This is a genomic window from Rudanella paleaurantiibacter (genome assembly GCF_009184635.1).
In the GTDB taxonomy this organism is placed as follows: Bacteria; Bacteroidota; Bacteroidia; order Cytophagales; family Spirosomataceae; genus Rudanella; species Rudanella paleaurantiibacter.
This window is the reverse complement of sequence record NZ_WELI01000001.1, coordinates 922,745-980,415: the sequence shown is the minus strand read 5'-3', so window position 1 is coordinate 980,415 and position 57,671 is coordinate 922,745. Positions and strand designations below refer to the sequence as shown.

The following is a 57,671-nucleotide window of genomic DNA, read 5'->3' as shown; positions in this document are numbered from 1 at the left end:
AATAACGGCGACGGTATCCGCGACACCGATGCCGAACTGAACGAACGCACCCGCGAACGGTTCCGGGCCAAGGTGCAATCGGGCGAGATGGACAGTCGGCACATCGAAATCGACGTGCAGCAGAGCCAAATGCCCAATATCGGCGTGATGGGCGGGGCTATCGACGACATGTCGATGATGAACCTGCAGGAAATGCTCGGCGGCATGATGCCCAAAAAAGGCAAGAAACGCCGGGTGACCATTGCCGAGGCCCGCAAAATTCTGCTCGACGAAGAGGCCGCCAAACTCATCGACATGGACGAGGTGAAGGAAGAAGCCATTCGGAAGGCGGAGAATGCCGGTATCATTTTTATTGATGAAATCGACAAGATTGCCACCAACCGCTCAGGCGGGTCGGGCGGGCCCGATGTGAGCCGCGAGGGCGTGCAGCGCGACCTGCTCCCGATTGTGGAAGGCAGCACCGTAAACACCAAATACGGCACCATCCACACCGACCATATCCTGTTTATCGCAGCCGGGGCGTTCCACGTCTCCAAACCGAGCGACCTTATCCCGGAGCTACAAGGCCGTTTCCCGATCCGGGTGGAGTTGCAAAGCCTGTCGGAAGACGATTTTTACCAGATTCTGAAAGAGCCCAAAAACGCGCTCACCAAGCAGTACGTAGCCATGATGGCCGCCGAAGGTGTCGACCTCTCGTTCGACGACGAGGCCCTGCGCGAATTAGCTCGGATTGCGTTTCAGGTCAATTCGGAGGTTGAAAACATCGGTGCCCGCCGACTCCAGACGGTACTGAGCCAGCTGCTCAACGATTTCATGTTCGACATCCCCGACGTAATCGGACCCAACGCGCACGTACTGGTCACGAAAGAACTCGTCGCCGAAAAACTAAACGGCCTGGTACAGAACCGCGATTTGAGTCAATACATTTTGTAATGCGTAATGATGAATGCGTAATGCATAATGAGAGCTCTCGCGTCAGCCCATTACGCATTACGCATTCATCATTACGCATTATTACCAACGTAGTTCGCTAGTTGGCGCGCAGCCCGGTCAATATCAGCCCGTTGGGTCGGGGCCGGGTCGAAGCGGTTGAAGGGGTGCAGTTCGAGCACAAACGTCACGTCGATTTCATCATCGACGGGCGTAAACAGTTTGTAGCCAACCACACGCACGGGCATGAGTCCGTGCTTTTTTTTGTAGGTAAGCAGCCAGTTACCCAACAGCCGCTCGATGTGTTCGGTGGGCATATCGGGCGCAGGAATAAACCGCACGTAGGCATGGCCCCGGTCGACAAAGGCCCGACCGGACACGCCCTTGCCGTCGGCATCGAAATGTCCTTCGCAACTCGAAAACGTTTGCACCAGTCCGGTGGCGTTGAGGGCCTCAACAAGCGGCAGAATACCGGGTTCTATGGGATTCAATGGCAACTATTTATTACGAGCGTCCCTGTTCAGCCTTGTCTAAACGAGTCAATAGGTCAGCTTCAGTTAATGGTGGTCCCTCGGCTGGAAACGAATCGACCAGATCAAACTCAATGATCTGCTTCTGGGCAAGCGCCGTCAGAATATTAATTACAAATTCCTCATCCTCATGGGCAAGAACATTTATTTCAATCGTTGTCATGGCTGCTTTTTTATGAAAAATACAAAATTTTCGATAAACCATTACCCTGCTTAAGCAGAGAATCTATCTGTTTGCCAACGAGCCAGACCGCACATTTGTGCCCATTTATACCGATTACACAAATACCCCTACATTTTATTGAGTAATTTCTTGACAAAATTTAATTCAGCCACTAACATTACGGTTTGTTTTATATAAACACTTGTTAAATCATGTTAAACCGTTCTCTATTTCTCCGGCTCATAGTGGGCGTGCTATGGCTGGGCATTGGGGCCAGTTGCCAGAAGGACCCACCAGAGCCAAATCCAACAGACTGTAGCCCAAACGGCACAGCCAATAGCCTAAAGTTTGTACAACGAGTAGAGGGGGTGTTAATCAACCGTTTGAGTGCTTCCTTTGTCAGTTTCGAGTCTCCTTTGTTGGACTCTAGACTATCTCCACCTTCACCAGTTGGGCTTATTTTCCCCTGCGAGTTGTCAATGAGTTACGTTCAGAACTTTTTAGCCAAGTCTCCCCCACAAACTGGCCGCAAATATCGGGTCTGGGGTATTCTCTATGAAGATTACACTGTAATACCAATCATGACAGGCTCGCGGGCCTATGCACTACAAGTAGACCGTTTAGAAGTAGTACCCTAACATTCACACAACCATGAAAAAACTACACCTACTCTTCCAGCGGCTCATAGTGAGCGTGCTATGGCTGGGCATTGGGGCCAGTTGCCAGAAGGACCCGCCAGAGCCTGATTACGAATGTGGTATTGGATGCTGCACTAACGTAGAGGTCTTTTTTGTGAACCGTTTGGAAGGCGTACCAATGGATAAAGTTGGCAGCACTTCAATGGTTTTAAAGGGCTATAACCTGAATGAGGCTATTTTCCCCTGCCTTTTTCAGCCGAAAAACGAAGTATTTGACTCTTCACCGGTGACATATAACCGCACGTTCACAAGTGCTGACTCTATTCCTCCACCGTTCAAATTTAGAGTGTGGGGGGTCTTATATAAAGACCGAGGTTTTGGAGTTTTTGGGATACCCACATACTGGGTAAAATTTGAGCGAGTAGAACGAGTTAACTAACCATCTCACACAACGATGCACCGAATTATTCACACTTTAAGATTGACGTTTGCCTACATTTGTTTTATTATTGGTATGGTCATTGCAGGGGGGGGGCAATAGCGCAAGATAAGTACAAGCCAAATACCTGCGGGAGTCCAATAAAGACTTTCAAGAGCTGACCTCCCGCGCCACAGACGAAGGCTGGATAGAATTTCGAAAAGATAAGCCTAAAATAAATCCAGCTACTTTCTTCGAAACTTTTGGCGAAGTTCTGGGCCTCACTAAGGACTACCGCTTTCAGCTTGTCAGGGACAAAGCCGATGTAAGGCAAAATCGTCATCAGCGTTATCAGCTATACTACAAGAATATTTTGGTTGAGGGAGCCGAGTATGGTTTACATTCGCGAGATGGAGCCTTAGTTTCTGCTCATGGTCGGATACCGGATGGGTTAACGATTGATATCCACAAACCTATCCAAGAGCGAATCGCTCTAGAGGCAGCCCTCAGTACACTAGGATTAAGTCGCGAATCTTTGCGTGGAAGCGACAAGCTACCTAAAGGCGAACTTATTCTGACTTCTCTCTCCGATCAAATGGTCGCGAGTAACTTCAGGCTGGCGTACATTTTTACCATCAACCTAAATCGTGTTTATGTCGATGCCCTCACCGGTAAAACAATCGGCAACTACTCAGTCGTAAATTTCGACAACTTCGGCAAAAGCGATTTTACTAGCGTAGTTTCTCCGACCTCGCAGAGAGCCTCAAAGTCCACTCCGGTCAATGCAGTCTTTTTGCCTGGAACGTTTGTCCACTTAAATAGTCGCTATCCCTCTGGACAACGGCAGCAAACGTTTGAGACAGAATCCAATGGTCAGGCAGGATTTCGCCTGACTATGAGTACTCCTGTTCCCAATGTTATAGGTTCGTTAGATACGCGGATCGACCAAAATGGGAATGGAGTCATATTTGGTGTAACCGGTCGCCCCGCTGACTTACGCTGGGGAGATGATGACTTGGTAGTTAATACGTCTAATACTTGGGGGACTAATTCCCAAGATGCTACCGTAGCGCACTGGGCTACTTGGCGTGCCTATGAATACTTTCGTCCATTCGGCATCAACGGTCTAAATGGAAATGGCTTTGTAGCACGGGTTTTAGTAAATACCAACCTACCAAACAATGCGTTCTACGTCCGCTACCCATTTGACAATCTACCCTATCTATATTTTGGAAGAAGCATATTGTCAAATACCACACGAAGTATGGCTTCTTTGGATATAGTTGGACACGAATACGGACACGGGGTATCTCAATTGCTAGTCGGAGGAAATGGCTTAAATGGAGATGGATCTCTTTTTGCCGAGGCCCGAGCGCTGAACGAAGGATTCTCAGATATTTTTGGCACTGCTCTTGAACGGCATTTGATGCCTAATGAGTGGAACTGGACGATCGGTGAGGATACCGGACAAAATAATCAAATTCGAAATTTGGCAAATCCAGCAGCGTCTGGAACTCCCCAAGCGTCCACATATCAAGGAAATAACTGGGATTCGGATCCAAATACTTCAGGGCATCGTAATTCAACGGTTCTAAGCCATTGGTTTTACCTCATGAACAACTGGGGAGCTGGATCAGTGGGTTTCGACGATGCCATGAAGATTGTTATTCATGCGCTTGATTTTTACATGATCGAATCATCAAACTTCCTTGATGCCCGTAACGCTACTCTTGCTGCGGCTCAGGACTTATTTGGCAATTGTTCACCCCAGGAACGGACAGTAGTTGAAACGTGGCAACACGTAGGGCGTGGTTTCCCTTTTAACTACCAATGTAACAGACTGTGCGATTACCAGCCAACCTTTACAGGGCCAGCCACTGCCACACCTGGGCAGATAGTGACTCTACAGGCCCAATGCTCCCCGAATCAGTTTGAGGCTTGTAATGATGTTCGATACAGCTTTAATCAGCAACCATTCGGAAGCACCAATACAACACAGATACAGATTCCAACGGGGTCGGGCAATGTTACCTATACTGTTCGTATGGATAAGCCCGCCTGGAATTGTTATGTCAAGTCGGCTACGCATACCATTCTGATTACGGGCAGCGATCCATGTGCTATCACAACGCCCCGCCGAGTGGGTAGCTGGAATGGGCTGGAGGTGCAAATCCGGGCTTTTCCCAATGGCAAACGCGCACTGGTTACGGCAATAGTTGGTTCGCCAACCGATAAATATTATCCCCGAGGAGATAACTTCTGGGACTCCTTTACAAAGGATCCAGGCGTTTCGAACCTACAGGCTTGTCTCAATGCTGGGCAAACCGGTTGGTGGGGCTTAGGCTTTCCGGGTGGCCTTATACCACCATCGGGATATGTGCAGGGCACTGAACAGGATGGAGCCATCTTCTTCCAACAAGGCGGGTCAAACCCTTGCAATTTTTCAGTACAACGCGTAGGTACCTGGAATGGCTTAGATGTTGAAATTCGGCAATACCCCGGTCAAAAATGGGCACTCGCCACAAAAATTGTGGGGTCTCCCACCGATAAGCACTATCCAAGGGGCGATAATTTCTGGGACAACTTCACCAAAGACGCCGGTGCTGATACATGGCGAGGTTGTTTGAATGCGGGTCAAACCGGCTGGTGGGGTTTAGGATTTCCTTCAGGCATTACCCCACAGCCAGGATATACCCAGGGAACCGAAGCAGATGGAGCTATCTTCTTTCAGACGGGGGGAGCCCGTATAGCCCGCGAACTCACCGCCGACGATGTAGCCCTTGTACGAGTACGTCCGAATCCGGTTCAGGACGAAGTAACAATCAACTTCAGTTTGTCAAAGGCCCAAACTGTTACTTTACGCATCGTTGATCTACAGGGCCGTACTTTACAACAGCACACACATGCGGGAATTGGAGGTACGAACGAAAAAACTTTGAACGTCTCATCATTACCAGCCGGGCTATATGGCCTGGAAGTATTGCTCGATCAACAGCGAGTTGTTCATAAATTACTGAAGCAGTAATTTTATCAGTTAGCACGTGAAGGAGGTGCTGAACGGCAAATTCTGTTTGTTCGGCACCCCTTCACTAACTCATTTTTTACACCACCGCCACCACAACGCCCCAACCGACACCAGCGCCAGCAAGGCCGAAGCGGCAAACGAAGCCTGCGTGCCACCCGCCATGTGGTTGTAGAGCCAGCCAGCTACTACAGCTCCCAAACCAATCCCCGCTTCGAGGGCAATGTACATGGTAGCCATAGCCCGGCCGCGCGTATGCTCGTCGCTCAGGTCGGCGGTCCAGGCCTGCACGGTGGGCGAGTTCATGCCCCACGAGAGACCGTACACCACACAACCCGCCCAAAACCAGACGGGCGCGGCCGCGTCGGCCAGGCCAGCCAGCACCAGCATCCCCATTGCCACCGCCAATGCCCCAGACGATACCAGCAGTACCGGCACCCGGCCGTAGCGGTCGGAAGTTCGGGCAAAGAGCACCCGCACTACCAGCGACGCAATCGTGTAAACGGTGAAAAATAGCCCCTTATTGGCCACGCCCAGCTTCATGCTCAGGGCCGGAATAACGGTCAGGACAGCCCCCGACGAAAACGAGAGCAGCAACAGAATCCAGAAGGGCCAGCGGGCGTTTCGGTCGAACAACTCGTCGGCTTTCAGCTTCAGCAACCCCCACCGAAACGGCTCCCGACCGGTCAGCGTTTCGGGCATTCGGAGCAGAATCAGGATCGACAGCAGCGCAAATGCCGAGGAGGTGTAAAACATCACGTTGAGCGAAAACGACTCGGCCAGCCAACTCCCGATGGCCGGCCCCAACGACATCCCCGTGGCCGTAAACAAACCCAGTGCGCCCATCGCTTCGCCCCGGCGGTCGGCGGGCACAACATCGGCAACGTAGGCTGCGGTAGCGGTGGGTTTGGTACCCGTTGAAAACCCGTGAATGAGTCGTAACAACAAAAAACCCCAGACCGAGAGAGCCAGGGGATACATAAACCCGCACACAAAACACACCACCGACCCAAACGCCATAACAGGCACACGCCCGATACGGTCGGTTAGCTTGCCGCTAAACGGGCGCGACAGGCCCGCCGTGAGGGTAAACAACGCAATAATGAGCCCGACATACTCCCGGCCGCCCATACCCTCCAGGTAAGCGGGCAATTCGGGAATCATCATGGAAAAACTGGCCGAGAAAAGGAAGTTACTCGTACTCAGCAACCAGAACGGCAAGGTGTACAGCGACGGACGGGATTGGGTAGCAGCAAACATCAAACAGCGGTTGTATCGGGGTGCAAAGATACAACCGCTGTTCGGGGTTTTACGGCAAAAGTCGCTTTATGCCGTAAGGGGTCGCAGTACTTTTACGTCCCAGCCGTTTTTGTCAGTTTTCACAAACGTGCTGTCGACAGTGGCAAAACCGGCCTCAATTTCCTTCCAGCGAGCCTCGCTGTTGGCATGCCGACCGGTGTTCATTGAGATAATGAGCAGGCCGTCGGGCTTCAGCATCGGCGCATACTGCGTCACCAGCTTGTCGACCATCGGCTCCAGGTAATAAATTGCCTCGTTGAAGATGATGACGTCGAACTTCTGCTCCGTCCGCAAGTTGTTCATATCCACGGCTTCAAACTGGGTTTGCTCATCGCCAAACCGCTGCCGGGCCCGTTCAATGGCCGTATCGGCTACGTCGGTGCCCAGATACGAGCCGTAATGCTGCCGACCAATTCGCTGCGCCATGATACCTTCACCACAACCAATCTCCAGAATAGCCGGGTTGTTGGGCTTCAGAAACTGTACGTAGCCCGCCAACACACTAAACCGCGCCAACTCGTCGAGGTTTTCGAGCCCATCCCAAAGCCCCTTCTCGTACTGGTAGTTCCACCGAGAGCGGTCGGTACGCAGAATTTTACGGTTAAAGAAAGACGAGATACCCGCTAACGGGCCTTGTGATTTCGCAGTTGGTACACTTTCGCTCATAGTTTATAAGGAGAAGTACAGGTTACGTTGTTGGGTAAAACGAGCCTTGGTGTTAGTATTACTTTCAGAGAGGCAAGCATTACGTACAAAACTACGGTATCGTTGCAGATAGTTTATTATAAATTGATTAATAAAATATTAGATTAATCACAGATAAACCGTTAAAAGCAATAAGTATAATTACATGTACACGCTTAGAATCAAACACACTCAAAAGTAAGTATTTTTGGTTATTTATCAAATTATGTGGAAGTCGTGTAGCTCTGGCCTTTGGCCGGAGGGCCGACAGGCCAAAAAAGCGTGTAATTGGCCTAACGGCCCTCCGGTCGAACCGCACAGGCCGGAGCTACACAGAATGCCGAGTCTCCACAAAAAATGTCAGACAACTGTAAATTCTACAGGTACAAAAAACCCTGACTTCTGGTCTTCAAAAGTCAGGGCCGGATTGGTAACAAGGCTGGTTAGGCTAAACTGGCCGGATCAATCTCGTCAATATTGCCCCGGTTCGCATTGGTATGATTCCCAAATCGCTTTTCCAGTTGCTTTTGCAGCTTGGCCGCTACGTTGTTGATGAGCGTGTACCAGTTGTCGCCGTTATCGTCGGCAAACACATCATTGCCGGGTACCCCATATTTGATCCCTACATGCTTATCATTGCTGCGCTGATTCGGTTCCAGTTTAAGATACACCTCGGCCGTAATCACATCGCCTTTGTAATAGCGCCGGAGCTTACCCAGGGCATCCATCACCGAAGCTTCCAGGTCTTCGTCGAGCGTGAATCCAACGGCTTCAATGTCTAAGCGAACTCCGTCTAATGTTTCGTCTTCCTGCATAATCGTATCTATTTACGTCGAGTTTAGCGACCACGCTGAACGTTGGTGGCCCTACCCAAATAAATCGCTACGGGGCTTTTTTGTTTGCAAAAAGTGGTCGGCAATCGCGTAGCGGTTTCGTACATCCTTCGGTTTACGGTCGGTTCTGCCTATTTTTGCGGCCTGTTTGGCTTCTTACCTGGCCAACGCTTTACGACCATGTCTCAAAACGTCAAGATTGGCCTTTTCATCGCCGTCTCCGTCATCTCAGTAACCTTTTCGTTTTACTTCTGGCAGGTGTTTCGGACGCCCAACCTCAACCTGGAAAGCGAAAAGCCGGTAGCCTTGCTGGTACCGCGGGGGGCTACCTTCCAAACCGTGCTGGACTCCCTGAAGGCCAACAAAATTCTCAACGACGAAAAGTCGTTCCGGTTTTTGTCGCGGCTGATGAAATACGACCAGAATGTGAAGGTGGGCCGGTACGAAATTCAGCCGGACATGGGCAATTACGAAGCCATCAAGAAATTGCGGAGTGGTAGTCAGGACCCACTCACGGTGACGTTTAACAATATCCGGCTGAAGCAGGACCTGTCGCGACGCCTGGGTGCCAAGTTTGCGTTTGGCCCCGACTCACTCGGCAAATACCTCGACGACCCCGCCGTGTGTAAAGAATACGGGTTCGATACCACCACGATCGTTTGCATGTTTATCCCGAACAGCTACGAGATGTTCTGGACCATTAAGCCCAAAGCCCTGCTCGACCGTATGGCCAAAGAATACAAGTCGTTCTGGACACCCGCTCGGCAGGCAAAAGCGAAAGCGCTCAACATGACGCAAACGCAGGTGCAGACGCTGGCATCTATTGTACAGGGCGAAACGAACAAGGTCGACGAACAGCCTCGGGTAGCGGGTGTGTACCTGAACCGGCTGGAGCGGGGCATTAAGCTCGAAGCCGACCCAACGGTGATTTTTGCCCTGCGCGACTTCACGATCCGGCGGCTCCTGAACAAGCAACTGACCGTCGACTCGCCGTACAATACCTACCGGTACACCGGCTTGCCCCCCGGCCCCATCAACCTGCCGTCGATCAATGCCATCGACGCCGTGCTGAATGCCGAAAAGCACGATTACCTGTTCTTCGTGGTCGACGCCCGTTTCAATGGCTACCACACGTTCTCGAAAACGCTGAGCGAACACCTCGCCAACGCCCGGCTCTACCAGAAGGCTCTGACCGAGCGGAAGATTATGAAATAGAAGGAGAAGGGAGGAAAGGGAGAAAGGAAAAGGGAGAAGCCCGATTTGGGTAATACTTTCCTCCTTTCTCCCTTTCTTCCTTTTTCCCTTTCCTCCTTCCTCCCTTTCTTTCCCATGTTTACTTTTCTTGTTTCAGACATCCGGGTTCGGTACGCCGATACGGATCAGATGGGTTACGTGTATTACGGCAACTACGCCCGGTTTTACGAGATCGGGCGGGTAGAGGCATTGCGGAGCCTGGGGTTTCATTACAAAGAGATGGAGGAATCCGGTGTGATGATGCCCGTGTACGAAAATCACTCGCGGTATCTTCAGCCCGCCCGGTACGACGACCTGCTCTCGGTGACCGTGACGATTCCGAGCCTGCCCAAGGCCCGCATTGTGTTTCAATACGCCATTCGGAACGAAGCCGGTCTGCTGCTCAACACGGGCGAGACAACGCTCGTGTTTCAACGGCGCGATACCGGGCGGCTCTGCGCAGCCCCCGAACCGTTGCTTCAGGCCCTGAAACCTTTTTTTAGTGAGTCAGTTTGAACGTTGAGCAACCTCACTGACGATATGTTTGACAAACTCATGGGTTTGCCAGCGCTTTCAGGCGCTCGCGACTGGCTGCGCAATCACCGACCCTTTGATTCGAAGGTCATTACGTGGTACGATTTCATCAACAAGATAATCGATAAAATAGCGGGTAACGACCTTAGCGAGCGGGCGGCAGCCGTTGCGTTCAACCTGTTTCTGGCCATTTTTCCCGCTATTATCTTCTTGTTTACCCTTATTCCGTACATCCCAATACCGAACCTGCAACCACAGATCATGAGCCTACTGAGCCGGGTCATACCGGCTGGTACGTTCGAAGCGGTTGATACAACTATTCGGGATATTATTGGCCGACAGCGGAGTGGTGTGCTGTCGTTCGGTTTTCTGGCTACGGTCTATGCCGCCACCAACGGCATGGTGGCCCTTATGAATGCGTTTCATACCTCGCAGGAAACGCCCGACCGGCGAAGTTTTTTGAAAATCCGATTAACCGCACTGGCTCTTACCTTCTCATTAGGTGTGGCAATTGTTGTAGCAATAATCGTGCTACTCGTAGGCGGTGTCATTACGGAGTACCTGCTTCAGTTCGGCTTTTTTAGCAATCCGGTTATCGCTTACCTCCTTAGTTTTGTTAGGTATTTACTGGTATTCGCGGTGTTTGTTGGCGTGGTTTCGGTGATCTACAAGTTCGGGCCCGACGTTGATATGAAGTGGACGTTTATCACACCCGGCTCGCTCACGGCTTCCATCCTGATTGTGCTGACCACCCTCCTTTTTTCGTTCTACCTGTCCAATTTTGGTTCTTATAATAAAATTTACGGTTCAATAGGTACACTAATTGCCTTAATGGTCTGGATTAACCTGATCGCATTGCTGGTGGTACTTGGGTTCGAGATGAACGTGTCGTTGTATGGTTTGGAAGGGGAGAAAAACCCCAAACCCGAGGAGAAAACTACGGACACAAAAACAACAAACACCACTCTAAACAAGTAGTGTGGTGTTTGCAAACCCTAACCCATAAAATGTGATTAATGATTGCTCCCTTTGAGGCTGTGTACTAAACTGCGGAAGCAACCGGTTAGGATCAATTAAAAACCGTGCCAAACTTTCGATTGATACCGTAAACGTTAAAATAATTCCGTTCCCTAAAACGTCTGACCACACGAATACAGGTTGGTGTAATATTGTGTCACTCAAACAAACCTGAACGTTAATCTGTATATCCGACACGGGTAGCTGTGACTACCTGACGTGCGCATGACCTCCGTAACCGACCAAACAACCACTCTGCCAATGGGGCCTTATCTAAATCAGATAAAGCCGTGGGTGACCGTTGTGTGTACGTGTTACAACCACGAGGCATACGTGCAGGAGGCCCTACAGTCGGTAGTTGATCAGCGTTACCCGAATGTGGAGCTGATTGTGATCGACAATGCCAGCAGCGACGGGAGCGCCCGCCGGATTGCCGAGTTTGTGAAACGGCACCCCGGCGTACGGTTTATCCAGAATACCGAAAACATTGGTCTGTGCCGGGCTTTTAACCAGGGCCTGCGGCACGCTAACGGCAAATACCTGATCGACCTGGCTGCCGACGACATTCTTTTCCCCGACCGGATTGCCCGGCAGGTTGAGCGTTTTGAACAACTCCCGCCCGAATACGCCGTTGTGTTTAGCAACGCCGTGTACATCGACGAAGCGGGGCACTCCCTGTCTATTCACTTCCCGACCGACGAGCGGGGCCGGGCCGTGTCGGAGGTGCCATCGGGGTATGTGTTCAGCAAGATTCTGGAGCGCTACTTCATCTGTACCCCCACCATGATGATGCGCCGGGCCGTGCTGGACGAACTGGGCGGCTACGACGAATCGCTGGACTACGAAGACTTTGATTTTTGGGTGCGCTCGGCCCGGCACTACGCCTACGGGTACATCGACGAGATTCTGACCTACAAGCGTCGACTCCCCAACTCCCAATCCATGCAGGTGATTGAGCCGCACAACCGGCTGCTGGCCTCTACCCTCGACGTGTGTTACAAAGCCTTTGACCGCTGCCAAACCCCCGACGAGTACCATGCACTGGCCAACCGGGTGCGGCAGTTTCTGCGCAAAGCGTTCTATGCGGAGCAGTTTGAGCTGGCCCTCCGGTTCGGGGAGTTACTCAACCATATTGAAAGCCCCGGCCTGCTTACATCGGGCATTCTGTTTTTGAGCCGCCTGCACCTGCCCGTCAACAGCTTGTATCAGCAGTACATCCGGCTTCGGCTACGGTTCGTTTAGCCACTCTCTGTACTAACGCTACGTTGTGTACGTCAATGCTACAGAATCATCTTTTGGGCATTCGTCGGGTTCATTACCATACATTTTGGGCCATAGATAGTTAAACCTGAGGGCCAACATCAGCGCCATACCAGACAAAACTGTAAACGAAAAACCGTAAACTTGCCGCTATGCCAGCCGAATACATTCATATTCACCCCCAAACGCCCGAAGAACGGAAGATCCGGCATGTGGTATCGGCCCTGCGCGACGGCGCGGTGATCATTTACCCGACCGACACGATTTACGGGATGGGTTGCGACATTCATAATGCCCGGGCCGTGGAGCGGATCGCCCGGATCAAAGGCATCAAACCCCAGAAAAACGACTTCTCGTTTATCTGTTACGACCTGAGCCACATTGCCGACTATGCCCGGGTCGATAACGGAGCGTTCAAACTCATGAAACGGTTGCTACCGGGGCCGTACACGTTTATTCTGGACGCCACCAATCGCGTACCTAAACTCCTGAACACGAACAAGAAAACCGTGGGTATCCGGGTACCCGACCACGAAATTCCGCGCCGAATTGTGTACGAACTGGGTAACCCTATTATCACGACGTCAATTAAGGACGACGACGAAATTATTGAGTACCCCACCGACCCCGAGATTATTTTCGAGCGGTTTCAGCATCAGGTTGATATTGTGATTGATGGCGGGTACGGCGGCAATGTTCCGTCGACCATTATTCGGGCCGAGGGTACCGAAGTAGAGGTTGTTCGAGAGGGGCTGGGTGTCGTCGATTTTTGAATAAAGTCAATTTAATCCACCAAGTCCTTAGAAATAATTACCTGAGGTCGTATTTTTCGGCATTATGTTCAAAAGTACGCTCTCTGCATCCCTGCTTGCTACCCTTTTCCTGGCCGGATGCCAATCCAGTTCGAAGCCGACCGAAGGATCGGCCAGCCCCCCCGATTCGGTACAAACGCCGGTTTCGGCCACCACATCGTCTGTTTCGGCAGCTGCTCCTGCCCCCGACTCAACTGGGGTAAGTACAGCCGAGCCGCTTTCACCCCTTGATTCGCTCAAGCTGATTGGCCCGAAAATTACCGGAGCTATTCTGCCTAACAAGCGGATTGTAGCGTACTACGGCAACCCACACTCGAAAAAAATGGGTGCATTGGGCGAGTACCCTAAAGACGACATGCTTCAGCGGCTCGACCGCCAGAGCCAGGAGTGGGCCAAAGCCGACTCACTGCCGGTACAACAGGCCCTTCACCTCGTTGCTATTTCGGCCCAGGGTGCGCCGGGTAAAGACGGGTACTACCGGATGCGCATGAGCGACAAAACCATTCGGAAGGTAATCCGGTGGGCAGCCGAACACAACGCCATCTGTTTCCTTGATATTCAGGTAGGTTTGGCTCCGCTCGGCCCCGAAATGGAGTTTCTGAAGCCCTACCTCAAGCTACCCTACGTACACCTGGGTATCGATCCTGAATTTTCGATGAAAACCGGCGCCCGGCCCGGTACCAAGATTGGTACGTACGATGCGGCCGACATTAACCAGGCGGTTAACTTCCTGAGCGACATTGTCAAAGCGAATAATCTGCCGCCCAAAATTCTGGTGGTACACCGCTTTACACAGCGGATGGTTACGAACTACAAAAACATCAAGCTGAACCCTAATGTGCAGATTGTGATGCACATGGACGGTTGGGGGCCGCCGTCGCTCAAGATGGATACCTACCGCGACTACATCGTGAAAGAGCCCGTGCAGTATACCGGCTTTAAACTGTTCTACAAAAACGATTTGAAGAAAGTCGACATGCGTTCGAAGCATAAGGTTCCTCACCTCATGACCCCGCAGGAAGTACTGTCGCTTACGCCCAAAGTGGTTTACGTACAGTATCAGTAAACGGGAAATAATCTCCAAAGCAAACCGGTAGGGATGTCATCTGATTTGAGCAGATGACATCCCTACCGGTTTATTTTTCACATCCTTTTAACGCCAATTACCGAGAGCAGTAGCCGTGGAAATGGGGTAGAATCGTGTGTGGTACGGCCGGCGATTCGCTTATAGCTGCGTTCCGAAATCGGTTACCCAATAGTGTTTATACGTGCTGGTAGTACTATATCCATACCCAACCCCTACCTCTTTAAAGTTCGGGTTCATAATATTCGCACAATGACCCGGTGAGCGCAGCCACCCATCGACCACCGCCCGGGTTGTGGTGTAACCAGCCGCGATATTTTCGCCAGCCGTACGCCAAACATACCCCTCACGGGTCATCCGATCCCAGGGCCGGGACCCATCACGACCCGTGTGGCTGAAATAGTTGTAGGTAGCCATATCAACCGCATGCTTGTCGGAGGCTGCGTTGAGTTTTGTGTTGAGCTGTAGGGGCGTAGTAGCGGGGTATGTGGTTGATCCACAAAGGCATGACTTCGAACGGGCCTGATTCAGATACGTCAGAATTTCTTGTTGCTGTACCGTTGTGGCTGCTGCAACCCGACCGCTTCCGCCAGCCTGAGGGGTTTGCACAATGGGCGTCTCGTTATTCTCTTTCCAAATCGAAGAAGCTACCGGCTGGGGTGTTTGTGTGAGAATCTGTTCCTGCTGCGGTTGGCAGGCCGTTGCCAGGCATAATAATGATGCTACGTAAGCAAAATGGTTTGTTTTCATAAAACAATTGAATACTTGTTCATTTTTATGAACGACCAGTTTGCGTCTGTAGTATTACTCCTTAAGTAGTTTTATAATCTGTTCTTGTTGCCTTTATTTCTTAGGTATTTTTTTACCCGAGTTAATCATCCAGCCAATAGATACCCCGGCCGTGACGCCCGGCTTGTGCAGCGTACTGCTGTCAGTACCACCTACCTGACGGACGCTCACAATTCGATACCCCACGCCCACATACACATCGACAATAAACCGGGGTAACTTTGCAATGGGGGCCTGTTGATAGCCAACTTTGGCGTTCAAGCCATAAATATGCCGGTTTACCTGCGCCATTTCGGCGGCCGACAAAGCACCCTCGCGGGGGACTTTGAGTTTTTGCCGGGCGAGTGCCCCCTCACCAGCTACATAAAAGCCGCCGGGCGAGCGCCCCGATTTGAGTTTTCCACCCAGTGCCGGGCTAATGTAGTACCGAATTTCGGTACGCGCCTGTACCGACTCTGAAGCCGTACCTACCCGAACACCCGGCCCAACCTGAAATGCTCCTATACCGATTCCGGGCTGTACGCTCAGCCGCGACGTAAGCGGCAACTCGATAGCGGCCTGCACCGTAGGGTCGGGGCTAATCAGACTCAGCGGGGCTAATTTCAGTACCGGTCCGGGGCTTACCCGCGCTGGCAGGGTATCCTGCCCCCAGGCTAAAGCCGGCAACAAGAGTAAAAGGCAAATAAACAGTTTCATAGCACAACCAAACTCACAAGGTGTAACCTATTTGTAAACCAAGCATTAAACTCGGAAACCGACCCCGCTGAAGCGACCACTCCGAGGTCAAGTCGCGGTCGGCATCAATAAACTCCGGGCGGGCATCTTCGTAATTCGGGATACCGAACTGCCTGAACCACCGCCAGCGGATACCAATACCGGCGTACACATCTAACAGCAGTCGATTGTTATTGGGCGATACCTGAATCGACCCCTGATGCCCCATTTTGAGGTGCGCCCCCATCACGTAACGAACCGCCCGGGCGCTGTAGCGCTCAAAAAACTGACAGCTTCCATCGTCGCACCCACGCGCTAAGGTACCCTCAAAAGGCGCGTTTACCTGTTTGTAGAATGTATTGATGGCCAGATAATTACCCAACGGCGTCTGGGTAACGGTTCGAACCCGGCGCCAACGGTTTTGGGGCAAATCGCGGTCGGTGTACAGGCGGCCCTCCAGCTGCGTTCGCCAAACTTCTCGCTCCCGGAACCGATTATCAACTTGTTTGGCGATCTGGATTCGTTCATTTCCGTACCCTACCCCGCCCTGTATACTATAGCGACGGCCCACCATACGCTCCACATCGAACTGGTAACGGCTATCAAAATCGATCATGGCCAGCGGGTTCCATTTCACAACCCATCCAGGGGCTTTCCGTAACCCTTCAACCCGCACGGTATCAATACGCTCCGTCGGTCGGTCGAAACTATCCGTAACCGGAAACTGAGCCCACACGGGGCGGGTCAGGAGCAATAGCCCCCCAAACCCAACGAGAATGAATGCTCTCATGCCAGCGGTTCAATTGCCAGTTTGCTGAGTAGCTTCAACTGCTTGCGGTCGGCATAACTGTACTGATAAATACCGTCTTTACCCGTTACGATAAGAACATCGCGGTTCGGAATGACATCGTACGAGCGTACCCCTTCCAGATGCTGCATCAGCCTGGGGGCTGTTGGGTTCGTGAGGTCGAACATTTTCAAACCCGAATCGCCCTCGCACACAAACAGTACGTCGCCGTCTACGCCGAGGCCGCGCGGGTTAATCATCGGAATCGACCGGATAATGCGCGGAGCCTGCAGATTGCTCACATCAATTACTTCCAGCAGATTGGCCGCCACCGCGTTGTTTCGGCAATCGGCACCACTACGCAGCGTCACGTAGGCCAAGGTGCCCTGCACCACCACGGGATCGCAACTGAGCACGTGCGTGTAGGTGCTCAGATACCGCGGATCGCCCGGCCGGGAAGCATCATAAATAAGCATTCCGGTCTGCGTACCGATAAACAGGTTTCCAGAATATGGAAAAATCGTCTCGATTCCGAACCCCAACTTGGTCTGCCGACCGGGTATGGGATTCATGCTATTACTCACGTCGTAGGCCCGCAGTGTTGTACTATTAACCACGTAAAGCGTATTGTCGAGAAGGGTAAACCGGGCCGTCGACCCGCCGATACCAGCCCCTGGCGTGGCCGAGTTTTCACTTTTGCTCAGGCCAAAATCGCCCGAGCAGCCAGCCCCGCTCATGACTAGGGCGAGTATGCAAATACAGAGTGTTCTCATGGTTCCATTTGTCCAGTTATCGCCAGCATTTAGCCGATTCGTTTTCGCTGCGCTGCCAGCCCACCACTAACCCTTTTGCCGGATCAGGACACTCAAACCGAACATTGCGCATAGGCGGATACGCCGTAACCGGATACGCGTTCTCGATGCGTTTTACCAGACGTACATTCAGCGGATTGGCAATGTTGAGCGCCACAAGGTCAACGGTATTGTCGGCGTACAGAATACTGTCTTTAACGGCCAGTTCACGGGCTCCCGGAATACTCACAAAGGATACAGGCACCGGTCTCTCGGGGTTCCGATTGTCGACAATATGGACACCCGCCCCCACCTCATTCACAAACAGGAAGCCATCTTTCAGGTAAATTTTGCCCGCCTGCCGGATGGGCTGCACAGCCATGGTCCGAACGTTGCGCACCGACTCGTACGAGCCGTAGATAGGGCGGTAAATAGGGCGGTTGTCGGTAGTTTGCCCCGGCGGAGACACCTGGTTATTGGTGCAGGCATCGAGCAGGGGAATACCCAGCAGGAGCCAACGCATTGTTTTGTGAGGTAGTAAGGGCATAGCTATCGATAAAAAAGGTTGTATTGAAGATACAAAAGCAGGTCAAAGGGTTGTAATCGGCTCAGAAAATTTAACTTTGCTTCGACGATAGTCGGTGGGTAAACCAACCCACCCCCGACCGAATTACGCTTGCACAAACTTCGAAAAACGCTCTGCATGGACACCATAAGCAAACCCACTGCAACCGAAACGCTCGACCGGAAAAACGCCGAAGCCCTACTGGGTGGCGGCCAGAAACGCATCGACGCCCAGCATAAAAAAGGGAAGCTCACTGCCCGCGAACGCATCGCCCTCCTCCTCGACGAAGGCTCGTTTGAAGAAACGGGCAAGTTTGTGATGCACCGGACCAAAGATTTTGGGCTCGATAAGGAATACTACCTCGGCGATGGGGTTGTGACTGGCTATGGTACGGTTGATGGTCGGCTGGTGTACGTGTTTGCGCAGGATTTCACGGTTTTTGGCGGGGCCCTATCAGAAACCCATGCCGAAAAGATTTGTAAGATCATGGACCTCGCCATGAAAAACGGGGCACCCGTTATTGGTCTCAACGATTCGGGCGGAGCCCGGATTCAGGAGGGGGTGCTTTCGTTGGCTGGTTACGCCGACATTTTCTACCGCAACACACTGGCATCGGGCGTGATCCCGCAAATTTCGGCCATTATGGGACCCTGCGCGGGTGGAGCCGTGTATTCGCCCGCCATCACCGACTTTATCCTGATGGTCGAAAACACCAGTTATATGTTTGTGACAGGCCCTAACGTGGTAAAAACGGTAACCCACGAAGAGGTAACGTCGGAAGAACTGGGCGGGGCCAGCACGCACAGCACCAAGTCGGGCGTTACGCACTTTGCCTGCGCCAACGAAGTAGCCTGTATTGAGCACATTAAGCAGTTACTGAGCTACATGCCGCAAAACTGCGAAGATGAGCCTCCTATGCTGCCTTACGAGGCAGGTGGATCGGGCGATGGCGAGATGCGCCCGGCACTGGACAGCATCATTCCCGACAACCCCAACCAGCCGTACGACATGCGTGAAGTGATCGACGAACTGGTGGACCCCGGCAGTTTTCTGGAAGTACACAAAAACTTCGCCGAGAACATTGTGGTGGGCTTTGCCCGGATGGCGGGCCGGAGCATCGGCGTAGTAGGCAACCAACCGGCCGTACTGGCGGGCGTACTCGACATTAACGCCAGCACCAAAGCCGCCCGGTTTGTACGCTTCTGCGATTCGTTTAACATCCCGCTGCTGGTACTCGAAGACGTACCCGGCTTTTTGCCCGGCACCGATCAGGAGTGGAACGCCATTATTACCAACGGCGCCAAGCTGCTTTATGCGTTCTGCGAGGCTACGGTGCCCCGCGTTACGGTGATTACCCGCAAAGCCTACGGCGGAGCTTACGACGTGATGAACTCTAAGCACATCGGGGCCGACCTGAACTACGCCTGGCCCTCGGCCGAGATTGCCGTGATGGGTGCCAGCGGAGCCGCCGAGATTATCTTTAAACGCGAAATTGCCGAAGCTGAAGACCCGCAGGCCAAACTTCAGGAGAAAGTACAGGAGTACACCGAGAAGTTTGCGAACCCCTACCGGGCTGCCCACCGCGGCTACATCGACGAGGTAATTTACCCGCGCGAAACCCGGCATAAGCTCATCCGGGCGTTTAAAATGCTCGAAAACAAAGTAGCCACGTTACCCCGCAAAAAACACGGAAACATACCGCTGTAACCTATGCCATCTACGCGCCCCAAAGGCAGTGTTGCCCAAACATTCCTGATTGGCTTTCTGATCATTCTCGGATTTGCCCTGCTCGTCGGCTGGCTCTCTACGGTGTTTAGCTGAGTAGCCTATGTTGTTGATAATGTATTCCCTGATCGGCAGCATCCTGGCCTTGCTGGGCCTCGCCATCTGGCGGTTTAAACTCACGTCGTGGCTATCTAACGTAAACAACCTCGATGTAAAAGACCATGACGGACTGGCCCGGTTTGCCGGTATTTTCCTCATAGGGCTGGGCGTTTACGCGGTTTTATGCGGGTACCTAGCACAACAAACCACCACGCAGAACGGCCAAATCGGGGTGATGATCCTGTTTGTACTGGGTTCTCAGCTGGCTATTGTCGGCTATATGTACGGACTTCGTAAATACACTCGATAGAATGAAAACGCCCCCGGTTTCTGGTTCTGAACGCCTATTGTATCGCCTTACCGGGCTGGTAGTGCTGCTCACCTGGGCCGCTACGGTGTATGTGTACCCCAACCTCCCCGACCGTATGGCCATTCACGTTGATCTGGCCGGAACGCCTAATGGCTGGGGTAGCAAACAGACTGTTTTTCTGGGGCCGGGTCTCATCACAGGAACTATTGCCTTTCTGCTCCTGATTCGGGAAGTGGCTCCGGCCGAGTCGTTTAACATGCCGGTGAAGATTACCCCCGAAAACCGCGACAAACAAATTCGGCTCGCGTATCAAATGATGGCCGCAATCAGTTTAGTTCTGGCTTTACTGATGGCGGTTATGCAATTCGAAATTTGCCAGCTGGCCCTGGGCAGCACCCAAATGCCGTCATTCCTGTCAACCGGAGTACTCATAGGCGGGTTGTTTGCAGTAATTGGGTATTATCTCTGGCAATCGATCCAAAACCAATAAAAAGACCCTGCCTCTCCAGGTAGGGTCTTTTTTGAATCCAGGGGCGCGAACGCCTACCGCTTTTCGGAAATCACCTCCTTAATGTCGGAGATGATTTTACTGGCGAGGTGTTCGGCTGTCGAGAGCGTGTCCGATTCGGAGTAAATCCGAATAATCGGCTCGGTGTTCGACTTACGCAGGTGTACCCACTCCCGATCGAACTCGATTTTCACGCCATCGATGGTATTGATCGGGTTGCGCGAATACTTCGACTTGATACGTTCCAGCACCGAATCCACGTCGATGGTTGGCGTCAGTTCAATTTTGTTTTTCGAGATGTAATAGCTCGGATACGTCCGGCGCAAAATCGAAGCCGACTTGCCAAACTTAGCCAAATGGCTCAAAAACAGAGCAATGCCTACCAGCGCGTCGCGCCCGTAGTGCAAGTCGGGATAGATGACCCCACCGTTGCCCTCGCCCCCGATTACAGCATCGTTGGCTTTCATCATTTCGACTACATTCACCTCACCCACGGCCGACGCAAAATGCTCACCACCGGCTTTACGGGTTACGTCGCGCAGGGCCACCGTACTCGACAGGTTCGAGACCGTATTGCCCGCCCGTCCATCGGCCGGCCGGTTTTTAAGCACATAATCGGCCACAGCTACCAGGGTGTACTCTTCGCCAAACGGTGAACCATCTTCGCAAATCAAGGCCAGCCGGTCCACATCGGGGTCAACCACAATGCCGAGATCAATATTATCTTTCCGGGTTAGATTGATAATATCGGTCAGGTTTTCGGGCAATGGCTCCGGGTTGTGCGCGAAGTTCCCCGTGGGTTCACAATGCAGTTTCGTAATGGTTTCGACCCCCAACGCTTGTAACAGCATGGGCACCGCAATGCCACCGGTTGAGTTAACGGCGTCGACTGCGATTCGGAAGTTCCGAGCTGCAATGGCCTCCCGGTCTACGAGCGGCAGGGCCAGAATCTGGTCAATGTGCTTCTGGAGGTACGTATCGTCGGTGCGATAGCTCCCCAGCTTGCGCACTTCGGCAAAGTCGATGGCTTCGGCCTCGGCAATAGCGAGTACCTCCGCGCCATCGTCGCCAGAGATAAATTCCCCTTTCTCGTTGAGGAGCTTGAGGGCATTCCACTGGATGGGGTTATGACTGGCCGTGAGAATGATGCCGCCCGCTGCGTTTTCGGCAGGAACGGCCAGCTCAACGGTGGGGGTAGTCGACAGACCGAGGTCAACGACGTTGATACCCAACCCCTGCAAGGTGGCCGACACAATTCGCGACACCATTTCGCCCGACAGTCGGGCATCGCGGCCAATCACGACGGTTGGGGCCGTGTTGTTGCCCAGTGTCGTTGCCCGCTGGCGAAGCCACTGGCCGAAAGCAGCCGTAAATTTTACAACGTCCAACGGTGTCAGACCTTCTCCGCTGCGCCCCCCAATCGTTCCGCGAATCCCGGAGATAGATTTAATTAATGCCACGTGAATCGGTTAAAAAAGTCGTCTGTGAATCGGCAAAGATAACCACTCTGCGCGGTTGGGTACGTACCGTTTGTCAGAAAAATGTCCGCTACATCCGGGCCTGCCCCTACCCCATTCGCTACCGGGTTCGAATGACTGGCAACCGCTTCAGGAGCTCTTTGCGGGCCCCTTCTTTAATGGCAACCGTACGGCCACCTACCCAAATCTGCTCTTTCTCTACTCGATCTATATGTTTTAGATTGATTACAAGCGACTTATCGAGCCGATAGAACAACCGGGGCGACAAATACCGGTTCACATAACTCAGATTTCCAGTCACGATTACGGCCTGCCCACCGTTGGGTGTCATGATCCGTTCGGCGGCTTCGCGGGTCAGGTACACGGTAGTAAAGTTGCGGGCAGCCTCCAGACAAAAGATCTCCATCTGACTGACCCGGCTGAATCCGTTCCGAATGGGCAGGTAAACGGGCTCCTCGGGTTCGGGGGCCGGTGGGAACTCTCCTGGCTTATGGTTCGACACCGCCAGTTCGATTTGGCCAATCAGTTCGTCGGTTCGGAATGGTTTGTTCAGAAAAGCCGCCGGTCGAGTCATTTTGGCCCGCTCAAAGGTAGCCGGGTCCGTGCTGATGGTGACGCCGGTCAGGTAGATAAACGGAATGGGTTGCGTCAGGAGCAGTGCCTGCGCCACGGCCACGCCATCGCCCGCCGAGAGGGGGTCGAGGTTAATGTCGATCAAGGCGAGGTCGAACCGGTTGTTTTCCAGAAACAACATAGCCTCCTCAGCGGTGTGGGCTACTGCACCTACCTGAAAACCGGCCCGGTTCAGTTCGTTTTCAATAACATCGGCAATCAACAAATCATCTTCAACCAGCAAGAGTTGTAAGGGTTCTTTCATAGGTGTGGTTATTCGCTCACTACTTAATTCCAATGACCAGGTCGAATGTAACGCCCGGCGGCCCCGAAAACGTACATTCTCCCCGTAGCTGCCGAACCTGCAAATCGATCAGGCGTTGGCCGAATCCGGTCTCGCTATTGGGGCCTGCCAACCAACCAGGGCCATTGTCCCGAACCTGCAAATGCAGCTTCCCGTTTGCCTCCCAGCACTGAACGGTCAACTGTGGGTCTGGATGAGCGTTAAACGCGTATTTACAGGCGTTGGTTACCAGTTCGTTGATAATAAGAGCCAGCGGTATAGCCTGATCGATGTGAATGGGCACATTTTGCAACTGATACTCAGGCTGAATCTGACTAAAGCCATAGCTATCGAGAATAGTCCGAACCAGTTTTGGAATAAAATGAGGCAGACCCAGGGTTACGAGTTCTTCGCCCTGATGGAGCTGCTGGTTGAGCAGGGCAATGGTGTGTACCCGCAGCTGACTTTCTTCAACAGCCCGGCGGGCACTATCGTCGGTGAGCCGGTTCGATTGCAGGCTCAGCAGGGCCGACACCGTGTGCAGGTGATTTTTCATACGGTGGCTCTGCTCCCGCACCAGATGAGCATTTTGGAGGCTAATCTGCCGGTTTTGCCGATTCAGCCGGTAAAACCCGAAGCCAACCCCTACCGACAGCATCAGTAACCCCATCATGCCGTACGTGATGTACCGCTGGGTTTGGAGGGTGTTGTTCTGCAAGGCAAGCTCGGCGTCGCGGGCTTTGAGCAAAGCAGCCTGTTTTTCGGTGTCGTACAGAATACTAAGCTGGGCAATGGCCGCCCGGTGTTCAAGACTCTCGGAGATTTTCTCCAGCGAGTCGACCACCATAGCCTCCCGATGGGCTTCTTTCCAGTTTTGGGTAGCCCGGTAGTAGCGCGCCAGAGTTTGGTGCAACAAAACCTTGCCCTCCATGTAGTCGATGGGGGCAACTCGATTGACTTGCTCGGCTGTCAGTAGGTGAGCTCGTGCGGTGCGCAGATCACCCAAGTTGAGATACGCCTGCACCAGTTCCAGATTCAGATTAATGATCTGCCCCCAATTTTTAAGGGTCTGATGCACCTTTAGGGCTTCGGTGAAGCAGTCGATGGCCTTTCTGGGCTCTCTTTCTGCCAAAATCCCTCCCTTGCTTCGTAGCACGTAGGCGATTTCGAGTGGGACCTTCATTTGCCGGGCAATAGCCTCGGCCCGTTGAATATAAAACAGGGCACTATCCGCTGAATAGGCGAACGGGCGTTCGGGCGTAAATCGAAAAGCGCGGCTTGCCGTCCAATGAACCCCACTCATAAACGTGTAGGCGCTCATCTGGCTATGCGGATGGTTCAGTTTCCGGCTGTTGGCCAGGGCTTTCTGTCCATAGGCATACGTCTGTGCATAATCTTTGATGGTACCACTGGCATTCCCCAGCTGAATATACACTTTGTTCAGCTCTACAGACGGCCCCCGGCTTTCGCGGAGCCGGAGCGAATGCAGCAGCCAGCGCCAGCTTGCAGCCCCCTCGCCTGCTGACCGGTATCGTTTCCCCAGCAGATAGGCGGCCTCGGCCATAGCGGGCGTGTCGCAACGCGCTACAGCCGTACGGTATTCGGCCTGAGCAGCCAGAATCTTCTGTTGTGTGGTCGACTGCCCCAGCGCCCAACCCGATCCCAGGAAGAAAACAAATAGTAGAAGTTTATCCATATAAGGCCACCAACCTTAGGGTAAACTTACAATGGTAAACACCTTATAGCAACCGTGTTTTTACTTAGTGGAGAAAAAACCGGATTTGGTGGAGATTGACCGTTGAAGTGAGGTCAGAGTTGTTTAGAATTGAGGCAGTTTTCCGACTTATCCAACCCATTTAATTGCATTGAGACAACTGAATCAGCTTGGCACATTCAGTTGTCTTCATCTCTTTTCCCCCACTCGTAGCTGTCAGACAGCCGGATTCGGAACAGCTATTCCCCCATCATTTGTAATCAAAAGTTCGTTGGAGAACACAGAAGTGGCCGAGCCGTTGTAGCTACCCGCAATGGGAGCCGCCAGCTCAGGGCGGGCCGTACTCGTCAGAAAAATATGGCGGTTATTGACTACTGACCCTTCAGTTGGGTCGAACCCCCGCCAGCCGGCACCAGGCAGGTACACCTCAGCCCAGGCGTGGAGTTCGTGTTCCTGCTGCGGATTCCCAAACAGATACCCACTCACAAACCGGGCGGCCAGGCCCAGACTCCGGCAGGCAGCCATAAACAAGGTCGTGTAATCGCGGCAGGAACCCCGCCGGGCCTGTAGCGTATCCTCGGGGGCGTTGGGGGCCCCATGTTCACGCTTCTCGTAGGCAAAACCCCGGATAGTCTGGTTCAGCACCGACAGAAACGGAACCGTTTCCCAGTTGGCCCCGGCCGCCAGCCGACGCGCCCAAAGCTCTACCTCGGCCGTGACGCCCGTGCGGTCCAGGTACGGATGCAGCAAAGACTCTACCCCAGCCTGGTAGCGGAAGCCGGGCAGTTTTTTGCTCTCGAACGGAAAAATCACAAAATCGAACGAGTTGAAATCGTCGGATTGCAGCACCATATCAGCCGTAACGCTCAGACGCTGAGTCGGCCCGTGAAAGTACACCACCTGCTGTACGTTGCCCTCCACATCGACGTTCCGCACCACCTTCGACGGTACCGGGTCGATGATGAGCTCGTACGCGATCAACCGCTGATACGGGTACATGCGGGGGTACAGGTAAAGGGTATGCGGATTCAGGGCAACGGGTCCATTGTACTGGTACGTAGACGTATGCCGAACGTGGAGGTGCATAAGCGCAACAAAGAGTAGATAGAGGTTCAACCGGGAAATTCGGGCGGTTGTTTACGGATACCGGTTTCCGGACCCCAGCTTCTCAAAAATAGGGTCCATCCAGTAGTTGGGCAGTTTCCGAACCGAATTATTGAGCAGCGCACTCCACTGATGCGATATTTCGTCCATATCGTCCTTTTCGAGCCGGTGCTCGGTCATGTGGAAGCTGTTGTTGGGGTAGATGACCACATCGAGCGGGTAATCAACGTCGTTGGCACTCACGCGGGTGGCATCGAACGCCAGAAAGCCAATCTTAAGCGCGTCGGCCAGGCTAGTGTCGTAGGTCAGATTTCGGAACAGCAACGGTTTCCCGTAGCCCGAGTTACCGATAATTTTGAACAGCGATCCGTTGTCAACCTCAACCCAGTTCCCCTCGGGGTACAGCATAAAGAGCTTGTGTTCGTCGTCGTCTTCGAGTTGGCCGCCCACAATGGCATTAAGGTTGAAATTAAGGCCACTGGCGGTGAGTGACTCCCGATCTTCGCGAGCCACGCGCTTCACCTGCTCCCCAAACGCGTTCACGGCCTTGTAGAGTTTATTGAACGAACGATCTTGTTCGGCCAGCACTTCGCGGAAGTAGGTAATGGCTTTGTCGCGCACCGACCGCAGCCCTGAGGTCATCACAAACAGCGAGTGGTGTTCTACCTGATGAACGGTAATTTTCCGGTTACTCGACACTTCGGTGCCCGATGTCAGGCGGGTATCGGCAATGGCCACCAGGCCCGAACGCACTTTGATACCTAAACAATAGGTCATAACAATAGAAAACAAGTCGAAGGCCAAAGGTCGAAAGTAGGGCGGCAAAAGCCAAATTTTTGCCATAACCTGCCTCCGGTTGCTTTCCCGGTCGCCACCGGATTTCTGGCGAAGGCCGGACTTTTCTATACGTGCACAAACAAAAAAGCTGTCTTACGTGGCGAAGACAGCTTTCCTAACTACCGGTCTATAAAAAAAGTATACAGTGACAAAGCAATCAAATTCTATACTGACGAACTACCTACAAAAAAGAAAGGGTGATGAACAGTCAAAAAAAGTTCACGAAAGCCCCCCAACCTCCGTGTAGGCCCGGTTGAACTGCAGGAGTTTTCGGAGCAGTTCTTTTTTGCAATGGTAGCTTACCGGTATCTCGTGTCCGTCGATCAATACCGAATGCGCTTTCAGGTGACTAACTTTCTGTACATCAACGCAGAATTGCTTATGTACCCGCACAAACCGCTCGTCGAGTTGTTTGAGTAATTGACGTAGTGATTTTTTCATGCAGAAACGTTCGGTAGCCGTCACGAGGATGGCGTAATTACCCGACGTTTCAAGCCACAGAATTTCGTCTAAGGGAAGTTTTTTCTGACCATGTTGATGGCGCACCAGCAAAAAGCTTTGCGCCCCTTTGGCCGCTTGTGCCGTGTTGCTAACCAGACGGATCATCGACTGCAAACTGAGCTTATCGAACGGCCTGACCAGATACCCGAAATTTGAATTGACCGTCAGTTGCCGACAGAGCTCCTCATTGTTCGAAACGCTCACAAAAACGGTTGGTACAGCCAGGGCCCGGAGTTCATCAAGCAGCTCCAGAATTGATTCGTTTTGCAGATACACATCGGCCAATACTAATAAGGGGGGCCCTTTTTTTAACACTTCACGGGCTTCATATAGCGAACTGACTACTTCAATCTGGGAGAACCCCTGTTCTGCAATCATCGCCTTCAGGCGGATTTGTTCAAGAAGATTGTCTTCAATGATTAACGCATCGGTCATTATTACAAGTGGGCAGGTGGCAACTAAAATGCGAACCAAAGGATATCTGTTTGGAGAATTGGCAACAGATAGGATAATTGAACAAAAAAAGTGGATAATTAAACCCACTCAGTTTCAAACTCATGCGTACTCCGTCTGGGCAGCCCGAAGCGTGTCGGCCTGCACACTCTTCGGGAGCGTGACCACAAAACAAATTCCCTCGGGCTTGCCCGGCTCCACAGTTACGCGCCCTTTGTTACGGGCCACGAAATCGCGCACCAGCAACAAACCCAGCCCTAACCCATGCTCACCGATCTGCACCGCCCGGCGGCCGGTCAGCACGCCCTGTAAAAACAGCAGCTTATCGGGGCTAACCCCACGGCCCGAATTCCAAACCCGAATCTGCACCTCCTGTTGGTCGGTCACCTCACCCGATAATTGAATACAGCCACTGGTTCCGATGGCTTTCAAGGCATTATCGATCAAATTGCGTACAATCAGCTCCAGACTGTCGACGTCGGCCCATACCAGCACGGAACTGGGGCAGTCAACGGCAATATTGATGTTGTGAAATTGTACCAGATGCCGGTGTAGTTCCGTTACGCGGTGCAGCAGGTCGGTGACCCGGATATTGTCGGGGTGATACGGAATCGCTTCGCGCTGCGACAAGGCCCAACGGAGGAGATTGTCGAGCATGGTTTCGATCTGCACCCCGGCCGAATCGATAGCCTGCGATATTTGGCCGATGTCGGCGTAAGCCCGTTGTTTGAGTCGGTCGTTGATCAGGTCGGCCAGGCCCTGAAACGAGACAAGCGGCTTGCGCATATCGTGCGCAATGATGCCAATAAACTGCTCGCGGGCTTTATTCAGCTGCTGTACTTCGGCAAGGGCAAGTGAAAGCCGGGCATTGGCTCGGTGCAGCCGTAAGCTCAGGTACACCACCAGCCCAATCACAACCATGGCTAACCCCAACCCGATCAGGTACATTCGGTTCTGAACGGCCGTTACCTCGTTCAACCGTTTCAGCTCGGCAATCTGTGCCTGTTTACGCTCTGTCTCGTACCGGACCTGAAGCTCCAGCATCTTCTGGTCATTTTGGGCCAGAAACACCATTCCGTTGTACTTCTGTACGCTGTCGGCCAGGCGGTTAGCAGCCACAAAGTCTCCTTTCTTCTGCATCAACTCCCGGTACTTGGTATAGGGGCCGGCCAGAATTGCGTAATTGACCGGCTTCACACCCGTCAGCATAGCAATACTGTGCTGGCAAAGCGCAATTCCCTCGTCGATGCGGTTGAGTTTATAACAATCGGTAGCCAGGTTGTAGGTTAAAGTAGCCATCTCCCAGCCCTGCTCGGGCTTTATTTGTTGTAACACCTGCTTATTGAGGGCATACGCCTTTTCATGTTCGCCAATAAGACCGTAATAGATAGCCTCAACCCGCCCAAACCGATACCGTGCGTAGGCACAATCGGGCCGTTGTTGAATCACCTGAGCAGCATTGTCTAATGTCTGGCGCATCGACCGGGCACCGTCTTCCATTTCACCATACTGAAAGCGGGTATGTACAAGCTGAGTCGTCAGGAAATCATGCACATTATTGTTGTCGCGCAGCAGTGTTTCCATTTTTCCCAAATACTGCTCACTAAGCGCCCGACTCGACGTCACCCGGTTGCCATACAAAGTCGAATTGGTCAGCACCAGCAATCCGTACGCATGGAGCTGCCCGGAATGATCATTCGCTGCCCCAAAAAGCTTAAGAGACTGATTAGCCAGGGATATTACATCGGCTAACCGATTCTGATTGAACAACCGATACGCCTGGATGTACGCGGCCGACGCCCTTGCCCCCGTATGGTTCAAGGCTTTAGCCAGCCGACTGATTTCGGGAAGATGCTCCCCCACTTTATCGTGATAGTTCCAGGTGTAGGTTCGTTCGAGCGTAATCAGGGCTTTCAGCCGCGCCTGTGGGTGGGCCTTTGGGTTGGCACGCAGCCATTGCACCAGACTATCGGGCTTATTTACAGGATATGTATCGGCAAACGATTGAGCCCGGCTCACCTGAATATTTAGTAGCAGACTACAAAAAAACAGCGGCACCATCCCCATCCGAATGAGGTCTGTACACATATATCACGAGTAAGGTTAAGTATAAGTAAATGAGTAACAGCCTAGATTAAACCATTCGGCAAAAAGTGGGCTGTTAGGCCATAAATGTACTAACTTTTAGGTACTTAATGCGCCCTGCTCTTTTCTGGCCCCATTTTTACTAATAGGCCTTACATCCATTCTCGCCTGTTTTATGAGGCTCTGCGCTGGGTTTTTGTACCAAAAAGTCACGATAACCACCCTTCGCTTATTTCCCCCTCTGCTTTGCATAGAAATTGATTCGACTCCGGCAGGACAATTCATTGCCTGACCCTTGCCTTTTCACGGTAAAAATACTTGATCGACTTCCGGGTATGACACACATTTCCGCTTTTCGGAGCTATACACGCTGGCTTAAACTGCTTATCGGCTCCCTTCTTACAATCGTTAGGAGTTTACGTCCTTTCGACAAGGTCTGGACTAGGCTATTTAGGCCGAAAACCAGTTGGATGCACCGAACAAACGGGCTCACTTTTTCAGGGTGGTGTATGCTCGTCAACGTTTGCGGATTGGCCTTGCTTAGCCTATTGGCCTCTGACGCAAGGGGGCAATCGTGCGGGTGCCCATCCGAACCCAACGTGGTGATCAATAATAGCTTTGAATCGGATAATTATACCCCCCTTTACGTCACCCCCGACCTCCCGGATGCTCACTTTGATATTCCAGACTTAGACTCATGGACATCAAATCAAGCTGTGGGCGACGGCTATTGGCCCAGCTTGTTCTTTTCGGGCGGGTCTACGACTTGTTATAAGCCACAAGACGGCACTAAATTTCTGGTCGGCTACCTAACGCAGAATAATGGGCAAACCAGAATATCGCAGACCTTAACTGGCCTGACGAGTGGAAAGCAGTACACGGTTTGTTTCTACATTGCTCCCGGGGCGAAATGGCGGGCTCCATCAGGTACCTGTGTTGATATTCCGAATGGTGGTGGCTGGAATGCCGCAATCGTGAGCGGTGGCACGTATTCTAATGATTTTCCTGTCAATCAGGCGGATAAAATCCCGGACCCTACCAACCCTTGCTCAACAGGTAACCCGGTTCGATGGGAACAAAAGACGTTCACTTTCACCGCAACCGGTTCGAGTGCTATACTCCAGTTTACAACCTTCGGCGACACCCAAGGGGATATCTGGGCTTATTTTCTGGACAACATTAGTGTAAAGCCAGCGAGCTGTAATTGCACTATTCCTATTCCTACGCAATCCACATCCTGCGGTACCAACCTGATTCCGAACGGAAACTTTGAGACTGTAGCTGGTACTAACACATTCAATGATAATGTGGCAGGTGTAGCTGCTTCGTTCCTCCAAAAAGATAATACGCAACCCACAGGAAACGAAGCAGCTCCGAGCGGTTGGGCGAACCCTTTCCCTAACCCTTTCCAGGACCAGGGAGACTACAACGGTATTTTCTACCTCAACAGCAACGGCAACAAGATGATCTGGATCCGCAATGGTTCTGAAGATCAATGCCTCTCCCCAGCTACCTTTGAACAGTTTCCTCTAAAAAGCTGTACACGGTATGTTCTCAGAGCTAAAGTTGCAGGATGGAGCCCCAACAGCATTGTTAGCGGCTCCGACGGCAAAGTTGATTTCTTCCTCGAACAGAATGCAGGAGTCGTTGGCAACTGGGTACGGACCAATTACCAGGTCAACACTACCTCAGACTGCGCTGCGATCCAGTGGACACAGGTTGAACTTTCATTCACAACCGATGGCAATAGTCAGACTCCAGTCGACTTTGGTTTATTGATCAGTATTAAAGATGCGCAGCGTGACGGTTTATTAATTGATAACGTTGTGTTGTGTGAGCTTGGCCCTGGGCCGGCCTGTACACCCGTAGCGTGTACAACACCTACCAACCTCAACCCCACTATTACCCCCAGCACCGTAGCACCGGGGACCACAGTAACGTTAGCAGTATCGGCCGGTAATACAACACCTGGCAGCACCAGCTACACCTGGAGTGGTTCGGGTATCAGCAGCCCCACCGCCAGCACGGTAGCGAGCCGTACGGTAGCCGCACCTGCCACAGCGGGTGTATACACGTATACTGTAATCGTTAACAATGGCACAGGATGTACAGCAACGACTACGACAAGCTTGACGGTGGTATCTGTCAATCCTGTTATCGCCTGTGTAGGCAACAAGCTACTCAACCCCAGCTTTGAACAAGGTTTTTCAAGTGGTGTCTTCTCCATATCTCCTCCACCCAGCTGGACAGGGGGTGTTTCTGACCAGATAAGTAACGGAGCAGGATTTGCCGCTGCCGATGGGGTTGGGTTTGGTTATACGGCCGATGCTGCCAATCCCACACTTTGCCAAAACGTAACCGTCAGCACCGGCTCAAGCTATTCGCTGTCGTATTATGCAGGGGTTCATCAGGTACTAGGGCAAACCGTGACCTTGCAGTATTACAATGGAACATCGGCAATAGGCACAGCGCAGTCTCAGCCAATTACGCATATACTGGAATCAAACGGACAGTTTGGAGGCCCCTACAGCCTGAGTATTGGGGCGGCCCCGGCCACTGCTACGGCTCTTCGGGTTTGTGCTGTTGGCTTGTCTGGTCAAGGCATTTCTGGTGCCGCTAAAATTGATGCACTTTGCTTGCAGCAACTCCCCTGTATAACCCCTTCCAATGTTGCTGCTTCCGTAACTCCCAACAACGTGGCTCCCGGTACAAACGTGACGCTGAATACCACCGCCAGTGGTACCACAGCTGGCGTAACTACCTACATCTGGAGCGGTCCCGGCATCAGTTCCCCCTCAGCGACCACAATAGCCAGCCGCACCGTAGTGGCACCTACCACGGCAGGTACGTACACTTACACGGTAGTCGTCAGCAACGGCACGGGTTGTACAGCCACAGCCACCACCAATCTGACTCTACAACTACCCTGTGCCTTGGCAACCACAGCTACCCCCAGTACCTGTACCCCAGCAACGAACCAGTACACGGTTTCAGGTACGATTAGCCTGACCAGTACAATAGCGGGAACAGCCACCATCACCGACGGTACCCGCAGCACCACAGTGACGGTACCGACCGGGGCTACCTCGGTCGCTTACTCACTCACGGGCCTGACGTCGGGCACCGGCTCGCACACGGTAGTGGTTAATCTGCCCGGTTGCGGCTCGGCCACGGCGACCTATAGCGCTCCGGCCAGCTGTACGGTGGCCGCAACCATCACCGTGACTTCGGCCACGGTTTGCTTCGGTAATTCGGCCACCCTCACCGCTTCGGGCTGTGCCGGAACAGTAGCCTGGAGCAACGGAACAACGGGCAATACCCTGGTAACGTCGGCCCTCACGCAGACCACCAGTTATACAGCCACCTGTACCACAGCCAGTGCAACTACCTTCGCGGTGGGCACCGTGACCGTACTACCCCAGCCAGTGATTAACCTCTCAGCCAGCGCCACGCTGGTTACAGCAGGCAGCAACGTGACCCTGACAGCCAACGGTTGTACCGGCACGGTTGCCTGGAGCAACGGTAGCACGGGAAGCAGCATCGTGGTTACCCCAACGCAAACGACCCAGACCTACTCGGCCACCTGTACTACCGGCCCCGCTTGCTTTACCACGGCTTCCATCGTGGTCAACACCGAAGCCCCGGCCAATCTGATTGTAACCTCGGCCACCATTTGTGCCGGTTCATCGGCCACCCTGACGGCAGCAGGCTGTGCGGGTACGGTTGCCTGGAGCAACGGCACATCAGGCAACACCCTGGTGACGCCCGCGCTGACCCAAACTACCAGTTACACAGCTACCTGTACGACCACCACCTCCACCACCTTTGCCGTGGGAACGGTGACGGTCAACCCGGCTGTAACAGCCACCATTAGTGCGGGCAGCCTGAGCATTTGCGCGGGCCAAACCACCACCCTGACAGCCTCGGGTGGGGCCACTTACCGGTGGAGCACCGGTGCGACCACCGCTGCTATCTCAGTGAGCGCAGCGGGTACTTACTCGGTAACGGCGACTTCGGCCGCCGGGTGCTCGGGCACCGCTACCACCACCGTGGTGCAGAACCCAGCCCCCGTTGTGACGGTAACCTCAGCCACGGTTTGCGCCGGTAGCTCAGCCACCCTCACGGCATCAGGGGCCAATAGCTACCTCTGGAGCAACGGAGCCACAACGGCATCCATTGTGGTTACGCCAACCGCAACGACCACCTACTCGGTCACTGGCACCAGCTCGGCGGGCTGCTCGGCTACAGCGGTGGGCACCGTCACGGTACTGCCTCAGCCGGTACTCAACCTCTCAGCCAGCGCCACGCTGGTGACCGCAGGTAGCAACGTCACCCTGACCGCTACCGGTTGCACCTGGACGGTTGCCTGGAGCAACGGTAGCACGGGAAGCAGCATCGTTGTAATGCCAATGCAGGCCACCCAAATGTACTCAGCAACGTGTACCACGGGCCCGGCCTGTTTCACAACGGCTTCGATTGTGATTAACACTCAAGCCCCGGCATCGCTGGTTGTTTCATCGGCTACGGTATGCCACGGTTCATCGGCTACGCTAATCGCAGCCGGTTGCGCAGGCACAGTGAGCTGGAGCAACGGCACATCGGGTAACACGCTCGTCACCCCGGCCCTCACACAGACAACCAGCTACACGGCCACCTGTACGACGACCACCTCGACTACCTTTGCGGTGGGTACCGTCACCGTCAACCCAGCTGTCACGGCCACCATCAGTGCGGGCAGCATGAGCATTTGCGCGGGCCAAACCACCACCCTCACAGCCTCGGGTGGGGCCACCTACCGCTGGAGCACCGGAGCCACCACCGCTGCCATCTCAGTGAGCGCAGCGGGTACTTACTCGGTAACGGCGACTTCAGCCGCCGGGTGCTCGGGCACCGCTACCACCACCGTGGTACTCAACCCGGGCCCCGTCGTGACCGTAACCTCAACCACAGTTTGCGCCGGACAGAGTGCAACCTTGACTGCTAGCGGAGCGGCCACTTATCAGTGGAGCACGGGAGCAAACACGGCCTCCATTGTGGTTGCACCAACCGCAACGACCACCTACTCGGTCACCGGCACCAGCTCGGCGGGCTGCTCGGCTACGGCTACGGGCACCGTCACAGTACTACCTCAGCCAGTACTCAACCTCTCAGCCAGCGCCACGCTGGTGACCGCAGGCAGCAACGTCACCCTGACCGCTACCGGGTGCACGGGCACGGTTGCCTGGAGCAACGGTAGCACCGGAGCAAGCATCGTGGTAATGCCAATGCAGGCCACCCAGACTTTCTCGGTCACGTGTACCACCGGCCCCGCTTGCTTTACAACGGCTTCGATTGTGATTAACACTCAAGCACCGGCTTCACTGATCGTCTCATCAGCCACCGTATGTCATGGTTCGTCGGCTACGCTCACAGCCGCCGGTTGTGCGGGCACGGTGACGTGGAGCAACGGCACATCGGGTAACACGCTCGTCACCCCGGCCTTAACCCAGACCACCAGCTACACGGCTACTTGTACCACTACGACCTCGACTACCTTTGCGGTGGGGACGGTGACGGTACTACCACAACCCGTGCTCAACCTGAGCGCCAGCGCCACGCTGGTGACCGCAGGTAGCAACGTGACCTTGACGGCCAACGGTTGCACCGGCTCGGTTACCTGGAGCAACGGCAGTACGGGAAGCAGCATCGTCGTAACTCCAACCCAAACGACCCAGCCCTACTCGGCCACCTGTACGACCGGCCCCGCTTGCTTTACCACGGCTTCCATCGTGGTCAACACCGAAGCCCCCGCCAATTTGGTGGTCACCTCGGCCACCATCTGCGCGGGTTCGTCGGCTACCCTGACGGCCGCTGGCTGTGCGGGTACGGTGACGTGGAGCAACGGCACATCAGGCAACACCCTGGTGACCCCGGCCCTCACACAGACTACCAGTTACACGGCCACCTGTACGACGACCACCTCGACCACCTTCGCCGTGGGAACGGTAACGGTCAACCCGGCTGTTACAGCCACCATCAGTGCAACCAGCCTGAGCATTTGTGCGGGCCAAACCACCACCCTCACAGCCTCGGGTGGGGCCACTTACCGCTGGAGCACCGGAGCCACCACCGCTGCCATCTCAGTGAGCGCAGCGGGTACTTACTCGGTAACGGCGACTTCGGCCGCTGGGTGCTCGGGCACAGCTACCACCACCGTGGTACAGAATCCGGCCCCCGTCGTGACCGTAACCTCAGCCACGGTTTGCGCCGGTAGCTCAGCCACCCTTACTGCTTCTGGAGCCAACAGCTACCTCTGGAGCACGGGAGCCACAACAGCATCCATAGTGGTTACGCCAACTGCAACGACTACCTACTCGGTCACCGGCACCAGCTCGGCGGGCTGCTCGGCTACGGCTACGGGCACCGTCACGGTACTGCCACAACCCGTACTCAACCTCTCAGCCAGCGCCACGCTGGTGACCGCAGGCAGCAACGTCACCTTGACAGCTACCGGTTGCACGGGCTCGGTTGCCTGGAACAACGGTAGCACCGGAAGCAGCATCGTCGTCATGCCAATGCAGGCCACCCAGACCTACTCAGCCACCTGTACCACCGGCCCCGGCTGCTTCACAACGGCCAGCATCGTAGTCAACACCGAAGCACCGGCATCGCTGGTTGTTTCATCGGCTACCGTATGTCATGGTTCGTCTGCTACGCTCACAGCCGCTGGTTGTGCGGGTACGGTTGCCTGGAGCAACGGCACATCGGGTAATACGCTCGTAACCCCGGCCTTAACCCAGACCACCAGCTACACGACTACTTGTACCACTACGACGGGCAGCGCCACTACGGCAGTTGGCTCCGTAACAGTGGTACCAATGCCAGCCGCTACCGTAGCCGCTAGTAGCAACACGGTCACCGTGGGCCAAAACGTAACACTCACCGTCTCGGGTTGTGTTGGCTTAGTCAACTGGAACACCGGACAGACGGGTAGCAGCATCGTGGTAACACCTGTTGCTGGTAGCAACCTCTACTCGGCAACTTGTACTACTTCGGCAGGGTCTGTCCAATGTACCGCCGTGGGTAGCGTAACCGTAACCGGAAACACGCCCATTGAACTGCCTAATCTGGAGCTGAACAAGCTGGTTAGCAAACGGCAAGCGCAGGTAGGCGACGTAGTTAGCTTCACGATTGTACTGACCAATACAGGCCCTGGTTCAGCCACGGGCGTGGTGGTGAGCGACACCCACACAGCGGGTATGACCATTATCCCCGGCACTGTGAGCGTCTCGACGGGCAGCTTTACGTCCGGCCTGAACGGCGGACAGTGGGCTATTGCCAGCCTGCCCGCTGGTGCCACGGCTACCCTCACTTACTCAGCCAGCATCACCGGCGAAGGCACTGTCTTTAACACGGCAATAATCCCCGGCGATCCTACGTCTGACGTTACAACCTGCCTGAGTGTACCCATCAAGGTGTGTCAGGGAGAACCGTTCGCCATTCGATTGGATGCGCCTACCGGCTACAGCCGCTACCAGTGGTACCTCACCGCCCCCGGCTCAACGAGCAGTATGCTCGTTGCCGATGGCACCCTCAGCAGCTTCACGGCTACCCTACCCGGCAGCTACAGTGTGCTCATTGATAGCGGGTTGGCCAATGCCTGCCCCAGTCAGGGTTGCTGCCCAATTGTGATTGAAGAAACAGCTGTACCCTCGTTCACCGCTCTGGTGAAAAACAGCAGCTGCGTAGGAAGCAACCCACAGGCCGATGGTCAGATTACACTGGTGAATCTGGGCACGGCAGGCCGGTACTACTATCAGGTATCGCCGGGCACGAGCTTCAATGCCGCGCAGGCCACACCGGCCACCCCAACGGCGATCCCAGCCAACGGCGTAGTAGCAACGGGTCTGTTGCCGGGCAACTACACGGTACGGGTATGGCTGATGATCAACGGGCAGCCCGCCTGTCCACGCGATCTGACGGTAGCAGTGGTGGAAAGTTGCGCCTGCCCCACCAATGTCTGTGTCCCCGTAGTTGTTCGTAAGATTCGTTAATATCCCAAACCTTTGGTAGCCGACGGGGTTCCCGTGTGATCATCAATCATACAGGAACCCCGTCGGTCTAAATTCAGCCGAATCATGTCGCTGTTAAGCCAACAAATCCACTCGTATCTTTCGTTGAGAGGAAGCATCATTCGCGCCATTGCTTACGGCGATGTGGCTGCCGCCGACGTGCTCCGTATCACCCAAATCAACCCGAATAGCTATCAGCTACGTCGGCAGAATCCAGATCTCTGGACTATTGATGAAATTAGCCAGCTGGCAACGGCTCTGGGGCACGAAACAAACACGTTGAAACCAATCCGACAACTGACTTTGCTCCTTCAACTATTACCCAATTCAAAGCAAAAAGAGGTGCATCAACGAGCCCAGCTCACCCGGCGCAAGCTTCTGGTCCGACAAGCGAACTGCAACAACTGGAAAGTATGGGAGCTACAGCAAATTGCCGACGTTTTGTAAAACCACCCGATCGGGCTTTATTGTGTGACCCGGATATCCGCCTGCGCGGTGTCATCTTCTCCGTTGGTGAACCCGTTGCCCGGCTCCGAATCAGAGTCGGTAGGTGAAGCCGTGAGCACCTGTGCGTTAACGATCAGATTACCTGTGGCCGTAGCACTCGCGACAAACGTTAGCGTAACCGACCCGCCAGCCGCCAGGTTCGTAACAGTCCCCTGCACAGTCCCTGAATTGACCACCAACCCACTCGCCGACGACACAAATGTCAGCCCGGTGGGTAAGGTTATGCCAACCGTAGCGGTCGTAGCGGCTGCTCCACCCCGATTGCTAACCGTGAGCGAAAACATGACCGGATCGCCCACACGGCCTACCCGGCGGCTCGACTGAAGCTGTAGGCTCAGGTCAGCCTTACCCGGCTCGGGCGTCGGTTGATTCGGAATGACAGCGGGTAATGGCGTTTGGTTCGGGTTGGGCGAGGCATACACCATGGTGGTACTTTCAACGGTGCGCAGGTCGGTGAGGGCTGCGTCGTTCTGACCATCCCCGGTGCCGGAATTAGGCACACTATTCGGGTCCGTAGTGGCCATGGCGCTGATTTCGGCTGCGTTGAGGTACAAACCAGGTTGTTGAATCCGGACGGTAAACCGTTGTGTGATAGACGCATTGGGGTTCAATCCGGCCGCGACCGTACCGATCACTTCGCCATTAACGGCCGTCAGATTATCGGGCGAGCTGATGAACTGCACATTAGCCGGGAGTCGGTCACGCCAGCTAAAGGTTCCTGTATTACAAGGGCCGTTATTAGTCATCGAGATGGCATACGTCACCTCGTCACCTACTTTCAAAACCCGCTTGTTAACCGACATATCAAGGCTCAGATCAGCTGCCCCAAGCCCTATGGTGAGCACCGTGGGAGCCGATACACACCCATACACGGCATCGACGGTCTGGGCTGAGTAGCTGCCGGGCGTGGTGATACTAAACGAGGTGGCCGTTGCCCCCGCCCCATTCCAGCGGACTGGCGTACCGGCCGTGCTCGTCAGCGAGAGGACAGTTGTCGTGCAAAAGCTCTGTTGATTACCAGCAATAGCGATAGCCGGGGCGACTGTTGTTGTGTAGTTGGGTACAGTCACGGCAGGGGGAAACGCAATCCGATTGTTGGGTAATCGCAACCGAACGGTATAGCTCCCACCGGGCAGGCTACGGCTCTGATTGCTGGTACCATCTCCCCAATTGTACTCTTCGTAGCCGGTCGGAAACGTAACGGTAAGGCCGGTAGTGCTCGTTGGGCAGGCAATACTGGCTAAGGGCTGGGATACGGGCAACACGGGCGTAATCGCGTTCAGCAAACTTTGCTGCCCCAGCACGTTAGACCAGCGAACCGCTACTTCCTGCTGCCCGGCCGGTGAGTAATGCAGACCATCGGGCCGCCAACGCAAGGCAGGGTTGTTATTGTTTTCGTCAAAGCTGTAGGCCGGATTAAACATCACCACCTGATCGAGGTCAGGGCCGGGGTAGATCTGATCACCTTCGGCCCGGTTGATGACGGCATCCTGAGCCGCCCGCACATTCTCAAAAGGAGCCCCGATATACGAATCTTTCGACACAATCCAGGCCAGTGAAGGCAGGTTAAACTCCGCCCGAACTTTGTCGATTACGCCCAAATAGTGCGTTCTGATCGTTTCCGTCGAATTGTCGCGGTCATTGACTCCGTGTTGTACCAATACCGCCCGTAGACCCGTAGAAGGCACATACAGATTCATGATGTTGCGAATATTGACGTAGGGCATCCGAATATCATAGCGGATAAACCCGTGCTGAAACGGAATATCATAGGCCGAATTGTACACGTCCTGCATCCGCGAACCACCAAAACCGGCATTATACAGCAAAACCGGAACACCCAGTTGCTGCACCAGCAAATCGCCCATTTTGCCCCAAAACCAGGCAAACCGCGAGAACGGTGAAGAGCCTACATACGTATTGTATTTTTCAAAAGCCGTGAGGCCCGGCAGATACCGATTATCCCCCGTTTGCTCGTAGAGATCAAAGGCAGGATTATTGAAGTTGGCCGAGTTGTTAAGATTAAGCCGGGCGCAACTGACGCGGTCGTCGAGCGCCCCATCAATGGTGGGGCATAAATCGGGACCGGTATAGCCCCACGTTCCGTTACCGCAGCTCGTACCCTGCGCGTTGGAATGCCCCAAAATGGCGAACACCTCCCCTACGCCTACCCGATCAACGGCGTCGGTGCCAACCACACTCGTCCCCAGCCGCCCTCGCACATTGATCTGATACCAACCACCCGACACCGTCACGGTTCCCACAAACTGCCCGTTGGTTGGGTTGGTTTGCAACGTAGTCCAGCCCACGTTTGAGTTGGCGTTGATCCGGTCCACAATTTGAACCTCTACCCGGTCGATGGGAGCCGAGAAACTACCCGCTACCTGAAATGTTGCCTGGTTAGCACTGTTCCGCTGAAAAACCATACGGCTCAGCGGGTATGTAACATCAATTTGGGCTTGTGCCTGCCAAGCCAACAAGCAGTAAAGAAACAGTATACCACTACAAATCGCCTGTTTTGTTTGCCAAACCCTCATCATCCTTTTCTTTACGCACACAACAATAATACGATGTACGACCCTCTACCGATTTGGTCACCCGAGAGCAAATTAAAATGAAATTGTTATCATTGATGTTAAATTTTACTCTATTAGAACTCAAGTAAACAGGCAGGGGCTTGTCTGATGCCCCTTATTTGCGTTGCTTTGTAGAAACGATACCTCTAAAATCTCTCCGCAATGCACTTTGACGACGAGGATGACGACGCTTTCGATTGGGAAGAATTTGAACGGAATTACGATCCCGAAGAAGCTCAGCGTGAGATGGAGGCTGAGAATCGCCGGATTGAGCAACTGCCTATTCTTCGGAAAGCTAATGAAATTCTGGAAATTACGCAGGCGATTGTCGGTACAATCGACGACGAAGACGACGTACTGATGATGAGCGAGCAGATGATGGCCAACGCCATGATGCTCCCCACCAAAATTGTCGGGGCCGAAGGGGCCGACCTGTATACCTTACGGATGGAAAACGCGGTGATTATCAAGACCCACGCCCGCGAACTCCTCACCCAAACCAACTACCTCCGGGCCGAAAAGCTCTCCAAACCCGTTTACATTCAGTTGCTGCGCGACGAGATCGAAAACTTCCGGGTGCTCTTTGTTGAATGGGTCAATAGTTTCGATAAATCAAATGATATCCCCGACGACTGGGGGCTTTTTCAATGAGCGAATGCGTGAATGAGTGGATAGCGAATACCTGACGCTGAATTTACAGTTCACTCATTCGCTCATTCACTAATTCACGCATTACTTGTGTACGTAAAACCCAAAAAAAATCTCGGACAGCACTTTCTGACCGACCACTCCATTGCCCATCAGATTGCGGATCTCCTGAGCGGTCATCGCGGTCCAGACGGCCAACCGTACGCGCATGTACTGGAAATTGGCCCCGGCACAGGTGTACTCACGCAGTTTCTGCTGGCCGACAGCCGCTTCGAAACGCACGCCATCGAGATCGACAGTGAGTCGGTGGTTTATCTGAAAAAAGAGTTTCCGGGGCTGACTCCCCGACTGGTTGAGGGCGATTTTCTGGAACTTACCCCCGCCGATTACCTACCCAACCTGCCCGAAACAGCTCCGTTTGCCATTGCGGGTAACTTTCCGTACAATATTTCATCGCAGATTTTCTTTAAAGTACTCGACTACCGCGACCGTATCCCGGAGGTAGTTTGTATGTTGCAGCGTGAGGTCGCCATGCGGCTGGCCTCGCCCCCCAGCAAAAAAGATTACGGGATCCTGAGCGTGTTTCTGCAAGCCTGGTACGATGTCAAGTACGAGTTTACGGTGCCACCGGAGGTGTTTAACCCGCCCCCCAAGGTACATTCGGGCGTGATCAGTGTCCGGCGCAATGGGGTTACAGACCTGGGCTGCAACGAACGGAAGTTTATTCAGGTCGTCAAACACGGGTTCAATCAGCGCCGGAAAACCCTCCGGAACGCCCTCAAACCCCTCGGCATTACCGAGGCTGCCGCCCAAAGTGCGTACATGGACAAGCGCGCCGAACAACTGAGCGTAGCCGATTTTGTGACGCTGACCAATTTAATGAGTGAAAGAGCGAAAGAGTGAAAAAGCGGGCCACAGGCCGGTGCAAGAACGCTCTTTCACTCTTTCGCTCTTTCACTCTTTCGCTCCCTCCTCCTTCACGTATGACGTTCGAACTCACCAAAGAATACCTGAGCCGGATTCAGGACGCCATCAGCCTGCACGATGCCACTACGCTGCGGGCCGAGATGGACGCCCTGTACCCGGCCGATATTTCGGGTATTCTGTATGAGTTGGATACCGAGCAGGCCCGTTACCTGCTCACCCTCCTCGACAATGAGGTGGGGGCCGAAATTCTGGCGAATCTGGACCCCGCCGTTCGGCTTGATCTGCTGGCTACGTTCGACTCGGCCGAACTGGCCCCGCTGGTCAACGTCATGGACTCCGACGATGCCGTTGATTTGCTCAACGAGCAGCCCATACGGGTTCGGGAGGAGATAATTGGCCTGCTCGAAGACCGCGAACAGGCCCGCTTCATTCTCGATCTGCTCCACTACGACGAAGACGTGGCCGGGGGCCTGATGCAGAAGGAGCTGATTAAAATCAACGTCAACCTGACGGTCAATGCCTGTATCGAGGAGATTCGCGAACAGGCCGAAAACGTAGAAAAAGTGTACTCGGTATACGTTGTCGACGATGTGGGTAAACTGCTCGGGCTGGTCTCGTTGAAAAAGATTGTACTGGCCCGCCGGACGGCTAAAATCGCCGACATCTACGATAAAGACATCATTTTCGTGGAAACCTACCGCCCGGTCGACGAGGTGGCTGAGGTGATGCAACGCTACGACCTCGACGCTATTCCGGTGGTCAACGTGCAGGGGCGGCTGCTGGGGCGCATCACCATCGACGACGTGGTCGACGTGATTACCGAGCAGGCTGAAGAAGACATTCAGGTCATTTCGGGTCTGTCGGGCGAGGTTGAAGAAGACGATACCGTGTGGGCCCGCTCTAAAGTGCAGTTACCGTGGCTCATTGCGGGGGCGGTTGGCAGTTTGCTGGCGGCTACCGTGATCAATGGTTTCCAGAGCGAACTGGGCAAAATAGCAGCCCTGGCGGCCTTTATTCCCATTATTGGCTCAACGGGCGGCAACGTCGGGATTCAGACCTCGTCGCTTATTCTGCAAAGTCTGGCCGATACCTCTGGGCTGAGTACCCCCCCCGGCCGACGGTTGTTGCGAACGCTACTCGTGGCCGTTATCAACGGGCTGGTGGTGGGCCTCATTGCCGGTCTGTACACCTTCCTGATCGGGCAGCCGCGCCTGTTTCCGGTGGTTGCCACCGCCCTGCTGGCGGTGGTGCTGCTGGCTTCGTTTATGGGTACTGTAACCCCGCTGCTGCTCAACCGAATCGGTATTAATCCGGCGGTGGCTTCGGGGCCCTTCATCACCACGGCCAACGATCTCATTGGCATCGGGGTGTACTTTCTTATCGCCGATTTACTACTGGCCGAGTTGTAAAAAGCGAAGCGATGTCATCTTTCCAAACAAGATCGGGGCCGCCCGGCGGACATCGCTTCGCTCTTCAACCACAAACCTCTTTACTTCCCAAACTGATACACGGTAGTCTGCCGGTAGGTTTGGCCGGGCTTCAGAATGGTGCTCGGGTACGTGGGGTGATTGGGCGAATCGGGGTAATGCTGCGCTTCGAGGGCCAACCCTTCGCGGAAATTGATGGCCCGGCCGTATTTGCCCGTATCCTGCCCGGCGAAGAAGTTACCGCCGTAAAACTGCATGGCCGGTTCGGTGGTGAGCACCTTCATGGTAATCCCCGACTTATCGCCCGTAACCACGCACGCTTCAGTCAGCTCATCGGCGTTTTTCCGATTCAGAACAAAGTTATGGTCGTAGCCTTTGGCAAAGGTTAGCTGCTCATTTTTCTCGTCGACACGGGCCCCAATCGTTGTCGGTTTGCGGAAGTCGAACGGCGTTCCTTCAACCGATGCCGGTTCGCCCTGCGGAATGAGTCCGGCATCGATCACTGAGTACCGGTCGGCATTGATCTGCATCAGGTGGTTGTTGACCGTTCCGCTGCCTTCGCCGTTGAGGTTAAAAAAGCCGTGGCTCGTGGGGTTATACGGCGTAGCCTTGTCGGTGGTGGCTACGTAGTCTATTTTAAGGCCCTTGTTTTCGAGCGTGAACGTCACTTTGGTCGTTACCGTACCCGGAAAGCCGCCTTCGCCGTCTTTCGACACATACGTCATCTCAACCGATTTGTCGCCTGTTTGCTTCGCGGTCCAAACCTGGTTATGGAAGCCCGACGGCCCGCCGTGCAGGGTGTTCCCGTTATTGTTCAGTTCGAGTTGGTAGGTTTTGCCATCGAGGGTAAACTGCCCTTTGGCAATCCGGTTGCCAAACCGCCCCACTACCGGCCCGAAAAAGCTTTCTTTGGCTTTCCGGTAGTCGGCAAGGCTCTTGAAACCCAACGATACGTCGGTGGGTGTGCCGTTTTTGTCGGGTACAATCAGGTGTACAATACGCGCCCCGAAGTTGGACAGGGTAGCCGTCATGTCGCCATCTTTAAGCACAAACAGCTTCACGGCCTGCCCATTTACCTCGCCTTCGTAGGCTGCCGGGTTGTTCACTTGATACACAATAGCCGACGCCGAGTCGGACGATGTCGCCGAAGCATTGGCGGTTGAATCAGTCATGGTTGAGTCAGATTGACCATTTTTTGACCCGCAGCCCGTCGTAAACAACAAGGCTGCAACGGACAGTGGAAAAATAATTTTTTGCATAGAAAAGCCAGAGTAGGGTTGGTATAACCTCGCAACCTGGTAAAGTAACCCGCACGAGGCTTTTACCCCTGCATTGCGCACGCGCACGGTTCCAAAACAACAAACACCAAGCCCATTTACCGCCGGGAGATTCCTTCGAGCACGGCGCGTTTGTCGGGTCGGCCGGTAAGTTCGGTCAGGCTACTGCGGGGGGTAATCTGTACCGTGTCGCCCTCAAACCGGAACGTCAGGGTGTCGTAATGCGCTGTTTCGACGTAGCGGCATGTGATCTGAAACGTGTTGGGGTCGCGCCAGGCTCCACTTACGGCTACTGGATGCCGCACTTCGCCCGGTACGGGGGTTGGGAGGAGCTTGAGCGGCAAAGGTGAGAGCGTCGTGACGCCTTCGCGCCAGGCGAACAGCCCGCCCCGGAGCTGATGCTTCCCCTGTCGATCCTGCATATCGAGCACCCAGTCGCGGGTGCCAAAGTCCAGGCTGACCAGACTTACCCCCTGCGGATTGTCGCCAATGGCGTAGGTTCGGCGGTTGACCCGGTTGACGGTTGGCGAGCTGAGGCTACCCGCTGGCGGACTGATCGCTAAATCGGCGAAGGCCCGCTCAAACGCTTTACGGGTGGTTTCGGTAATCTGGTTGGTGCGCTGAAACGCGGGCAACAGATGGTTCCAGACCTCATCGAGCACGGCCTGCATATCGGCTTGTTCGGCCGTGATGACCACCACCGCATTCTGGTCGGGTATGACGATACAAAACTGCCCGAAGGCTCCATCGGCCCGGTAGGCACCGTTTCGGCATCCCCAAAGCTGGTAGCCGTAGCCCTGCATCCAATCGTCGGTTTCGGGCGGGCGCGGGGCATTGGGTTGGCGCGGCTGTACAATTTGCTGCTGCGTAGCCTCATCTATCCAAACCGAAGGCACCACCTGCTTCTCGTTCCAGACCCCGTATTGGAGGTAGAGCTGCCCGAATTTGGCGATGTCTTCGGTTTTCAGGCGCAGGCCCCAACCACCCACATTGAAGCGTTGGGTGTCAATTTCCCAATCGGCCCCTTCGATGCCCAGCGGTTCGAACAAACGGGGGGTCAGGTACTCGATCAGTGTTTGACCGGTCAGTTTCTGGACAATACGCCCGAGCATATACGTAGCCAGGGTATTGTACCGAAACCGGCTACCCGGCTCCTGCCCAATCGGCAAAGCCAGAAAGGTGCGTACCCAGTTGTCGTTGGGCGTATCGAACAGGCGCGGAAACACCTCAGCGTCAGTGAGGTCGTGCCCGGTCGACATGGTCAACAGGTGTTTGACCTTCATACGCGCCAGTTTGGGGTCGGCGTTGGCGGGCACATCATCCGGGAAAAACGACACCACGGTATCTTCAACGGTCAGGCGTCGTTCGCCCACGGCCAACCCCACCGCCGTAGCCGTAATGCTTTTGCTGAGTGAGTAAAGGGTATGTTTCCGGTCGGCCCGGTACGGTGCCCACCAGCCCTCGGCCACCACGTGCCCGTTGCGCACCACCATGAGGCTGTGCAGCTTAAAATTCCGCCGTTCGGTCACTTGCAGGAAGTTGACGATACCGGCGGGCGACACGCCCTGCGCTTCGGGCGTGCTGCGCGGCAGGTAGGTTTCTTTGGCGGCTACCCGGCTGGGCACGGCCGACATAAAGCCTACGCCCGCCAGTCCGATTCCAAACCATTCTAAAAATTCGCGCCGAGTCTGATTCATGCCAATCTGCTCAAGAGTTTGGGAGCAAAGATGCGGAAATAGCGAGATATTCCGGCGGCCCCGATCATACTTGCCAGCCAGCGGACTCGTCCACCTACCCTATTCGGGAACAGCCATGGCCGTTTTCGGCACGGGTTTACCAAAGTTGGGGGAGCCATCGGGGTTCCAGCTAAACGGCTGAATGTGCGGAGCCCGACGGTTGCCGCATCCGTCGGTTTCGGTGGGGTTGGCGTGGTAAATCATCCAGGGCGTACGGCCATCTGAGGCCGTAAAAAATCCGCCGTGACCGGGTGCCCACACGCTGTTTTCGGGGTTCTGGGTAAATACGGGCTGCGGGTGCTTGCGCCAGTTTTTAGGGTCGAGCAGGCTCCCGCCCGTGTGTTCGAGCAGGCCCATGCAGTAGTCGAGCCAGCAGGCATTGGCCGAGTAAACGATGAAGGTTTTGTTGCCGTTTTGCAGAAACTCCGGCCCTTCGTTGACCAGCACCACGGGGGGCTCGCCGTTCATCTGTGCGCCGTCGGAGGTGTGCCCGTGCCGCTCCCAGGGCAACTCCGGCTGCGAAATCCGAACGCGGTCGCCCTGCATGGTCCAGGGGTTTTTCAGTTGGGCGATATAAATATCCTGCTGCCCATTTTTAGAGCCCGCCCAGCCCGACCAGGCGGCATACAGCTTCCCCCGGTGTTCGAGCACGGTGAGGTCGATAGCCCAATGGTCGCCAGGATCGGCCAGTTTGCCTTTGAGCACCCACTCGCCCGCAAACGGATCGGCCGAGGCATTTTCGACGACCCAGATTCGGTGGGTCTGATTATTGACGCTGTCGGCCGCGAAATAGATGTACCATTTGCCCCCAATACGATGAATTTCGGGGGCCCACAAATCCCGCGAATACGCCGTATTGGGGGGCGGGGTAAACACCACTTTTTGCTCCGCCGTAGCCAGATCGGCCACGTTGCGGGTACGCCAGAGGGTGAGGTTACGGCCGGTGGTATTCATGTAGTAGTACCAACCGTCGTGCCTGTAAACCCACGGATCGGGTCCCGATGCTTTGATGGGGTTGGTAAACGTACGCTGGGCGAACGTGGGCAGGCTGACGAGCAACACCAGCCAGCAGAGAAGGACTTTCATGATCTGCTGTTTCAGACAGAAAGGAACGGAGGTGTGGTTTTTACCACCCCATTTTACCACCCCCCTGCCCCCCTCCTGAAAAACAGGAGGGGGTGGTGCGAAAGGGATGTTGAGAATCTATATTTACACAGATTTCAAGGGCATCGACCGTCTTTCTCAACCGCATAAAAAAGAACCCCTCCGACGTTGTCGATTCCCCCTCCTGAAAAACAGGAGGGGGTGGTGCGAAAGGGATGTTGAGAATCTATATTTACACAGATTTCAAAGGCATCGACCGTCTTTCTCAACCGCATAAAAAAGAACCCCTCCGACGTTGTCGATTCCCCCTCCTGTTTTTCAGGAGGGGGAGGTGCGAAAGGGATGTTGAGAATCTATATTTACACAGATTTCAAAGGCATCGACCGTCTTTCTCAACTGTATAAACAAGAACCCCTTCGACGTTGTCGATTCCCCCTCCTGTTTTTCAGGAGGGGGGCAGGGGGTGGTAAAATAGGGGGTGGTAAACAAAAGCTACCTTACAAATGCCTGACGAATTCTCATCAACACCGAATCGACATGGTGCAGCACTTCGTCGTTCCGAAATCGTAAGACACGAATGTTGAGGCTTTCAATCGCCTGCTGACGTTCTTCGTCGTATGCCTGCACAGCTATCTCGTCGTGCACGCTACCGTCAAGTTCAATTGCCAGACGTTCGGAGGGACAGTAAAAATCAAGCACAAAATAGCCAACGCTGTGCTGACGTCGAAACTTTCGACCTGCTAACTGGCTTCGGCGCAGACAAGCCCACAAAGCCTCTTCAGCCTCGGTAGCTTCATTTCGGAGCGACTGCCGAATTTCCTTTAAAATGCTCAGATTATGGACTTGGGCCATTCGTGTAGCTTTGCCAAAAACTGAATTAAATAGCTAATTATCAGGACACAAATATAATTAGTGAAGTTTTTTTGTGTGTACTTTTTACCCCCTAACCCGGAGCGCCGGAGCGCCGGAACGCCGGAACGCCGGAACACCCTCCTATTTTCGGGAGGGAGAATCAACAAAGTCGGAGGGGTGCTTGCTGGTTCGATTGAGCGTAGCCGTGGCGACCCATGTCCCGCACGGCGGCTGTCACCTCAGACCGTTTGAGCAGAACCATGCCTTGGGGCAGGTTAAGAAGCTGTTTGAGTTAATCGCTTTGGCCTTCAAGGGCGTCTTTTGGCTGATAGCTGCACCATTTTTTTGGGCCGTAGCTATGGCTACGACCTGCAAAAAATGGTTTGCTACCAACCAAAATCCACTCCTTAAATACTCAAATCGCTAACTCAAACAGCTTCTAAGATTCTGAGCCAGACCCAGCTGACTGTACACCTTACCGGTGGTGTCGAGGGTGATGATGGCCCGGTTTTTGGCGTGGTAGTAGCTCAACCGCCCCCAGAGCGGATAGCGGGTGTGGAGAATACCGTTTTTGGCCGCCGGATCCAGAGACAGCGTGCGCATGGTGGGTTTGCCCTGAGGTATATAGCGAGCCGCAAAAGGCACAAACGCAAAGGGCTGATAATCGACGACCAACTCGGAGCCCATGACGGCAAACCGGCTGCGGATATAGCGGTCTCCCCGGTAGCCCATTGCCCAGGCCGCTCCATCCTTATCGGCCAGGAGGATATTTAGATCGGTTGCTGTAGTTTGATCGGCGAGCAGTCCATCGGTTTGCACCCCACCGACCAGACTGCTGATGCGGTTGGCCCGAAAGGGTAAGGGCCCAGCTAAACCACTGGCGAGACTGATAGGCGTATCCTGCACGGGGCCAAAGGCTCCGGGCCCTTCAGCAGCAGGTTCATAGCTCAGCTGCATGAGGGCAGGCAGGGTGTTAAGACCGGTGCGGATGCGGGTGGCCTTATCAGCGGTGAGGTAGGTGTTGTGCTGCCGCCAAACGCCAAAGCGGATGCCCCCCTGAGGGGTGAGCTGGATCTGAGAAACATAGCCCTGTTGACGCAACAGCTCACGGCCCGACTGGAGGGCATCCTCCTCAATAGTGAACAGGACCACCGAGTCGGCTGTAATCGTAACTGGTGGGGCTTTGGGCTGCTGGGCCTTTGTGCAGGGGGTAAGCCCCAAAAGCAGGAGTGTAAATGGTACAGTTCGGTGCATAGTTAAGGTGGTATATAGTTGCAGAATTAAACTCTCGTTGTTTTATCAAATACGTGATGGCGAATTGGGAAGCAAAGTAACCTTGTTGTTACAATCGATGGAGAAGCCATGTTAACACATTATCCTTAACAATCATGAACTAAACAGATGCAGAATAATAATGCTCTGTTACCGATGAAGTTCGAAGCCTGCTTAAAGATATTCTCCTCGAGGGTGAATAAGGTTATCGAGTCCGCCGAGAGGGTGACAGGGGTCGGTGTGAGCTGCTGGGCCTGCGTGGTGAAGGCTAGCGTCAGCAGGAGAATGGGTGGTAGTATTCCTTGCATGGGTTTGGTGGTTTTGAATTAGGTCAATTTGGAGATCACCTACGTTCATCAAAAGTTTCACTTAGAACAACCGCGAGCCTTTCCAGAGGCTTTGAAACAGTACCTTAGAGAAAGATAAAAAAATGGGTAACTTGAAAACTTAAATGATTACTTTGCCACGGATTTCTTTTGGCACCTCTGAATATGGTATTGAAACAGAAACTTGTATTTTCTGCTTTGCCAACAAATCCTTTGGAAATTCTTCATCCTCATACCCTATGTAGTCCATTTTAAGTATTTTCATCCATTCAAGTATAATTCTTGAGGTAGCCTCGCTTAAGCTCATGTGACCATAATAACCAAGGTGCTTTACTTGTTCATAACTAAACATCATCACTTCACCGGCGTCATCCCTAACAACTTCACTTGCAGCAGTCCCTCGAACAACACTCCATTTAGTTAACTCTGGAGCTTGATTTCCCGGATACCCACCCTTGAAATCTTGAATAACATAATCTTTTCCTTCCATAGGTAAATACCCTAAAGGCCTCCATTTAAATTTACCCTTCCGGGGGGGACGCCCAACAGTTAGAAAGGGAGCAACTAAATCATCGAGTTTCACAAATTCCTCAAAATCAAATCTCTTGATTGGCTCGCCCCTTCTACAATCTAAAATGCTGGTGTAAAACCCAAACTGGGAATCAATTTGAGTAAGCCGGACATAGCCGTAGCCTATTTTAGGACCAAGTGTCACTTCCAACACGAGCCCAGAATAACCATTTGTTAGTTTCATCGCGATTTATTGTTACAGTCACAATTGGGATCGCCTTGGTACTCAAGGCCGGTAAAGCGAAACCCTCCCTGTGAGAAAGCTGGAAAAGCATTTGGGACATAAGCTTGTTGCCACCTGAAGTTAGGATACTTCTGATTGAGTACCCGTATACCTGCTAAGTTACGTGTTGTATAAGCAGGGTCTCGAAGAGTAGTACGTGTTGGGCTTGTTGAGTTTTTAATGTTGTCAATGATTTTATTCTTTCCTTGCGGAAATCGCTCTGTATAAGGCTGACCTCCGTTATTCAATTCGATGATCTGTTGCTCTACTCCTCGCGCTTCTCCTTTTTTTAAATTAGTAAAGAAGATTACAAAGTCGGTTACCTGTATCTCACCAGCTCGATATCTAAACCCAATAAACTCTTCCTCGCTTGCAGTAGAAATACCTACGTATTTAAGGCAAAGATCTACTTTCTTTTCAAGGCATTTCTTATGGTTTCGTTTGGCAATGTAGACTAAGTATCTCTTCCCATCGTCCTCATCTATATCTGGTTCCGTATTGGGGGCTTTTTTGGGTTCAACTTCGGTGTCTGTTTGTTCTTTAGAAGCATTAAGGTCTGGCGCAATATATGTCTGATCCACATAAGCTCTTGGATTGGCAAGCGGTCCAACGTCCTCTGTTCCCAAGCTAGTGGGGGTAAATACCAGTACAATTACGCTTGCGGCCTTAGAAATAACATTTCCAAGTAAGACAGCTTTTGGGGTATTTTTTGCTGCTTCACGCCCTAAATATACTAGTTCTCCTTCTGCATTTACTGCGTAAATTTTTGAAAGTTGAGGAGTCCCTGTTCCAACCTTTTTGATAATTTTTACGCTGGTTGGTGGATCGTCAAAGGGAACCTTACTACTCATAATTGTAGTTAAAGTCTCTTGACTATTCAGGTACTCTTTTATTTGTTGAGCTGAATTCGCTAAGTTACATGGCTCCAAAGCAGCTATCCGAGCCAGTGAATTCTTTAAAGCTTGGTTTGTGTTAGCAGAAGCGGATGCTGAACAAGTTAAGAATCCATTTATCCTAGTCAGAAGCTCTTGCTTGATAGTTTCTGGTAGAGTCGGGTCACTAGTTATTTTATCTTTTATTTCCTCAATTTGGAGAAGAGCTTTTTCATCATCTGTAGTCAAGGAGGCTAGACTAGTGCTATACAAATCCGCCACTTCGTTTGTTAGCTCCTCTAAATCAAAAAGATAACTGCCCGTGTTAGTACTCGAACTGTTCAATGTTGAAAACCAACTCGGATCGTACTTCGTAATCAGCTTTCCAGCCGTCAACTCATAACACTCGTTCAGCTTGGCGTTGCTAAACGTCACCTGGGCAGGTAGGTTCACCCCTTTCAGCAGGGTCACATCTACAATTCCTTCACCCGTCCAGCCGCCAGGGCCTCCGCCTGTAATGCTCGTCACCGTCACTTTGTAGTCGCCTGCGTAGAATTCATCGCCGGGGGCCAGGTTGGCAATGGCGTTGGTGGCGTCGGGGTTTTGGACGGTCACGTCCTTGCAACCCGTGTAGGCGGCTGTGCGCTCGGTACAGGGCTTGGCCGAGAGGGTGGTATAGGCCACGCAGGTATTGCCAGAAGGGTCGGTTATCACCACACTATACTCACCAATAGCGGTAGCAGAGACAGTTGACGTGGTACCTACTGCTACGACTGTGACGCTATTGGTATTAGCACCCGTAGTACTGCTCACACCCGTTGCCGGAGCGCCCGTCCGACGTTCCCATACGTAAGTGTAACCAGTCAGTGCCATGCCATCCAGGCTCTCAACCGATAAAGTCAGGCTGCCCAGCAAACCACCTACTCGGGGGATACGGTCGGTCTCGGTCCCGGTGCCATCTTTGCTGACGATACGGATGTCGCAGGTAGGTTCGGTGGGCGTCAGTGAAGAACTACCCGTCAGCACACAGCCACTGCCCGTTGTCAGGGTGGGCGAGTAGCGCGCTGTGGCGGCCGTGGCGGCAAAAGGAATCGTCAGCGTTGCGGTAGTAGCGGTGGTGCCGTCGGGTTTGAGCCAGTGGTAAGAGGCTACCGGGCTGCTGGGGGTGAGTTGGGGGGTGAGCGTCACCAAATCCCCATCGGCCACTACCGTGTTGTTGTTAGGATACCCAATGACAATGCTTAGGGCTGGTGCGGCACTGATGGTCAGCGGAGTCGAGCTACCAATAACGATTGGGGTCGTGTTGGTCGTCACAATGCGCACCTGATAGGTTCCGGGGGGCGCATTGGCCGGTATGGTGGCGGGCACACTGCTCAGGGTCGTGTTACCAGGGGTAGCTTCACCCAGCACAGTTGGGGTTGCAAAGCTGCCCGAGACATCGGAAAGCTGCGCCACAAAGCGCGTTCCGGTAGGCACGGTTCCCTGCGTGGTAAAGGGTACTTCCCGGCTGTTGCCCGCACAGACCGCTGGATTAGCGGGCGGGTTAGTCGTAATGCTCAGGTCCAAACTACCCTGCACCGTAATCGAGAGGGAAGCCACTGCACTACACGACTGCCCGGCCACGCTAGCAGTTACGGAATACAAGCCCGAAAGGTTTGTCGAGAGCGTCGTACCGCCCTGGAGTATGGCGCCAGTTGTGCTTGTATTTACCCCTGAAGGGGCTTCCCACCGATATTGCACACCAGCAGGAACAGTACCATTGATGGTCCGCACGGCTGTAAGCGACAGCACATTACCTGCATTGGCCAGTACGCCCCCGGTTGAGATGCTTGTATAGGCAGCTGGATAGCCACTAAGCTGTTATCCCCTATCAGAGTAGTGCACAATGCAGCTTTTAAGGACCAACTGGAGTTTGTTTACACACCCAGGCATGGGTCCTGGTTAGATAGGGTCGAGCCGAATAGCCGGGTGAAACAGCATAAATTTCCCCCGTCAGATTAACCGTTAGACAACACCAGAGCCGTTGTTAAGCCTTTGCCTGACAATTTTTTAACGAAAGAAATCACCTCCCAAAAACCTCGACTCTTCCAGCATCACCAGATGCTAACTTAGTGGGTGCATTTCTACTCTCAACCTCCCTCGCGCACATCCCCCTCCTGTTTTTCAGGAGGGGGTCAGGGGGTGGTAAACAATTAATACCCGAAAATCTCTTCCAGCGTTAGCTTTTTCACGGCGCCATATTTGCCCAGATCGTTCGGGGTGACGCGCTTCTCCGACGCCACCACGCAAAGCGTGTACGGCTTGTTGGCCAGTTGCGTATCAGCAAACTGCTTCAGGTCGGCGTACCCCATTTTGTCAATGGACTCATATGTCTTCTGACGGGCGTCGTAGTCGATGCCTTTTTCCACCGCATCGAGGTAGTTGTAGATAATGGCGTCCTGCCGGATTCGCTCCGTTTGCAGGTTCTTTTTCATACCCACCTTCGCCGTTTCGAGTAACTTATCCGACTGCGGCAAGGCGTTGAGCAACTCGTTCATACCCGCCACCGCTTCATGGAATTTATCGGCCTGACTACCAATGTACGCACTCACCGAAAACTGCTCGTCTTTACGATCCGGGATGTCGTAGTTGGCATAGGTCGAGTAGGCCAGCGCTTTCGACTCGCGCAAGGTCTGGAACACCACCGACGCCATGTTGCCACCGAAGTAATTGTTGAACAGGTTAACCGTAGGCAGTTGTGCTGGGTCGAAATCGGCCGTGTTACGTACCCAGAAAATCTCCGACTGTACCATGTCGTAATCAGCAAACAGCACTTCGGGCTTTTGCTGCGTCAGTTGCTTGAAGTTCTGCCGGGCGGGCACCTGCTTAAACTGGGTCGGCATCTGATGCGCCTGCGTGAGGGCCGTGCCGAGGGCCGCCAACGGCTGCGGGCCGTAGTAAATAACCTGATGCGGGTAATCGAACAACGTATGGAGCACCTCCAGCAACTGAGCCGACGTGAGGGCCTTCAGTTCGTCGTTGGTGAGCTGATTGTTGTACGGATTTTTGGAGCCGTACTGAGCGTAACTGAGCAAGCCCTGCAAAATAGAGCCTTTGTTCAGCTTGTTGTCGGCCCGCGATTTCAGAATCCGCTCTTTCAGGTCGGCCAAAGCGGCTTCGTTAGCCTGACAGTTCCGCAACAGATGGTCGAGTAAGGCTACACTTTTCGCGAAGTTCTCCTGCAAACCCGACAGCCGAACGGTGGTGTAATCGCCCGACGAATACAGGTTATAATCGCTGGCGAGGTTGAAAAACTCCTTACTCAGCGCTTCTGACGAATACTTACTTGTGCTCAGAAACGCCAGATACTGCGTTGCAATAGGTAGCAACTTGCTGTGGTTGGTACCCATTGGAATCCGGTACGCTAACCGAAACAGGTCATTGTCGGGGTTGTTTACGTACAACACCTCTACCGAGCCCGACTTGCCGATTTTACCGCGCTGAATATCTTTCTTGTAATCGAGCCACACGGGTTTCACCTCGCCCATAGGCATATTGTTTACCTGCTGCAAAAACGGCGACTGCGCTTCGCGGTTCACCTCAACAGGCGTAATGGCGGGCTTATCCACCTTCACAATGCTCTTGTCTTCGCCCTTACGCTTGTACACCACCACGTAGTTGTCGCGCAGGTACTCGTTGGCAAAATCCATGATTTGCTGCTTGGTCACCCGCGCCAGCTGCTCGTTCAGGCTTATCATATCGGGGTACGAACTGCCCCCCGACAGAATAAAGGCTTCGAGCAGCTTATCGGCGCGGCCGTAATTGTTTTCCAACGTTTCAATCTGCCGCTTTTTGTAATTGTTCACAATCGAGGTCATCACCTTCTGGTCGAAGTCGCCACTTTTCAGCTTGGCCACTTCGCCCAGCAGTAGGGTCTTTACCTCATCGAGCGATTGCCCCTGTTTCGGCCGACCAAACAAACTCCACACGCCATAATCTTTCATGAACTGGGGCGACGAACCACCGCCCAGAATTTTCTGCGCTTTGTTCAGGTTCAGGTCAATCAGGCCAGCCGCCGAGTTCGACATCAGCTCATCGACCATGATGGCCACCGCCTGATTCTGCGCAATTCCACCCGGAAACCGGTAACTGATTCGGACCGATTCGGGCGTAGGGCCGAACACTTCGCGGGTCTGCACGGCCGTAAGCGGGGCCTCCGGCACGGGGTTGTACAGGGTCACGGGCTTGCGTTGCATGTACGCAAACGCCTTGTCGATTTTGGCAATGACCTGGTCGGGGTTGAAATCGCCCGCCATAATCACGGCCATGTTGTTGGGCACGTAGTACTTATCGAAATAATTGCGAATCTCAACCAGCGACGGGTTTTTGAGGTGCTCTACGGTACCAATTGTGGTCTGCTGCCCGTAGTTATGCGTCGGAAACAGGGCCGCCATGGTGGCCTCTTGTACCTTGCGGCCGTCGTTGTCGAGCGAGCGGTTTTTTTCTTCGTACACCGCTTCGAGTTCGGTATGGAAAATTCGGAGCACAGGTTTACGGAACCGCTCGGCCTGTACCGCCAGAAAACGGTCGAGGGCATTGGCCGGGATGTCTTCCAGATACACCGTTTGTTCGTACGAAGTGAAGGCGTTGGAACCCTGCGCCCCCATCGACGCCATCAGCTTATCGTACTCATTGGCAATGGCATACTTGGCCGCTTCGCCCGATGCGGCATCAATCTGCTGGTAAATTTCTTTACGCTTACTCTCATCAGTCGTTTTGTTGTACTGCTCATACAGGGCATCAATTTTGTCGAGCAACGGCTTTTCTTTCGCCCAGTCGAGCGTCCCGAACCGGTCGGTACCTTTGAAAAGCATGTGTTCGAGGTAGTGCGCCAGGCCCGTATTGGTACGCGGGTCGGTATTGGAGCCCGCCCGCGTCGGGATAAACGTGAAAATGCGCGGCTCTTTCCGGTTCACACTCAACATAACCGTAAGGCCATTTTTAAGCGTGTAGAAACGGGCCTGCATGGGGTCGTTGGCGAGGTACTTATACGTGTACCCACCCGGCGAAGTGCCCGTTTTCCAGGCGGCTGTTTTAGGCGTTTGAGCATGGGCCATCAGGCTACAGACCAACAAAAGGCCCGCAACCCATCCCATTCTGAATCGTTGTTTTATGGATAGCATAAACTGGTTGGAGGAGTTTTTTCAAAGATACATACCGCTCAGCACCCCAAAACCCAGAACATGATGACCGGTTGTTAAAAAAGATTAACCGTACAGCCGCAACCAAAAACGAAAAACCATAAACGATAAACCAAATTTATCAAAACCTCAACCGGGCCACTTTACCGTCCATCGTCGTGACCAGCACCTCGCGGCCATTGAGTGGCCAAATCCGGTTGACCATCGCATTGGAGAGTTTATGCGCCCAGGCCACCTGCCGGGTTTGCCGGTCAACGGCGTACACGGCCCCGTCGTCGGTGGGGATAAAAATGTACCCACCCCGCTCGGTC

Annotated in this window: 44 protein-coding genes (2 of these 44 running past the window's edge); 17 read left to right on the top strand and 27 right to left on the bottom strand. The window is 53.6% G+C overall.

Annotated elements, in window-relative coordinates:
• On the top strand, window positions 1–933 hold the 3' portion of the coding sequence (gene hslU / locus F5984_RS03785) for an ATP-dependent protease ATPase subunit HslU (RefSeq protein ID WP_152122895.1). It extends 480 nt beyond the left edge of the window; 933 of the gene's 1,413 nt are visible here — the last part of the coding sequence; its start codon lies off the left edge, out of view; its stop codon occupies window positions 931–933.
• Between the two features lie 71 nt (window positions 934–1,004).
• Here the strand turns inward: hslU and F5984_RS03780 are convergent, their stop codons facing one another.
• The gene (locus F5984_RS03780; RefSeq protein ID WP_152122892.1) at window positions 1,005–1,421 is read right to left on the bottom strand and encodes a hypothetical protein; all 417 of its coding nucleotides are present in this window, start codon (window positions 1,419–1,421) and stop codon (window positions 1,005–1,007) included.
• 13 nt (window positions 1,422–1,434) lie between these two features.
• Entirely contained in the window at window positions 1,435–1,623 is a 189-nt protein-coding gene (locus tag F5984_RS03775; protein ID WP_152122891.1) for a hypothetical protein, read from the bottom strand.
• Window positions 1,624–2,274: 651 nt separating this feature from the next.
• On the opposite strand from F5984_RS03775, the gene F5984_RS03770 reads away from it, so the two are divergent.
• Together F5984_RS03770 and F5984_RS03765 are read left to right on the top strand one after the other, a co-directional pair.
• A complete protein-coding gene (locus F5984_RS03770) occupies window positions 2,275–2,700 on the top strand; it encodes a hypothetical protein (RefSeq protein ID WP_152122888.1) in 426 nt (141 codons plus the stop codon).
• 127 nt (window positions 2,701–2,827) lie between these two features.
• Window positions 2,828–5,704, top strand: coding sequence for a T9SS type A sorting domain-containing protein (locus F5984_RS03765; protein ID WP_317163081.1), 2,877 nt, complete (start codon window positions 2,828–2,830; stop codon window positions 5,702–5,704).
• Window positions 5,705–5,773: 69 nt separating this feature from the next.
• Here the strand turns inward: F5984_RS03765 and F5984_RS03760 are convergent, their stop codons facing one another.
• The 3 genes from F5984_RS03760 to F5984_RS03750 all read right to left on the bottom strand — a co-directional run bounded on the left by F5984_RS03760 (window position 5,774) and on the right by F5984_RS03750 (window position 8,499).
• Complete coding sequence (locus F5984_RS03760) at window positions 5,774–6,961, bottom strand: MFS transporter (RefSeq protein ID WP_152122884.1); 1,188 nt, start codon at window positions 6,959–6,961, stop codon at window positions 5,774–5,776.
• 66 nt (window positions 6,962–7,027) lie between these two features.
• Window positions 7,028–7,666: a class I SAM-dependent methyltransferase gene (locus F5984_RS03755; protein ID WP_152122881.1), complete on the bottom strand. Its 639-nt coding sequence runs from the start codon at window positions 7,664–7,666 to the stop codon at window positions 7,028–7,030.
• Between the two features lie 461 nt (window positions 7,667–8,127).
• Entirely contained in the window at window positions 8,128–8,499 is a 372-nt protein-coding gene (locus F5984_RS03750) for an HPF/RaiA family ribosome-associated protein (RefSeq protein WP_019987415.1), read from the bottom strand.
• Window positions 8,500–8,697: 198 nt separating this feature from the next.
• Here F5984_RS03750 and mltG point away from each other — a divergent pair, with 198 nt between their 5' ends.
• The 6 genes from mltG (at window position 8,698) to F5984_RS03720 (ending at window position 14,439) form a co-directional block, all read left to right on the top strand.
• Window positions 8,698–9,732, top strand: coding sequence for an endolytic transglycosylase MltG (mltG, locus tag F5984_RS03745; RefSeq protein WP_152122879.1), 1,035 nt, complete (start codon window positions 8,698–8,700; stop codon window positions 9,730–9,732).
• Window positions 9,733–9,846: 114 nt separating this feature from the next.
• Window positions 9,847–10,266 carry an acyl-CoA thioesterase gene (locus tag F5984_RS03740; protein ID WP_152122877.1) on the top strand — a complete coding sequence of 140 codons (420 nt, stop codon included), beginning with the start codon at window positions 9,847–9,849 and terminating at the stop codon, window positions 10,264–10,266.
• Between the two features lie 24 nt (window positions 10,267–10,290).
• A complete protein-coding gene (locus tag F5984_RS03735; RefSeq protein WP_152122875.1) occupies window positions 10,291–11,262 on the top strand; it encodes a YihY/virulence factor BrkB family protein in 972 nt (323 codons plus the stop codon).
• Window positions 11,263–11,562: 300 nt separating this feature from the next.
• Window positions 11,563–12,543, top strand: coding sequence for a glycosyltransferase (locus F5984_RS03730; protein WP_152123159.1), 981 nt, complete (start codon window positions 11,563–11,565; stop codon window positions 12,541–12,543).
• Between the two features lie 170 nt (window positions 12,544–12,713).
• Window positions 12,714–13,334, top strand: coding sequence for an L-threonylcarbamoyladenylate synthase (locus F5984_RS03725; RefSeq protein WP_152122873.1), 621 nt, complete (start codon window positions 12,714–12,716; stop codon window positions 13,332–13,334).
• A 64-nt stretch (window positions 13,335–13,398) separates the two neighbouring features.
• Window positions 13,399–14,439 (top strand): hypothetical protein, encoded by a 1,041-nt coding sequence (locus F5984_RS03720; protein ID WP_185155410.1) that lies wholly within the window; start codon window positions 13,399–13,401, stop codon window positions 14,437–14,439.
• 159 nt (window positions 14,440–14,598) lie between these two features.
• Here F5984_RS03720 and F5984_RS03715 read toward each other — a convergent pair whose 3' ends face one another.
• The 5 genes from F5984_RS03715 to F5984_RS03695 all read right to left on the bottom strand — a co-directional run bounded on the left by F5984_RS03715 (window position 14,599) and on the right by F5984_RS03695 (window position 18,061).
• The gene (locus F5984_RS03715) at window positions 14,599–15,207 is read right to left on the bottom strand and encodes a CAP domain-containing protein (RefSeq protein ID WP_152122871.1); all 609 of its coding nucleotides are present in this window, start codon (window positions 15,205–15,207) and stop codon (window positions 14,599–14,601) included.
• Window positions 15,208–15,300: 93 nt separating this feature from the next.
• Window positions 15,301–15,942 (bottom strand): hypothetical protein, encoded by a 642-nt coding sequence (locus F5984_RS03710; RefSeq protein ID WP_152122869.1) that lies wholly within the window; start codon window positions 15,940–15,942, stop codon window positions 15,301–15,303.
• Between the two features lie 13 nt (window positions 15,943–15,955).
• Window positions 15,956–16,750, bottom strand: a complete 795-nt coding sequence (locus F5984_RS03705) for a hypothetical protein (RefSeq protein ID WP_152122867.1) — start codon at window positions 16,748–16,750, stop codon at window positions 15,956–15,958.
• The gene (locus tag F5984_RS03700; RefSeq protein ID WP_246168804.1) at window positions 16,747–17,520 is read right to left on the bottom strand and encodes an LVIVD repeat-containing protein; all 774 of its coding nucleotides are present in this window, start codon (window positions 17,518–17,520) and stop codon (window positions 16,747–16,749) included. The genes F5984_RS03705 and F5984_RS03700 overlap by 4 nt, the downstream gene beginning before the upstream one ends.
• A 16-nt stretch (window positions 17,521–17,536) precedes the next feature.
• Window positions 17,537–18,061 (bottom strand): LVIVD repeat-containing protein, encoded by a 525-nt coding sequence (locus F5984_RS03695; protein WP_152122865.1) that lies wholly within the window; start codon window positions 18,059–18,061, stop codon window positions 17,537–17,539.
• A gap of 180 nt (window positions 18,062–18,241) precedes the next feature.
• Between F5984_RS03695 and F5984_RS03690 the strand changes: the two genes are divergently transcribed.
• The 3 genes from F5984_RS03690 (at window position 18,242) to F5984_RS03680 (ending at window position 20,727) form a co-directional block, all read left to right on the top strand.
• Window positions 18,242–19,810, top strand: coding sequence for an acyl-CoA carboxylase subunit beta (locus F5984_RS03690; protein ID WP_152123156.1), 1,569 nt, complete (start codon window positions 18,242–18,244; stop codon window positions 19,808–19,810).
• A gap of 133 nt (window positions 19,811–19,943) precedes the next feature.
• On the top strand, window positions 19,944–20,237 hold the full coding sequence (locus F5984_RS03685; protein WP_152122863.1) for a hypothetical protein: 294 nt from the start codon (window positions 19,944–19,946) through the stop codon (window positions 20,235–20,237).
• A 1-nt stretch (window position 20,238) separates the two neighbouring features.
• Window positions 20,239–20,727: a DUF1648 domain-containing protein gene (locus F5984_RS03680; protein ID WP_152122861.1), complete on the top strand. Its 489-nt coding sequence runs from the start codon at window positions 20,239–20,241 to the stop codon at window positions 20,725–20,727.
• 53 nt (window positions 20,728–20,780) lie between these two features.
• Here the strand turns inward: F5984_RS03680 and glmM are convergent, their stop codons facing one another.
• The 7 genes from glmM to F5984_RS03645 all read right to left on the bottom strand — a co-directional run bounded on the left by glmM (window position 20,781) and on the right by F5984_RS03645 (window position 29,815).
• On the bottom strand, window positions 20,781–22,205 hold the full coding sequence (gene glmM / locus F5984_RS03675) for a phosphoglucosamine mutase (protein WP_152122859.1): 1,425 nt from the start codon (window positions 22,203–22,205) through the stop codon (window positions 20,781–20,783).
• A gap of 118 nt (window positions 22,206–22,323) precedes the next feature.
• Entirely contained in the window at window positions 22,324–23,100 is a 777-nt protein-coding gene (locus tag F5984_RS03670; RefSeq protein WP_152122857.1) for a response regulator transcription factor, read from the bottom strand.
• A gap of 19 nt (window positions 23,101–23,119) precedes the next feature.
• Window positions 23,120–24,814 (bottom strand): sensor histidine kinase, encoded by a 1,695-nt coding sequence (locus F5984_RS03665; RefSeq protein ID WP_152122855.1) that lies wholly within the window; start codon window positions 24,812–24,814, stop codon window positions 23,120–23,122.
• Window positions 24,815–25,048: 234 nt separating this feature from the next.
• The gene (locus tag F5984_RS03660; protein WP_152122853.1) at window positions 25,049–25,918 is read right to left on the bottom strand and encodes a transglutaminase family protein; all 870 of its coding nucleotides are present in this window, start codon (window positions 25,916–25,918) and stop codon (window positions 25,049–25,051) included.
• A 51-nt stretch (window positions 25,919–25,969) separates the two neighbouring features.
• Window positions 25,970–26,713: a peptidase gene (locus tag F5984_RS03655; protein ID WP_152122851.1), complete on the bottom strand. Its 744-nt coding sequence runs from the start codon at window positions 26,711–26,713 to the stop codon at window positions 25,970–25,972.
• Between the two features lie 279 nt (window positions 26,714–26,992).
• On the bottom strand, window positions 26,993–27,709 hold the full coding sequence (locus F5984_RS03650) for a LytR/AlgR family response regulator transcription factor (RefSeq protein ID WP_152122849.1): 717 nt from the start codon (window positions 27,707–27,709) through the stop codon (window positions 26,993–26,995).
• A gap of 120 nt (window positions 27,710–27,829) precedes the next feature.
• The gene (locus F5984_RS03645) at window positions 27,830–29,815 is read right to left on the bottom strand and encodes a sensor histidine kinase (RefSeq protein ID WP_152122847.1); all 1,986 of its coding nucleotides are present in this window, start codon (window positions 29,813–29,815) and stop codon (window positions 27,830–27,832) included.
• Window positions 29,816–30,321: 506 nt separating this feature from the next.
• Here F5984_RS03645 and F5984_RS03640 point away from each other — a divergent pair.
• Window positions 30,322–37,845, top strand: coding sequence for a DUF11 domain-containing protein (locus F5984_RS03640; RefSeq protein ID WP_185155409.1), 7,524 nt, complete (start codon window positions 30,322–30,324; stop codon window positions 37,843–37,845).
• Window positions 37,846–37,929: 84 nt separating this feature from the next.
• Window positions 37,930–38,310 (top strand): hypothetical protein, encoded by a 381-nt coding sequence (locus F5984_RS03635; protein ID WP_246168803.1) that lies wholly within the window; start codon window positions 37,930–37,932, stop codon window positions 38,308–38,310.
• Between the two features lie 17 nt (window positions 38,311–38,327).
• Here F5984_RS03635 and F5984_RS03630 read toward each other — a convergent pair whose 3' ends face one another.
• The gene (locus F5984_RS03630; RefSeq protein ID WP_185155408.1) at window positions 38,328–40,796 is read right to left on the bottom strand and encodes a DUF11 domain-containing protein; all 2,469 of its coding nucleotides are present in this window, start codon (window positions 40,794–40,796) and stop codon (window positions 38,328–38,330) included.
• 312 nt (window positions 40,797–41,108) lie between these two features.
• On the opposite strand from F5984_RS03630, the gene F5984_RS03625 reads away from it, so the two are divergent.
• The 3 genes from F5984_RS03625 (at window position 41,109) to mgtE (ending at window position 43,930) form a co-directional block, all read left to right on the top strand.
• Window positions 41,109–41,597 (top strand): hypothetical protein, encoded by a 489-nt coding sequence (locus F5984_RS03625; protein WP_019987440.1) that lies wholly within the window; start codon window positions 41,109–41,111, stop codon window positions 41,595–41,597.
• An 87-nt stretch (window positions 41,598–41,684) separates the two neighbouring features.
• Window positions 41,685–42,497, top strand: coding sequence for a 16S rRNA (adenine(1518)-N(6)/adenine(1519)-N(6))-dimethyltransferase RsmA (gene rsmA, locus F5984_RS03620; RefSeq protein WP_152122841.1), 813 nt, complete (start codon window positions 41,685–41,687; stop codon window positions 42,495–42,497).
• 80 nt (window positions 42,498–42,577) lie between these two features.
• Window positions 42,578–43,930 (top strand): magnesium transporter, encoded by a 1,353-nt coding sequence (gene mgtE, locus F5984_RS03615; RefSeq protein ID WP_152122839.1) that lies wholly within the window; start codon window positions 42,578–42,580, stop codon window positions 43,928–43,930.
• A gap of 80 nt (window positions 43,931–44,010) precedes the next feature.
• Here mgtE and F5984_RS03610 read toward each other — a convergent pair whose 3' ends face one another.
• The 9 genes from F5984_RS03610 to F5984_RS03570 all read right to left on the bottom strand — a co-directional run.
• Window positions 44,011–45,120 (bottom strand): aldose epimerase family protein, encoded by a 1,110-nt coding sequence (locus F5984_RS03610; protein WP_246168802.1) that lies wholly within the window; start codon window positions 45,118–45,120, stop codon window positions 44,011–44,013.
• A 203-nt stretch (window positions 45,121–45,323) separates the two neighbouring features.
• A complete protein-coding gene (locus F5984_RS03605; RefSeq protein ID WP_152122835.1) occupies window positions 45,324–46,922 on the bottom strand; it encodes a serine hydrolase domain-containing protein in 1,599 nt (532 codons plus the stop codon).
• A gap of 99 nt (window positions 46,923–47,021) precedes the next feature.
• Complete coding sequence (locus F5984_RS03600) at window positions 47,022–48,047, bottom strand: glycoside hydrolase family 43 protein (protein ID WP_152122834.1); 1,026 nt, start codon at window positions 48,045–48,047, stop codon at window positions 47,022–47,024.
• Window positions 48,048–48,557: 510 nt separating this feature from the next.
• On the bottom strand, window positions 48,558–48,917 hold the full coding sequence (locus tag F5984_RS03595) for an endonuclease domain-containing protein (RefSeq protein WP_019987446.1): 360 nt from the start codon (window positions 48,915–48,917) through the stop codon (window positions 48,558–48,560).
• Between the two features lie 423 nt (window positions 48,918–49,340).
• On the bottom strand, window positions 49,341–50,171 hold the full coding sequence (locus tag F5984_RS03590) for a hypothetical protein (RefSeq protein ID WP_152122831.1): 831 nt from the start codon (window positions 50,169–50,171) through the stop codon (window positions 49,341–49,343).
• A gap of 465 nt (window positions 50,172–50,636) precedes the next feature.
• The gene (locus F5984_RS03585; RefSeq protein ID WP_019987449.1) at window positions 50,637–51,269 is read right to left on the bottom strand and encodes a hypothetical protein; all 633 of its coding nucleotides are present in this window, start codon (window positions 51,267–51,269) and stop codon (window positions 50,637–50,639) included.
• Window positions 51,266–53,635: a hypothetical protein gene (locus F5984_RS03580; RefSeq protein ID WP_185155407.1), complete on the bottom strand. Its 2,370-nt coding sequence runs from the start codon at window positions 53,633–53,635 to the stop codon at window positions 51,266–51,268. Before F5984_RS03580 ends, F5984_RS03585 begins: the two co-directional genes overlap by 4 nt.
• 737 nt (window positions 53,636–54,372) lie before the next feature.
• Window positions 54,373–57,342: a M16 family metallopeptidase gene (locus F5984_RS03575; protein ID WP_246168800.1), complete on the bottom strand. Its 2,970-nt coding sequence runs from the start codon at window positions 57,340–57,342 to the stop codon at window positions 54,373–54,375.
• 139 nt (window positions 57,343–57,481) lie between these two features.
• On the bottom strand, window positions 57,482–57,671 hold the final stretch of the coding sequence (locus tag F5984_RS03570) for an outer membrane protein assembly factor BamB family protein (protein WP_152122827.1). 1,670 nt of this gene lie beyond the right edge of the window; only the last 190 of its 1,860 coding nucleotides appear in the window; its start codon lies off the right edge, out of view; the stop codon is at window positions 57,482–57,484.

Coding starts and splice junctions, on each gene's coding strand:
- F5984_RS03775 (WP_152122891.1), bottom strand. CDS start 1,623: ATGACAACGATTGAAATAAATGTTCTTGCCCATGAGGATGAGGAATTT.
- F5984_RS03770 (WP_152122888.1), top strand. CDS start 2,275: ATGAAAAAACTACACCTACTCTTCCAGCGGCTCATAGTGAGCGTGCTA.
- F5984_RS03760 (WP_152122884.1), bottom strand. CDS start 6,961: ATGTTTGCTGCTACCCAATCCCGTCCGTCGCTGTACACCTTGCCGTTC.
- F5984_RS03755 (WP_152122881.1), bottom strand. CDS start 7,666: ATGAGCGAAAGTGTACCAACTGCGAAATCACAAGGCCCGTTAGCGGGT.
- F5984_RS03750 (WP_019987415.1), bottom strand. CDS start 8,499: ATGCAGGAAGACGAAACATTAGACGGAGTTCGCTTAGACATTGAAGCC.
- mltG (WP_152122879.1), top strand. CDS start 8,698: ATGTCTCAAAACGTCAAGATTGGCCTTTTCATCGCCGTCTCCGTCATC.
- F5984_RS03740 (WP_152122877.1), top strand. CDS start 9,847: ATGTTTACTTTTCTTGTTTCAGACATCCGGGTTCGGTACGCCGATACG.
- F5984_RS03735 (WP_152122875.1), top strand. CDS start 10,291: ATGTTTGACAAACTCATGGGTTTGCCAGCGCTTTCAGGCGCTCGCGAC.
- F5984_RS03730 (WP_152123159.1), top strand. CDS start 11,563: ATGGGGCCTTATCTAAATCAGATAAAGCCGTGGGTGACCGTTGTGTGT.
- F5984_RS03725 (WP_152122873.1), top strand. CDS start 12,714: ATGCCAGCCGAATACATTCATATTCACCCCCAAACGCCCGAAGAACGG.
- F5984_RS03720 (WP_185155410.1), top strand. CDS start 13,399: ATGTTCAAAAGTACGCTCTCTGCATCCCTGCTTGCTACCCTTTTCCTG.
- F5984_RS03715 (WP_152122871.1), bottom strand. CDS start 15,207: ATGAAAACAAACCATTTTGCTTACGTAGCATCATTATTATGCCTGGCA.
- F5984_RS03710 (WP_152122869.1), bottom strand. CDS start 15,942: ATGAAACTGTTTATTTGCCTTTTACTCTTGTTGCCGGCTTTAGCCTGG.
- F5984_RS03705 (WP_152122867.1), bottom strand. CDS start 16,750: ATGAGAGCATTCATTCTCGTTGGGTTTGGGGGGCTATTGCTCCTGACC.
- F5984_RS03700 (WP_246168804.1), bottom strand. CDS start 17,520: ATGAGAACACTCTGTATTTGCATACTCGCCCTAGTCATGAGCGGGGCT.
- F5984_RS03695 (WP_152122865.1), bottom strand. CDS start 18,061: ATGCGTTGGCTCCTGCTGGGTATTCCCCTGCTCGATGCCTGCACCAAT.
- F5984_RS03690 (WP_152123156.1), top strand. CDS start 18,242: ATGGACACCATAAGCAAACCCACTGCAACCGAAACGCTCGACCGGAAA.
- F5984_RS03685 (WP_152122863.1), top strand. CDS start 19,944: ATGTATTCCCTGATCGGCAGCATCCTGGCCTTGCTGGGCCTCGCCATC.
- F5984_RS03680 (WP_152122861.1), top strand. CDS start 20,239: ATGAAAACGCCCCCGGTTTCTGGTTCTGAACGCCTATTGTATCGCCTT.
- F5984_RS03670 (WP_152122857.1), bottom strand. CDS start 23,100: ATGAAAGAACCCTTACAACTCTTGCTGGTTGAAGATGATTTGTTGATT.
- F5984_RS03665 (WP_152122855.1), bottom strand. CDS start 24,814: ATGGATAAACTTCTACTATTTGTTTTCTTCCTGGGATCGGGTTGGGCG.
- F5984_RS03660 (WP_152122853.1), bottom strand. CDS start 25,918: ATGCACCTCCACGTTCGGCATACGTCTACGTACCAGTACAATGGACCC.
- F5984_RS03655 (WP_152122851.1), bottom strand. CDS start 26,713: ATGACCTATTGTTTAGGTATCAAAGTGCGTTCGGGCCTGGTGGCCATT.
- F5984_RS03650 (WP_152122849.1), bottom strand. CDS start 27,709: ATGACCGATGCGTTAATCATTGAAGACAATCTTCTTGAACAAATCCGC.
- F5984_RS03645 (WP_152122847.1), bottom strand. CDS start 29,815: ATGTGTACAGACCTCATTCGGATGGGGATGGTGCCGCTGTTTTTTTGT.
- F5984_RS03640 (WP_185155409.1), top strand. CDS start 30,322: ATGCTCGTCAACGTTTGCGGATTGGCCTTGCTTAGCCTATTGGCCTCT.
- F5984_RS03635 (WP_246168803.1), top strand. CDS start 37,930: ATGTCGCTGTTAAGCCAACAAATCCACTCGTATCTTTCGTTGAGAGGA.
- F5984_RS03630 (WP_185155408.1), bottom strand. CDS start 40,796: ATGGTTTTTCAGCGGAACAGTGCTAACCAGGCAACATTTCAGGTAGCG.
- F5984_RS03625 (WP_019987440.1), top strand. CDS start 41,109: ATGCACTTTGACGACGAGGATGACGACGCTTTCGATTGGGAAGAATTT.
- mgtE (WP_152122839.1), top strand. CDS start 42,578: ATGACGTTCGAACTCACCAAAGAATACCTGAGCCGGATTCAGGACGCC.
- F5984_RS03610 (WP_246168802.1), bottom strand. CDS start 45,120: ATGACTGATTCAACCGCCAATGCTTCGGCGACATCGTCCGACTCGGCG.
- F5984_RS03605 (WP_152122835.1), bottom strand. CDS start 46,922: ATGAATCAGACTCGGCGCGAATTTTTAGAATGGTTTGGAATCGGACTG.
- F5984_RS03600 (WP_152122834.1), bottom strand. CDS start 48,047: ATGAAAGTCCTTCTCTGCTGGCTGGTGTTGCTCGTCAGCCTGCCCACG.
- F5984_RS03595 (WP_019987446.1), bottom strand. CDS start 48,917: ATGGCCCAAGTCCATAATCTGAGCATTTTAAAGGAAATTCGGCAGTCG.
- F5984_RS03590 (WP_152122831.1), bottom strand. CDS start 50,171: ATGCACCGAACTGTACCATTTACACTCCTGCTTTTGGGGCTTACCCCC.
- F5984_RS03585 (WP_019987449.1), bottom strand. CDS start 51,269: ATGAAACTAACAAATGGTTATTCTGGGCTCGTGTTGGAAGTGACACTT.
- F5984_RS03575 (WP_246168800.1), bottom strand. CDS start 57,342: ATGCTATCCATAAAACAACGATTCAGAATGGGATGGGTTGCGGGCCTT.